Annotated in this window: 40 protein-coding genes; 20 read left to right on the top strand and 20 right to left on the bottom strand. The window is 35.7% G+C overall.

What is annotated here, in order from left to right:
* The 7 genes from B0A80_RS00185 to B0A80_RS00215 form a co-directional block, all read left to right on the top strand.
* Window positions 1-1,389 (top strand): T9SS type B sorting domain-containing protein (locus B0A80_RS00185; protein WP_165769199.1); only part of this gene is annotated, 1,389 nt, incomplete at its 5' end.
* 61 nt (window positions 1,390-1,450) lie between these two features.
* The gene (locus B0A80_RS00190; protein ID WP_089076015.1) at window positions 1,451-2,359 is read left to right on the top strand and encodes a PorP/SprF family type IX secretion system membrane protein; all 909 of its coding nucleotides are present in this window, start codon (window positions 1,451-1,453) and stop codon (window positions 2,357-2,359) included.
* A 2-nt stretch (window positions 2,360-2,361) separates the two neighbouring features.
* The gene (locus B0A80_RS00195) at window positions 2,362-4,311 is read left to right on the top strand and encodes an OmpA family protein (protein WP_089076016.1); all 1,950 of its coding nucleotides are present in this window, start codon (window positions 2,362-2,364) and stop codon (window positions 4,309-4,311) included.
* 285 nt (window positions 4,312-4,596) lie between these two features.
* Window positions 4,597-5,019 carry an MgtC/SapB family protein gene (locus B0A80_RS00200; RefSeq protein WP_017498662.1) on the top strand — a complete coding sequence of 141 codons (423 nt, stop codon included), beginning with the start codon at window positions 4,597-4,599 and terminating at the stop codon, window positions 5,017-5,019.
* Window positions 5,020-5,408: 389 nt separating this feature from the next.
* Window positions 5,409-6,080 carry a hypothetical protein gene (locus B0A80_RS00205; protein WP_124020546.1) on the top strand — a complete coding sequence of 224 codons (672 nt, stop codon included), beginning with the start codon at window positions 5,409-5,411 and terminating at the stop codon, window positions 6,078-6,080.
* 354 nt (window positions 6,081-6,434) lie between these two features.
* Window positions 6,435-8,213 carry a 30S ribosomal protein S1 gene (gene rpsA, locus B0A80_RS00210; protein ID WP_017498660.1) on the top strand — a complete coding sequence of 593 codons (1,779 nt, stop codon included), beginning with the start codon at window positions 6,435-6,437 and terminating at the stop codon, window positions 8,211-8,213.
* A 302-nt stretch (window positions 8,214-8,515) separates the two neighbouring features.
* Window positions 8,516-11,443: an Ig-like domain-containing protein gene (locus B0A80_RS00215; protein WP_233430675.1), complete on the top strand. Its 2,928-nt coding sequence runs from the start codon at window positions 8,516-8,518 to the stop codon at window positions 11,441-11,443.
* Window positions 11,444-11,551: 108 nt separating this feature from the next.
* Here the strand turns inward: B0A80_RS00215 and B0A80_RS00220 are convergent, their stop codons facing one another.
* A complete protein-coding gene (locus B0A80_RS00220) occupies window positions 11,552-12,076 on the bottom strand; it encodes an ExbD/TolR family protein (RefSeq protein WP_089076017.1) in 525 nt (174 codons plus the stop codon).
* 13 nt (window positions 12,077-12,089) lie between these two features.
* Complete coding sequence (locus B0A80_RS00225) at window positions 12,090-12,617, bottom strand: biopolymer transporter ExbD (protein WP_089076018.1); 528 nt, start codon at window positions 12,615-12,617, stop codon at window positions 12,090-12,092.
* A gap of 257 nt (window positions 12,618-12,874) precedes the next feature.
* Between B0A80_RS00225 and B0A80_RS20670 the strand changes: the two genes are divergently transcribed.
* Window positions 12,875-16,363, top strand: coding sequence for a patatin-like phospholipase family protein (locus tag B0A80_RS20670; RefSeq protein ID WP_124020547.1), 3,489 nt, complete (start codon window positions 12,875-12,877; stop codon window positions 16,361-16,363).
* Between the two features lie 218 nt (window positions 16,364-16,581).
* Window positions 16,582-17,136, top strand: a complete 555-nt coding sequence (locus B0A80_RS00235) for a fasciclin domain-containing protein (RefSeq protein WP_070907976.1) — start codon at window positions 16,582-16,584, stop codon at window positions 17,134-17,136.
* 79 nt (window positions 17,137-17,215) lie between these two features.
* On the opposite strand, the gene B0A80_RS00240 is transcribed toward B0A80_RS00235, so the two are convergent.
* The 7 genes from B0A80_RS00240 to B0A80_RS00270 form a co-directional block, all read right to left on the bottom strand.
* Window positions 17,216-18,061 carry an EamA family transporter gene (locus B0A80_RS00240; RefSeq protein ID WP_089076019.1) on the bottom strand — a complete coding sequence of 282 codons (846 nt, stop codon included), beginning with the start codon at window positions 18,059-18,061 and terminating at the stop codon, window positions 17,216-17,218.
* 85 nt (window positions 18,062-18,146) lie between these two features.
* Window positions 18,147-18,287: an SsrA-binding protein gene (locus B0A80_RS00245; RefSeq protein WP_070907978.1), complete on the bottom strand. Its 141-nt coding sequence runs from the start codon at window positions 18,285-18,287 to the stop codon at window positions 18,147-18,149.
* A 105-nt stretch (window positions 18,288-18,392) separates the two neighbouring features.
* Complete coding sequence (locus tag B0A80_RS00250) at window positions 18,393-20,210, bottom strand: M56 family metallopeptidase (protein WP_089076020.1); 1,818 nt, start codon at window positions 20,208-20,210, stop codon at window positions 18,393-18,395.
* A gap of 18 nt (window positions 20,211-20,228) precedes the next feature.
* Window positions 20,229-20,585 (bottom strand): BlaI/MecI/CopY family transcriptional regulator, encoded by a 357-nt coding sequence (locus B0A80_RS00255; protein WP_017498599.1) that lies wholly within the window; start codon window positions 20,583-20,585, stop codon window positions 20,229-20,231.
* An 11-nt stretch (window positions 20,586-20,596) separates the two neighbouring features.
* On the bottom strand, window positions 20,597-22,192 hold the full coding sequence (locus tag B0A80_RS00260; protein WP_165769200.1) for a M56 family metallopeptidase: 1,596 nt from the start codon (window positions 22,190-22,192) through the stop codon (window positions 20,597-20,599).
* Between the two features lie 6 nt (window positions 22,193-22,198).
* Entirely contained in the window at window positions 22,199-22,567 is a 369-nt protein-coding gene (locus B0A80_RS00265) for a BlaI/MecI/CopY family transcriptional regulator (protein WP_017498597.1), read from the bottom strand.
* Between the two features lie 376 nt (window positions 22,568-22,943).
* The gene (locus B0A80_RS00270) at window positions 22,944-24,161 is read right to left on the bottom strand and encodes an MDR family MFS transporter (RefSeq protein ID WP_089076021.1); all 1,218 of its coding nucleotides are present in this window, start codon (window positions 24,159-24,161) and stop codon (window positions 22,944-22,946) included.
* Between the two features lie 97 nt (window positions 24,162-24,258).
* On the opposite strand from B0A80_RS00270, the gene B0A80_RS00275 reads away from it, so the two are divergent.
* The 7 genes from B0A80_RS00275 (at window position 24,259) to B0A80_RS00305 (ending at window position 29,277) form a co-directional block, all read left to right on the top strand.
* Window positions 24,259-24,858, top strand: coding sequence for a DUF1684 domain-containing protein (locus B0A80_RS00275; RefSeq protein ID WP_026110205.1), 600 nt, complete (start codon window positions 24,259-24,261; stop codon window positions 24,856-24,858).
* Window positions 24,859-25,518: a TatD family hydrolase gene (locus B0A80_RS00280; RefSeq protein WP_089076022.1), complete on the top strand. Its 660-nt coding sequence runs from the start codon at window positions 24,859-24,861 to the stop codon at window positions 25,516-25,518.
* A 125-nt stretch (window positions 25,519-25,643) separates the two neighbouring features.
* The gene (locus B0A80_RS00285) at window positions 25,644-26,360 is read left to right on the top strand and encodes a tRNA threonylcarbamoyladenosine dehydratase (RefSeq protein WP_017498593.1); all 717 of its coding nucleotides are present in this window, start codon (window positions 25,644-25,646) and stop codon (window positions 26,358-26,360) included.
* A gap of 151 nt (window positions 26,361-26,511) precedes the next feature.
* Window positions 26,512-27,174 (top strand): HAD family hydrolase, encoded by a 663-nt coding sequence (locus tag B0A80_RS00290; RefSeq protein ID WP_089076023.1) that lies wholly within the window; start codon window positions 26,512-26,514, stop codon window positions 27,172-27,174.
* A 70-nt stretch (window positions 27,175-27,244) separates the two neighbouring features.
* Window positions 27,245-28,087, top strand: a complete 843-nt coding sequence (locus B0A80_RS00295; RefSeq protein WP_017498591.1) for a DUF2911 domain-containing protein — start codon at window positions 27,245-27,247, stop codon at window positions 28,085-28,087.
* A 249-nt stretch (window positions 28,088-28,336) separates the two neighbouring features.
* Complete coding sequence (locus B0A80_RS00300; protein ID WP_089076024.1) at window positions 28,337-28,861, top strand: TetR/AcrR family transcriptional regulator; 525 nt, start codon at window positions 28,337-28,339, stop codon at window positions 28,859-28,861.
* A 2-nt stretch (window positions 28,862-28,863) separates the two neighbouring features.
* Window positions 28,864-29,277 (top strand): nuclear transport factor 2 family protein, encoded by a 414-nt coding sequence (locus B0A80_RS00305; RefSeq protein WP_017498589.1) that lies wholly within the window; start codon window positions 28,864-28,866, stop codon window positions 29,275-29,277.
* Window positions 29,278-29,442: 165 nt separating this feature from the next.
* Here the strand turns inward: B0A80_RS00305 and B0A80_RS00310 are convergent, their stop codons facing one another.
* From B0A80_RS00310 to B0A80_RS00335, 6 genes are all read right to left on the bottom strand, one after another.
* Window positions 29,443-30,072 (bottom strand): MCP four helix bundle domain-containing protein, encoded by a 630-nt coding sequence (locus B0A80_RS00310; protein WP_070907984.1) that lies wholly within the window; start codon window positions 30,070-30,072, stop codon window positions 29,443-29,445.
* Between the two features lie 232 nt (window positions 30,073-30,304).
* A complete protein-coding gene (locus B0A80_RS00315; RefSeq protein ID WP_089076025.1) occupies window positions 30,305-32,041 on the bottom strand; it encodes a sodium:solute symporter in 1,737 nt (578 codons plus the stop codon).
* A 123-nt stretch (window positions 32,042-32,164) separates the two neighbouring features.
* Window positions 32,165-34,696: a PIG-L family deacetylase gene (locus tag B0A80_RS00320; protein WP_089076026.1), complete on the bottom strand. Its 2,532-nt coding sequence runs from the start codon at window positions 34,694-34,696 to the stop codon at window positions 32,165-32,167.
* Window positions 34,697-34,902: 206 nt separating this feature from the next.
* Window positions 34,903-36,540, bottom strand: a complete 1,638-nt coding sequence (locus tag B0A80_RS00325; protein ID WP_089076027.1) for an LVIVD repeat-containing protein — start codon at window positions 36,538-36,540, stop codon at window positions 34,903-34,905.
* Between the two features lie 221 nt (window positions 36,541-36,761).
* Window positions 36,762-37,268: a hypothetical protein gene (locus tag B0A80_RS00330; RefSeq protein ID WP_089076028.1), complete on the bottom strand. Its 507-nt coding sequence runs from the start codon at window positions 37,266-37,268 to the stop codon at window positions 36,762-36,764.
* A gap of 202 nt (window positions 37,269-37,470) precedes the next feature.
* Complete coding sequence (locus B0A80_RS00335) at window positions 37,471-39,297, bottom strand: BamA/TamA family outer membrane protein (RefSeq protein WP_089076029.1); 1,827 nt, start codon at window positions 39,295-39,297, stop codon at window positions 37,471-37,473.
* A gap of 106 nt (window positions 39,298-39,403) precedes the next feature.
* Between B0A80_RS00335 and B0A80_RS20735 the strand changes: the two genes are divergently transcribed.
* Window positions 39,404-39,556: a hypothetical protein gene (locus B0A80_RS20735; protein WP_165769201.1), complete on the top strand. Its 153-nt coding sequence runs from the start codon at window positions 39,404-39,406 to the stop codon at window positions 39,554-39,556.
* A gap of 16 nt (window positions 39,557-39,572) precedes the next feature.
* On the opposite strand, the gene B0A80_RS00340 is transcribed toward B0A80_RS20735, so the two are convergent.
* The 5 genes from B0A80_RS00340 to B0A80_RS00360 all read right to left on the bottom strand — a co-directional run bounded on the left by B0A80_RS00340 (window position 39,573) and on the right by B0A80_RS00360 (window position 42,996).
* Window positions 39,573-40,103 carry a mechanosensitive ion channel domain-containing protein gene (locus tag B0A80_RS00340; protein ID WP_017498580.1) on the bottom strand — a complete coding sequence of 177 codons (531 nt, stop codon included), beginning with the start codon at window positions 40,101-40,103 and terminating at the stop codon, window positions 39,573-39,575.
* A 10-nt stretch (window positions 40,104-40,113) separates the two neighbouring features.
* The gene (locus B0A80_RS00345; RefSeq protein ID WP_089076030.1) at window positions 40,114-40,698 is read right to left on the bottom strand and encodes a Maf-like protein; all 585 of its coding nucleotides are present in this window, start codon (window positions 40,696-40,698) and stop codon (window positions 40,114-40,116) included.
* A complete protein-coding gene (locus B0A80_RS00350) occupies window positions 40,691-41,617 on the bottom strand; it encodes a geranylgeranylglycerol-phosphate geranylgeranyltransferase (protein ID WP_081603552.1) in 927 nt (308 codons plus the stop codon). The genes B0A80_RS00345 and B0A80_RS00350 overlap by 8 nt, the downstream gene beginning before the upstream one ends.
* A 106-nt stretch (window positions 41,618-41,723) precedes the next feature.
* Window positions 41,724-42,251 (bottom strand): KdsC family phosphatase, encoded by a 528-nt coding sequence (locus B0A80_RS00355; protein WP_089076031.1) that lies wholly within the window; start codon window positions 42,249-42,251, stop codon window positions 41,724-41,726.
* Window positions 42,235-42,996, bottom strand: coding sequence for a Rossmann-like and DUF2520 domain-containing protein (locus B0A80_RS00360; RefSeq protein ID WP_089076032.1), 762 nt, complete (start codon window positions 42,994-42,996; stop codon window positions 42,235-42,237). The genes B0A80_RS00355 and B0A80_RS00360 overlap by 17 nt, the downstream gene beginning before the upstream one ends.
* 184 nt (window positions 42,997-43,180) lie before the next feature.
* Here B0A80_RS00360 and B0A80_RS00365 point away from each other — a divergent pair, with 184 nt between their 5' ends.
* The 3 genes from B0A80_RS00365 (at window position 43,181) to ccsA (ending at window position 48,297) form a co-directional block, all read left to right on the top strand.
* Window positions 43,181-44,119: a hypothetical protein gene (locus B0A80_RS00365; RefSeq protein WP_089076033.1), complete on the top strand. Its 939-nt coding sequence runs from the start codon at window positions 43,181-43,183 to the stop codon at window positions 44,117-44,119.
* Window positions 44,119-44,799, top strand: coding sequence for a hypothetical protein (locus B0A80_RS00370; protein WP_089076034.1), 681 nt, complete (start codon window positions 44,119-44,121; stop codon window positions 44,797-44,799). Before B0A80_RS00365 ends, B0A80_RS00370 begins: the two co-directional genes overlap by 1 nt.
* A gap of 291 nt (window positions 44,800-45,090) precedes the next feature.
* Entirely contained in the window at window positions 45,091-48,297 is a 3,207-nt protein-coding gene (ccsA, locus tag B0A80_RS00375; protein WP_089076035.1) for a cytochrome c biogenesis protein CcsA, read from the top strand.
* Window positions 48,298-48,329: the final 32 nt, after the last annotated feature.

The raw sequence follows: 48,329 nt of genomic DNA on the forward strand, positions 1-48,329 counted from the left end.
AATGTAGTGTATGAGTTATGCGACAAACTAAGTCCGGTAACTTGTGCGACGGTTTCAGATGAAATCAAAGTAACTCCAGTGGTAGAGCCAATATTCGAAAACGGAACTATTGCATCAACAGGAGGAACTGTTTTCACAAACATTGCAAGCAACGATAAAGTAAATGGAGTTCCGGCAGTATTAGGAACTACAGGAAATGCTACAGTTGCGGTATCAGGAACATGGCCAACAGGAATTACTTTAGATCCGTTAACCGGAAAAGTAAGTGTTGCGGCAGGAACCACACCGGGAACTTATAATGTAGTGTATGAGTTATGTGACAAACTAACTCCGACAACTTGTGCGACGGTTTCAGATGAAATCAAAGTAACGGCAATTGCAGGGACATCAATAATTGCAAATGATGATAATATTCCAAACGTAAATGGAATAACAGGAACACCAAATGCAGGGAATGTACTAGTTGGTAATCCAAATTCGGATACTTTAAATGGCGTACCAGTTGTGATTAGTCTGGTTGATTTAAAAGTGACAACACCGGCAGTTCCAAAAACACCTGGAGCAGCAGTTCCGGTAATTGACACTGCCACAGGAACAATAAGTGTTCCGGCTAATACACCGGGAGGTACCTATACATTAACGTACAGTATTTGTGAAAAATCAAATCTTTCAAATTGTGATGCTGCAACGGTAACCCTATTTGTATCAAGACCAAGTATTGCTGTAGTGAAAACGGCACATTTCAATGATGAAGATGGTGACAGTAATGCAAAAGTAGGGGAGACTATTACGTATAATTTCACCGTAACCAATACAGGAAATGTAGCGTTGACTAATGTTTATATAGTAGACCCGTTAACTGGAATTACTATGACCGGTGGCCCAATAAATTTAGCTGTGGGAGAAGAGGATAATACTTCTTTTACAGGAACTTATTCGATCGTACAAGCTGATATTAATTCGGGAAGTATATCGAATCAAGCCGAAGTTTTTGGAACAAGTCCTGATCATATTGAGGTAAAAGACAAATCAGATGATAGTAGTGTATTGGGGGATAAACCAACTGTTTTATCGCTACAAAGTTGTGTAATTAAAGTATTCAATGCAGTTTCTATAAATGGAGACAGTAAGAACGAGAGATTTTATATCCAGGGATTAGAATGTTATCCTGACAATACGGTTCAGATTTTCAACCGTTGGGGAGTTTTGGTTTTTGATCGTGATCATTACAATAATAATGATATTGTTTTTAGAGGTATTTCTGAAGGACGTGTTACAATCAAAGATTCAGATGGATTACCGGAAGGAACTTATTATTATATCATTAAATACAAAGACAACCAATCCAATCCACATCAGGAGGCGGGGTATTTATACCTGACCAAATAATATTCTGTACTAATAAAATGGCTTAGTCAATAGGCTAAGCCATTCTTTAAAAATAAAATAAATGAAAAAATTAGTTTTAGTTTTATTGTTTTGTTCTACCGCAGGTTTTGCCCAGCAAGATGCGCAGTTTACACAATACATGTATAATACCATCAATATAAATCCCGCTTATGCCGGTTCTCGCGGAGCTATGAGTATTTTCGGATTGTATCGCACCCAGTGGGTTGGATTGGATGGAGCACCCGAAACCAGCAGTTTTTCGTTAAACACACCAATAAACAATAATGTAGGATTAGGAGTATCGTTAGTCAATGATAAAATCGGACCAACAAATGAAAACAATATATCAGCTGATTTCTCTTACTCCATACAAACATCAGCAACCGCTAAACTTTCTTTTGGTATTAAAGGTTCTGCCAATATATTTAAGCTGGATCCTACAAAGTTAAACCCGGAACATCAGGGAGATACCCAGTTTCAGGATTTTCAGAATAAATTCGCTCCAAATATCGGAGCCGGAGTTTACTGGCATACGGATAAAGCTTATGTGGGATTATCCGTTCCTAATTTTATTCAAACTACCCGCTTTGACGATAACGATTATTCCATCTATAAAGACCGTATTAACTATTATTTCATAGCGGGTTATGTATTTAATCTAAATCGTTATGAAACGATAAAATTCAAGCCGGCTTTAATGACTAAAATGGTAGAAGGTTCACCATTACAAGTAGACGCATCGGCAAATTTTATGTTCAACGATAAATTTGTGGTCGGAGTAGCTTACAGATGGAGCGCCTCTTTTAGTGCTTTGGCAGGATTTCAGATAACCGATAGTATGTATGTAGGGTATTCCTACGATCGCGAAACAACCCGATTGGTAAACTACAACTCAGGGTCGCATGAGATATTTCTGCGTTTTGAATTCTTAAAAAATTACAGCCGAATAACTTCACCTAGATTCTTCTAATTATGAAAATAAAAAAAATAGCATATACAGTCTTTCTGTCTTCCGTTTTTTTTAGCGGAATGGCACAAAAGTCAGGTTTAGACAAAGCTGATAAAAATTACAATCAGTATGCTTACATAGATGCAATTGCTACTTACGAAAAGGTAGCAGAAAAAGGATATAAAGAGGAAAAAATGCTCCAACGATTGGGTAACGCCTATTATTTTAATGGCGAGTTGGTGAGGGCATTAAAATGGTACAAAGCTCTTTTCGGAATGAATGATCAACAGGAATTTGAGTATTATTACCGATATGCTCAAACCCTAAAAGCAACTGGAAATTATACCAAAGCCGATAAAATATTAGAGCTTTTCAACCAAAAAGCAAGTACTGATAAAAGAGGATTGTTATTTGAAAAGAATAAAAATTATTTAGAGCAGATAAAAAACAATTCAGGGAGATTTGAAATAGCCGATGCCGGAATTAATTCAAGATACTCAGATTATGGAAGTTCTTTTTTAGATAATAAATTGGTATTTGCGTCTGCCAGAGACACGGGCGGAGTTGCCAAAGCAAAATTTAAATGGACCAATAAATCGTTTACAAATCTTTATTCGGCAGAATTAAACGCCGATGGTAGTGTAGGAATTCCGAAACGTTTTGAGAATAAGATTAATTCAAAATTTAATGAATCGACTCCTGTTTTTACAAAAGACGGATTAACGATGTATTTTACCAGAAACAATTTTCTAAACGGTACAAAAGGGACAGACGACAAGAAGGTCACTTTGTTAAAATTGTATAAGGCAAGTTACATAAAAGGTAAATGGACGAATATTGTTGAATTGCCTTTTAACAGTGATCAATACAGTGTGGCACATCCGACATTAAGTGTAGATGAAAAAAAGTTATACTTTGCTTCAGACATGCCGGGTACTTTTGGACAATCAGATTTGTATAGTGTGACGATTAATACGGATGGCAGTTTTGGTAAACCTGAAAACCTGGGAGCCGCAATTAATACTGAGGGAAGAGAAACTTTTCCTTTTATATCAGGAGACAATGAATTGTATTTTGCCAGCGACGGACGTCCGGGATTAGGAGGACTTGATGTCTATGTTTCGACTATTAAAAATGATTTGACTTTTAGCGAAGTTCAGAATGTTGGAGCTCCTATAAATACAAAAGTGGATGATTTTGGTTTTATAATGGACAGTAAAAGCAGAACCGGTTTTTTCTCCTCCAATAGAGATGGAGGACATGGTTATGATGACGTTTATCGTTTTTCGGAAACCAGAAAATTGCCTTGTGAGGAGATTTTATCAGGAACTGTTATAGATGCCGAAACAAATTTGGTATTAGAGAATGCAAAAGTAAATTTACTGGACAATCAGCTTCAGATAATAGGAGAGGTAATAACCAAAGCCGATGGGAAGTATAGTTTTAAAGTAAACTGCAATAAAGAATACTTTGTTCGCGCTGCAAGACAAGATTATGACACTAATGAATTGCCTAAAGCGATCGATAAAACAAGTTTGACACTGCCTTTGAAAAAAACGCCTCAAAAAGTGGTCGAAAAAACGATTGAAAAATTGATTGTTGGTGATGATTTGGCGAAAATTTTACACATAAAAATGATTTACTTCGATTTAGGTAAATCGATTGTTCGAAAAGAAGCCGCTATTGAGTTAGAGAAAATCCGTCAGGTGATGATTCAAAATCCAAGCATGAAAATTGATGTTCGCTCGCACACAGACAGCAGACAAACACATGCGTACAATGAAAAACTATCCGACAGAAGGGCTAAAGCAACAGTGGCATGGCTTGTTAAAAAAGGAATAGCTGCTGATCGCATTACCGGAAAAGGATACGGAGAAACACAATTACTGAATAAATGTGCTGATGGTGTAAAATGTACTACAGAAGAACATCAGGCAAATCGAAGAAGTGAGTTCATTATTGTTTCGATGTAATAAAGAGTTAGCTTTTTTAATGAAGTTGAGTTAATTAAATTGTTATGAAAAGCTGCAAGGTAATCTTGCAGCTTTTTTTGTGAAGTGCAATGAGATTTATTTTTTAATGATACAGATAAAAAATGATTGTATTTAATTTCTTAAATTTATTCTATTAAATAATTTAGAGAAAAGATTAAACAGAAAAAAATCTGCTAAATCTGCAGACCCGAGCAATAGCGAACAGGCGAAGCAATCTGCGTGAAAATATAAACCCAACGGTATCTAATATAAAAAACAATAACATTGAGTACAACAGAATTTCTAACCCGACTTATAATTGCACTCTTCGCCGGACTAATTATTGGTTTCGAAAGACAGTGGCACCACAAAGAAACCGGTTTAAAAACCAATATGCTGGTAGCAACAGGAGCAGCGGCATTCGTTTTATTATCGATTAAAGTGGCTGCGACAGCACCCAATATCGATGTAACCCGTATTACGGCTCAGGTCGTTATGGGAGTTGGTTTTTTAGGCGCCGGAGTTATATTTAGGGAAGGACCCAATGTACACGGTTTGAATTCTGCAGCAACCATATGGTGCAGTGCTGCTATTGGCTGTATTGCCGCATCAGGTTATTTCATAGAAGCGCTAATTTGTACATTCCTGGTTACAATTGTCAACACAGTTCTCGAACCAATCGAAAGATGGCTTCGAAATCGAAAATAAAGACCAATCTTAACTGTTTGTTAGATTTAAAATGCAAGCTGTAAAATGTAAAATGTGCCAGATCGTGTTACCTCATGATAATTTTTGCACACTTCGTGATTAAAAACAGCACATCAGATAGTTTATAGTTTTCAGTCTCAGTTTACAGTTTACACATCCTACGTTTCACAGTAAGCGCAACTTAATTCTGCAGTATATACATTCCGGAAATCACATCTCGTATTTTACATTTCACAGTGAACATAATTCATAATTAAAACTCCCTCTCCTCACCACTTATTCCAAACAAAGTACTATTTATTACATCATTACTGCTGCTTGTTAATTATGGATAATTAGCAGTAAATGAGTGTATTAAATTTGTGTTTGAATTTAAAGATGGAGTAAATATGAGGAAGATAATTTGGAGTATTATTTGGTTAGTTCCGGCAGTCGTAATGTGCCAGACAGGTGCCCCAAAACACCGGATAGACACACATAAAGAAATGTCTGTTATAGCATCACATTTAGATCTAATTTGTAAAAGTAAAGAAATAATGATACCACGAACAATATTAAAAAGCAGATTTGACAAGTCTACGGTTGTAGGCAGAGATACCAAATTTATTTTGGTTTTTAATACAGCAAAAAATCAGGAAATTTTACCGGGTTATTATTATTGGTACGAAAATAAATGGAACAATTTGAAAAACCTGACCGAAGAAAACGGTTTGCCAAAAGATAATGGAAAAGCAGGAGATCTCTTTTTTGACTATTCTACAAAAGATGTGTACTATTATAATGGATCGATGTGGCTTTCAATGACAACAAGTGACGAAACCTTTTATGAGGCAGTATTTGAAAACAAGAGCGGTGTTTTAAAATATAAGAATAGTGTAGGAGAAAAGGTTGTGATTAATCTTCCTCAGTTAGTACCCAACTTTAATTACCCAAAAACAGTTTCATTGAATGCAGGAAAAGAAACCCTTAATTTTATCGACAACAGCGGAAGACTTACCGTTCTGAAACTTGATATTCTACTGGCCAAAAGCCAAAATACAAATTTAACCTCAACATTTTAAGTAAAGCCAATTCATAAGAATCTAATAATTATATCATACCCGACAGGTTTTAAAACCTGTCGGGTATATTTTTATAAATGATTTGTATATCCGTGAAACGTTAGATGTGAAATGCAAACTGAAAGACAGGACCATTATTAATTATCAATTAACCATTAACCATTATCAATTATCAATTATCAATTAACATCTAACACACTTTTGTTTTGCTATTACAAATAAATGTATTAATTTTGCAGTCCTTTTGGCAAAGAAGAGTTTCCTTTAGGTATCAACTATTTATGTAAAACAACTTCTGTATTTTCTACTGCTTTATGAAACTCGAGAGAAACAGAATACAAATTTTTTATCAGCATGTCTGAACAATTAAAATCACAAGAAGAGTTTTTAGCAAATTTTAACTGGCATAACTTCCAAGAAGGAATTGATGCAGTTGATGAGAAAAACTTATTAGAATTCGAAGAACTAGTTTCAAAAACTTTCATCGCTACAGATCAGGAAGAAGTAGTAGAAGGTGTAGTTGTTAGAATTACAGATAGAGACGTTATCGTTGATATCAACGCAAAATCGGAAGGTGTTATTTCTTTAAACGAATTCCGTTACAACCCAAACTTAAAAGTAGGTGACAAAGTAGAAGTATTAATCGACATCCGTGAGGACAAAACAGGTCAATTAGTATTATCTCACAGAAAAGCTCGTACTATTAAATCATGGGATAGAGTTATTGCTGCAAACGAAACAGGTGAAATCGTTAATGGTTTTGTAAAATGCAGAACTAAAGGTGGTATGATCGTTGACGTTTTTGGTATTGAAGCTTTCTTACCTGGATCTCAAATTGACGTTAAGCCAATTAGAGACTACGATGTATATGTAAACAAAATGATGGAATTCAAAGTGGTAAAAATTAACCACGAATTCAAAAACGTTGTTGTATCTCATAAAGCACTTATCGAGGCTGATATCGAAGTACAGAAAAAAGAAATCATCGGTCAATTACAAAAAGGACAAGTATTAGAAGGTGTTGTTAAAAACATTACTTCTTATGGTGTGTTCATTGACTTAGGTGGTGTTGACGGATTAATTCACATTACTGACCTTTCTTGGAGCAGAATCAACCACCCAAGTGAAGTTCTTGAATTAGACCAAAAATTAAACGTTGTAATCCTTGATTTCGATGATGAGAAAACAAGAATTCAATTAGGATTGAAACAATTAAACGCTCACCCATGGGATGCTTTAGATGCTAACTTAACAATTGGTGATAAAGTAAAAGGTAAAGTAGTTGTAATCGCTGATTACGGTGCTTTCATCGAAGTTGCTGAAGGTGTTGAAGGTTTAATCCACGTTTCTGAAATGTCATGGTCTACTCACTTACGTTCTGCTCAGGACTTCGTGAAAGTTGGAGATGTTGTTGAAGCAGTTATCTTAACTTTAGACAGAGACGATCGTAAGATGTCATTAGGTATCAAACAATTGACTCAAGATCCATGGACTGACATTACTTCTAAATACCCGGTAGGTTCTAAACATACAGGTATCGTTAGAAACTTTACAAACTTTGGTATTTTCGTAGAATTAGAAGAAGGAATTGATGGATTAATCTACATTTCTGACCTTTCTTGGACTAAGAAAATCAAACACCCATCTGAGTTTGTAAACGTTGGTGAAAAACTTGATGTAGTTGTATTAGAATTAGATGTTGAAGGACGTAAATTATCTTTAGGTCACAAACAAACTACTGCTAATCCTTGGGATCAATACGAAGATTCTTTCGCTGTAGGAACTATCCACAATGGTGAAATTTCTGAAATCGTTGACAAAGGAGCTACTGTAGAATTCGGAGATGATATCGTTGCTTTCATTCCAACTCGTCACCTTGAAAAAGAAGACGGAAAGAAATTGAAAAAAGGTGATACTGCTGATTTCAAAGTAATCGAATTCAACAAAGAATTCAAAAGAGTAGTTGCTTCTCACACTGCTATCTTCCGTGAAGAAGAAGAGAAAAACGTGAAAGCTGCAACTGAAAATACTTCATCTGCATCTACTACAAATGCACCAGCTGCAACTTTAGGAGATAACAATGATGTATTAGCTGCTTTAAAAGCTAAAATGGAAAAAACGGAGAAAAAATAATTCTTAGTTTCCTCTAAATAGAAAGTCCCACAGCAATGTGGGACTTTTTTTTGTTTCATAGGTTTGGTCAGTTCGAGCGGAGTCGAGAACTCTTTTATGGGGAATTTATATTTTTTTTCCCGACAGTAATTTTGCAAATAGAACCCTAAACGATCATTTATTACAGTGTTTTTACCAGTTATTACAAGTAGCTCAAAGAAGTTTTTTCTGTAACTATTTTTACGTAATATTCTTACAATAATGGAGTGTTTTTTTACTCATTAGAAATGGAAAAATTATGAAAAACTTAAAATGCAGAGAAAATGAAAAGTAGATTACTTAAAATTATTATTGTTTTGTTGTGCTTGTTGTCTCTTACAGGACATGGCCAGACCGCAACTGATCCTGCGGCACCAACGGGTCTTACATCACAATGGTTTTGTGCAAGTAGTAATCCTACGGTGACGAGTTTATTAGCTACAGGAACTGCTATAAAATGGTACGATGCAGCGACAGCAGGAAATATAGTTTCTGCAACTACAGCCTTAATCAATGGAAGTATTTATTATGCTTCGCAAACGGTAAATGGTCATGAAAGTACAACACGCTTGGCAGTTACAGCAACCATTAATAATCCAGCGGCCCCAACGGGCACAGCCAGACAGTTATTTTGTGCAAGTAGTAGTCCTACTGTAGCAAGTTTATCAGCCACAGGAACCGCTATTAAATGGTACGATGGAGCAACAGGAGGTAATATGGTTTCAGCAAGCACAGCCTTAACCAATGGAACGATTTATTATGCTTCGCAAACCGTAAACGGTTGCGAGAGTACAATACGCTTGGCGGTAACGGCGGCTATTTTTAATCTTGGAACGCCAACAGGTGATTCATTCCAGTCATTCTGTGCAATATATACCAATATGTTAAGCAATATATCTGTTTCTCGTTATTATACAGTAGTATGGTACGATGCATTAACTGATGGTAATATATTAGCTAATAATACAGTCATTACCAGTGGCAGCACCTATTATGCTTCGTACAAAAGTGGATCTTGTGAGAGCTTAACGCGATTACCCGTAACAGTAGAAGTTATTGAGAGTCCAAATTCTCCCACCGGAGCAGCAACGCAGGAATTCTGTAAATCGGACAACCCTACTGTGGCGAATTTGATAACCAACGAAACTGGTGTAATATGGAGCAAAAAAAAAGGTAGTGGTTATGGAAATGTTCTTGCTTCAACAACGGCTTTAGAAAACGGTAGTTCGTATGTTGGGTTTTTATATAATAATAGTACCAGTGGAGTTTGCCAGAGTCCAGGTTTTGTCGTAACAGTTACGATTAATGATACTCAAGGACCCACAGGTAACACATCACAAACCTTTTGTGCTAGTACTAATGCTACAGTAGCGAGTTTATCAGTCACAGGAACCGCTATAAAATGGTACGATGCAGCTATAGGAGGTAATGTTGTAACATCAAGTACAGCTTTAACTAACGGAACGATTTATTATGCTTCACAAACCGTAAATGGCTGTGAGAGTACAACACGCTTAGAAGTTACAGCAACTATTAATAATCCTGCGGCACCAACGGGGACTGCAAGCCAGGAATTCTGTAAATCTGCCAATGCTACCGTGGCAAGTTTACAAACCAATGAGAGTGGAGTGACTTGGTACGATGCCGCTATTGGCGGAAATGTAGTGAGTTCAACAACAGCTTTGGTAAACGGAACAATCTATTACGGTTCTTTAAGATTAGGCACTTGTGAGAGCCCAACAAGATTGGCAGTAACAGTAACGATCAGCGATCCGCAAACGCCAACAGGAACAGCAAGTCAGGAATTTTACAAAAGTAGGAATGCTACTGTAGCAAGTCTGGTGACCAATGAAACAGGTGTTACTTGGTCCGATGCGGCGAAAGCAGGTAATGTTGTACCTTCAACAACTATATTGACAGACGGGACAACATATTATGGTTCGCTAAAAATAGGAACTTGCGAAAGCCCAACACGTTTGGCAGTAACTGTAAAACTTAAAGAAGATCCAAAAACACCAACAACAGACAACACAACGCAGGACTTTTTGAAAACCAAGAATCCTACTGTAGCTGATCTGAAAGTGAATGAATCCAATGTAGTTTGGTACGACGCCCCAACAGGCGGAAACGTAGTAGATCCAAAAACAGCATTAGTTGATGGAAAAACCTATTACGGCGCTACGAAAGACGGTGATGTAGAAAGCTCAACACGTGTGGAGATAAAAGTGAGTCTAAAAGAAGATCCAAAAGCACCAACAACAGACGACACGGCGCAGGACTTTTTGAAAACCAAGAATCCTACAGTAGCTGATCTTAAAGTGAATGAATCCAATGTAGTTTGGTACGACGCCCCAACAGGCGGAAACGTAGTAGATCCAAAAACAGCATTAGTCGATGGAAAAACCTATTACGGCGCTACGAAAGACGGTGATGTAGAAAGTCTAACACGTGTGGCGGTAACAGTTGATTTAAAAGAAGATCCAAAAGCACCAACGACTACACATCCAACACAGGAATTTTTAAATTCAAAAAATCCTACTGTAGCAGATCTGAAAGTGAATGAATCCAATGTAGTTTGGTACGACGCTCCAACAGGCGGAAACGTAGTAGATCCAAAAACAGCATTAGTCGATGGAAAAACCTATTATGGCGCTACGAAAGATGGTGATGTAGAAAGTCCAACACGTGTGGCGGTAACAGTTGATTTAAAAGAAGATCCAAAAGCACCAACGACTACACATCCAACACAGGAATTTTTAAATTCAAAAAATCCTACTGTAGCTGATCTTAAAGTGAATGAATCCAATGTAGTTTGGTACGACGCCCCAACAGGCGGAAACGTAGTAGATCCAAAAACAGCATTAGTCGATGGAAAAACCTATTATGGCGCTACGAAGGACGGTGATGTAGAAAGCTCAACACGTTTGGCGGTAACGGTAAGTATTAAAACATTAGGAGTAAAAGATTTTGAGTTTTCAAATTATTTTGTTCTTTATCCAAATCCGGTTTCAGATGTTTTGACTATTAAAACGAAACAAGACGCAGAAATACAATCGTTGGAAGTTTATGATATTTTTGGCCAGTTGGTCGTATCAGTTCCAAATGCGAAATCAGTTTCTACGGTTGATGTTTCAAATCTTAGTACGGGCAATTATTTCATAAAAGTAAAATCAGACAAAGGAAGCTTCAAAGTGAAGTTTGTTAAAAAGTAAAAATAAATGAGCAAAGAGAAAGTCCCACAGCAATGCGGGACTTTTTTTAGTTTCACAGGTTTGTCAGTTCGAGCGGAGTCGAGAACTTTTGTACTACGAATTTACAATCTATTTTGCAGCTAATAACTTTGTTTCTTCAGGCATAAAATCATTTATAATAGTATAGGAATTGATACCAGCAATTTTCATCTCATCTAAAATATCTACGAGATTTTTGAAATTAGATTTTTTAGATGGTTTAATAATAACAACCATGCCATTTTTTGGTTTCCCTACGGATACCATATAATCACTTACTTCTTTCTTTTTTAGAAATACTTCCTTTCTAATACCATTTTTCCCAAATTTAACTTCTTTAGGCGCTTCTAAAGGATAGGATAATACACCCGAATAGGTTATTATGTTATCATTATCATCCAGTATAATAGTGTATAAACGATTTCCTCTAATGCATCCCATTCCTCCACATGTATCTGAATAATCTGGTAAATCAAGATCAATACCTTTTGGCTTCGCCAATTCGATGGTTACCATAAAAAAGATAATCAGCAAAAAAGAAACGCTGACCATTGCAGTTAAATCAATCTTTGTACTTAACTTTTTACTTCTGATTTTTTGAGGTAGATTTTTCATGTCAGTCAATTTATTAATTTGCAGCTAATAACTTTGTTTCTTCGGGCGTAAATTCTGGTATAATAACATAAGTCTCAATTTTTGCCAATTCCATTTCGTCCAATATATCAATTAAGTTCCCATAATTTGAGTTTTCGCTGGGCTTAATAATTACTGTAATTCCTCTTCCGGGTTTTCCTAATGCAGCTGAATATTCTAAAACTTTTTTATTTCTTTCAAACAGCACTTTTCTAATTCCATTTTTCCCATATTTTGTTGCTTTGGGAGCGTCAATAGGAATGTATGGCAAGCCCGTGTAAGTAATGATTTTGTTGTTTTTTCCTAACATTATGGTCATGGATCTATTCTCTCCATAATGGCGAGGAGGGCAATCACAACAACCTCTGTCTGCACCAGTATCATATACTATAACTTTTGGTTTCGCCAATTCGATCGTTACCATAAAAAATATAATCAGCAAAAATGAAACACTTACCATAGCGGTTAAATCAACTTTTGCATTTAACTTTTTACTTCTTATTTTTTTGGGAAGATTTTGCATAATAAATTGGTTTTGATTCTAAAGTTATAAAAATATATTGAACTGAAAACAGTTGATTAAAATTGATTTTAAATAATAGGATCGATGTTTCATAAACAGGTAATTCCACCTGCTTTGTACAGAATTTTTTGATGTAATTTAGTACAGTTTTAAAGTGCTGAAAATCCTGGTATTTTACGGAGAATCAATTGAATAATCGATTGTTTTTTCTGACAGCTTAATTCCTCTAATCTATTAATCATTAAACCTCATTTATTATGGATATAGTAACCGATCTCACCGCCGAAGCAATATCCTATCTGACCCTTTTTCAGGATATTTTAAAAAGTAATCCTCAGAACACTTTTCCTAGGGCTCTTTTAGAAAAAGATTCATGGAAGAATCTCGGGAACGAGAATGAAAATCAATATGGTATATATGAATTAACTCCCGGACAGATAGATGAAATAACAGATTTAGTCTGGCATAGCCCTGATAAGCATGGAGATAAGAATTTGACAAAAATATATTTGGATATACTCTATGATCTTTTAGGTTGGCTAGCCGATAATATTGATGAGAGGTACATGGATAAACCTGAATCAAGTGAACTGTTGTTATTCAGAGTACCTTTTTTTTGGAGACAGCGTATACGGACAGCACTGTACAAAGAAAATTTGGGCAAACGAAAAGAATTATCAGCAGCACTTCGGTACATGCCGGTACAAGTGGTTCAGGCAATTACAGGACAGAATAAATCAGCATATGAGATTCGTCTTTATCAATTTTATGCCGCAAAAGATAAGGTGTACGATTACTCAGAGATTCTAAATGTTGATGATGCTAAAAAACATAAGGATTGGTGGAATGAAAACGGAGAGCAGGCTCTCACTTATCTTACTGATGATAAACAGCTTCTTGAACAGTTGCTCAATAATAAGTCTAAAAGAAAAATCAGAACTGAGTTTCCATTGCCGTTTGAAACCTTATTTAATGATGAACTGGATGAGATAAGGGAAGCCCGTAAAAAGAGAAGTGAAGAATGGCAGGCATCGACAACAAGTGATGATAGTGTATATGAGAACCTGTTAAAAATAGCCAGTAGTGAATCGAAAGTCTGCGATCCCATGTCAAGAGCTATTGATATGAAGCTTACCGGTCTCGCTTTTTCGGGTGGAGGTATTCGTTCGGCTACCTTTAATCTTGGAATACTCCAGAAATTGGCAAGTCTGGATGTTTTAGAAAAAATCGATTATATTTCTACGGTATCAGGAGGTGGGTATATTGGTACCTGGTATACCTCCTGGATCAAACGCTCCGGATCTTTTAGTAAAGTTACAGATCAGTTATGTCCGGATAAATCGTCCGACCCTTTTGCCGATGAAGTCCGTCCTATACGCTGGCTTAGGATGTTTAGTAATTATCTTTCTCCAAACGTAGGTATGATGTCGCCGGACGCTTGGACATCCGGAATGACGTGGCTGAGGAATACCCTTGTCAATCAGGTATTGTTATTATTGGTGTTGCTAACTGTTTTTTCTACCATTTTAGATCTTTATAAAGGCTGGGAAATACTTGGTTTATTCTTTAAAGGATTAGAGAAGAAGGATGAAATTCCGTTTTTCTGGCTGAATACTGTAATGCTCTCAATCGGAGCACTAACTGCAGCTTTTGCCATGAGATCCTATTATAAAATTAAGCGGAAAAGGAAAGTGGCACGGGCAACAAAAATTTGGAATATTCTTAATTTAGATATACCCTTTCTTACAAAGGTATCAAGTGTTTTACCTTATTTACTCATAATCTGGACGATTATTTGTGCTTTTTTGGTTAGCACATTTATGTTTAATATCAGTATCGACGAAATTTGCCGAAAGCATGAAGATCTTTACGGATGGTTTATTTACAATATATCACTTCCGGGATTTATCGCATTGATTTTTGTTGCAATATTGGGTAATTATCACAAAAGATACGATCTTATTCAGTTAGGAAAAGCAAATGTAGTAACAGAAAAAGCGTCTAAGGAAGCAAATAAGGAAGCTAAAAATGAAACGACTAGAACCCGATTTGTAAATTGGTTTACCATAATATTAATAATATCTTCAGCTATTGCTGCGGTTGTTCTGAGTATATTGCTTTATCTGTTTTGGAAAAATTATGAATCGATACTTATTCCGATTAGAAATTTCAATCCGAAAGTATGTTCAGATAAAGTAATGTTGTTGCTTGGATTACCTATTGTTCTTGAAATTTTTTCTCTTGCCATAATAACAAGGATGGCTATATTGGGCAAAATGTTTCCCGATTATCGTCGGGAGTGGTGGGGAAGAACCGGAGGTTACATAAATCGTTTTGTGCTTTTCTGGGTTATTATCTGCTTTGCAGTATTTATAATGCCCGATTTATGGGATAGTTTCAAAGCTAAAGATACTTTGATTATGCTGCCTATTACGGGTGGTTGGGCCGGCGTAGTGGCCTGGGGAGTAAAAATAGCATTTGCTTCCAAAGGTGACGAAGATCCAAAGAAGACGAATAGTATTGTAAACATCGTTGTTAAACTGGTACCCTTTATTTTCATGATTGGTGTACTGCTTATTGGTTCAGGTATAATAAACCTGATAAGAATAGGGAATAGCGATTTTGTAAATCGTCTCACCACAGTAGGATTAGCGCTAGTCACACTTTTCTTGAGTTGGCGTGTTGGGGTTAATGAGTTTTCGCTTCATCATTTTTATCGCAACCGTCTTATAAGAGCTTTTATGGGAGCTACCCGTAGCAGAGAAGATCGCATTAAAACTGCAAATGCATTTACGGGCTTTGATACAAATGATGATATATTACTGTCATCTATGAAGGTTGAAGACGGTTATTTTGGTCCGTATCCTATTCTCAATACCGCACTTAATGCCACTGTTGTTTCGGCATTGGACCGTCAGGATCGTAAAGCAGAATCGTTTGTATTTACACCCTTGTATTGTGGCTATGATTTTAGTCCAACACGCCCGTCTACGTATGATGTGGATCATGTGTATGAATACGGTTATCGTCCTACTAATAAATTTTCTAACGAAAAAGGAGGGCCAACTATCGGGACAGCCATGGCTATTTCAGGGGCAGCAGTAAATCCGAATTGGGGATATCATTCTTCGGCGCCTATGGCTTTTTTATTGACAATCTTTAATGTCCGCCTGGGATGGTGGATTGAAAATACGAGACTTAAGAGATGGAAAGATTCAGATCCGAGAGGAGGTTTGTTGTACCTAATTCATGATTTGACCGGAAAATCCGACATCAATATGGACTATGTATGCCTTTCAGACGGAGGACATTTTGATAATATGGGATTGTATGAACTTATCAGAAGACGTTGTCATCATATCATATTAGGAGACGGCGAACAAGATCAGGATGTGGCTTGCGAAGGATTGGCCAATGCAATTAGAAGATGCCGAATTGATTTTGGTGTGGAGATTGTTTTTGAAGACTTTAAAGATATTACGAAACTTGCTGAAGAGGGTAAAAAGAAGCATGTCATCAAAGGAGAAATCACTTATCCGGGTATAAAAAGAAAAGGAACGTTAATCTATATAAAAGCCGCATTGACAGGGGATGAGCCCATTGACATACGGGAATACGCTCTGGCTAATCCTGATTTTCCACAGCAGTCCACGGCAGATCAGTTTTTTGACGAAGCACAATTTGAAAGTTATCGTAAGTTGGGGTATCATTCTATAGAAAATATACAAGAATTGGGGCTTACCTAAATCAAACGATTCTCAGAAAAAATAATGATTTAAGATTAATGTATTTAAATTAAAAGGGAAGGAAGTTCGATTTTTTATAAAAAATATTTCATTTCTAAAGCCTTGTTATTTAGCGGATTTTGAAAAATATTCAGTATAATATTAGTTTTTTTGAAGATGTATTAAAAACCAAAACTAGTATTACCGCGTAAATGAGCTTATAACTTAAAATATTAATTATGAAAACTAGAAATTTTTTAGCCGTAGCAATCCTGGTATTAGGATTTGGATTTTCGTCATTTGCGCAAAAAACCGTAATGGTTGGAGGAGCTGCAATGTATCCTACTAAAAATATTATTGAAAATGCCGTTAATTCAAAAGACCACACGACATTAGTAGCAGCTGTAAAAGCAGCCGGATTAGTAGAAACCCTTGAAGGAAAGGGACCGTTTACTGTTTTTGCCCCAACAAATGCAGCATTTGATAAATTACCAAAAGGAACTGTTGAAACATTATTGAAACCCGAAAATAAAAAATCGCTTCAAAACATCTTAACCTATCATGTGGCAGCAGGAAAATGGAGTGCCGCCGATATTGCGAAAGCAATTAAAGAGGGTAAGGGAAAAGCAGTTATTAAAGCGGTTAACGGAGGAACTTTAACGGCCTGGATGAAAGGGAAAGATTTATACATCAGTGACGAAAGTGGAAACAAAGCTAAAGTTACTATAGCAGATGTAAACCAGTCAAATGGTGTAATTCATGTAATTGATGCTGTATTGTTGCCAAAAAAATAAAATAGCGAATTCAAATTCCAAATCTCAAATTCCAAACTCCAATTTTTAAACTGGGATTTGGAATTTGATTTTTTAAGATTTATCGCTTTGCCGTTAAAGTTGATCCCGCCGAAGCAATTACAACACAAATAACGGCTAAAATTTCATAAAAATTTAAATGTTCCTGCAAGAAAATAAAAGCGCAGATAGCTGCCGCAGCAGGCTCTAAACTCATTAAAATACTAAAAGTACGAGGAGGAAGCTGACCCAGAGCTTTCATTTCGAGTGTAAATGGAATGGCACTGGATAGAAGAGCCAGAGCAACACCCATCCCGAAGAGCTTAGGGGTAAGATTTATCAATCCGTTTTCATAGATACCAAACGGTAGAATTAAAATGGCTCCAAATAACATTCCGGTGGCAACAGCTTCTCCACCATGCATAATTTTAGAAACTTTTCCTCCCAGAACAATATAGGCAGCCCATAAAGCACCTGCAAAAAGAGCAAATAAAACACCTATAGGATCGATTTGGTCATTTGACCACGGAGCTATTAAAACTATTCCGAGTGCTGCCAGTACTACCCAGCAATAATCAAGCAAACGCTTTGAACCAACAATAGCAACCAGTAATGGACCTATAAATTCAAGCGTCACAGCCAGACCAATCGGGATTCGTTCTATTGCACTATAGAAAACTAAATTCATAGCGCCAAGTGTCAAACCATATGGAAGAACGATTCTCCATTGTTTCGGAGTAACTGCTTTTAAATTGGGTCTGTATGCTAGAAGCAATATGACAGCCGAAATTCCGATTCGCAAAGAAGCTGTTCCCGCAGCACCTATAGTTGGGAATAAACTTTTTGCAATGGCAGCCCCACACTGAACACTTATAATTGCCAGAAGCACAGCGTAAACAGGGGGGATATTGAATTCTTTATTTTTCATGGAAATGTAATGGAGAGAAAAACGGCAAATATATAGCCGATAACCAAAGACGGTTAGTAGAGCTTTGAAGAGATTTTTTAGAATACTATCCTAAAGCTCTTTTGGTAACATAAGCACGATAACCAATAACGGCCATCTGCCATTTTTTTGCTTTCGTAATGTCCAGACCTTGTTTCGTAAAACTCGGTAACAGTATTTTGTTGATTCGGGCTAAAATTTTGTACATGAGTGCTTAATTTTTTGCAAAGATATAAAAAAAAGACTTTGCGGTCAGGCAAAGTCTTTTAGTTTGATTTTTAAGTATTTATAGTGTTTTGAAGTAAAGCCGAGATTACGATTTTCTGCTTTCTTTCTCAAGCTTTTTCATTTCTTTTTCGTGTCTCTTCATTTCTTTTTCATGTTTTTTCATGTCGACTTCATATCGTAGCATATGCTGCTCATGTTGTTTCATGTCTTCTTCGTACTGTTTCATATTGATGTCGTACTCTTTAGAATCTTTACCGTATTTACCTTCTATATCCTGAGCAAACTTATCCATCTCAGCACTAAATTTATCCATCGCGGCCTCATATTTTTGCATCTCTTTCTCGTAGATGGAATTCTTTTGTCCTAAGAATTCATTTATTTGTTTTTCATAAGCAGCTATCCCGGGTTCGATAGATTTTATTTTCTTCTCATATTCGGCCATATCTTTTTTAAATTTAGCCATGTCAGCTTTACTGCCTGGATTCATTGGTGGCATTGGAGGCATGGGAACGTCTAATGATGGCATTTGCGGCATTGCTCCAATTGGATATGAAGGCGGAGTTGGAGGGGTTGGAGGAGTTGGAGGGGCAAGAGGGGCACCATCTGTATCATTGATTTCATCTCTTTCTGCAACCTGATTTCTGAAAATTCGAGGTGTACTTGGAGCATCATCCGTTATTAAGGCTACATTCTTGGAACCGTTATTTTGGGTTGATACCACAATTCCACAGCCTTTAATCGCTTTATTGCTTTCAATGTGAATGGTTTGTGTTTTTCCATTTTGTCTTTTCACGTCCACTTTAATGGCGGTCAGCTCATTTTCACTGTTTCTTTTTACATCTGAAATAACAACATCAACATTGTGTTTTTGTTTAAGATCTTCTGCTATTTTTTTAAGTTCCTGATCTGTAGTGTTTTTTTGGATTTTAATAACATCGGTTGAGTCATTATTTTTGATGATCCCTTTTGATTCTCTAACTTCTTTAGCTTCTTTTTCTTGTGCGATGGTTTTAATTTGGAATAAAAAGATAAAAGCAGCTAGTGCCGGAATGATGGCATAATACTTCCAGTAATTCCATTTCTTTGATTGATTTTTGTTTAACATGACAATTCGTTTTTTGATTAATGATTGATAAAAATGATTGGTGATTGCAACACAGCTTTCGTGTGCTGTTATTTTTAAAAGCGTGTATTGATACGCTTTTTTGTCGGTTATTATTTTGGCAGCCTCACTGTCGGCAATAAATTCAAGGTTTTGAAGAATTGCTTTTTTGTACAGCCAGATAAAAGGATTGAACCAGAATAAGACACAAAATACTCTAGAGATTAAAACATCCATCGTATGATTTTGGTCACTATGTACCTTTTCGTGTTCAAGAATACTCTCTAATTCTGATGCGGTATACATTGATGAGTTGTATACGATATAATCAAAATAAGAAAAAGGAGCAATGTTTTCGTTGATATCGACAAATTTGAAATCGGCCTGCTGCAGTACTTTTTTACCTTTTAGAACAGAATTAAGACTATAAAAGTCAATCATGAACTTTATGACCAAAGCCAGAAATCCGATACCATACACTGCCAGTACAACATAATTCCAATTAATTTCAAAAGGATCTTCTGCTACAGCAGGAGCAATATAGGCTTTCGAATAATCCATTGCAGCGATTGTTGCTTTTGAGGCAGCCATTACTGGAGCCTGAACAATAGGAGTGGGTTCTATCCATATAATTTTGGTGTAAACTAAAAAAGGTAAAACAACGGAGGTAATTAATCCTGCCAATAAGAACCATCGGCTGCTGTTAAAAAAGGTTTCTTTGCGTAATAAAAAATAATAAGCACAATAGAACAATATTACCAGTCCGCTTGATTTTGCGATAAAAATGAAAAAGGCTTCCATAACTAACTATTTTTTCTTTTAGGGAGTTTCGATCATGACTAAGATTTCTCGTAATTCTGCTGCCGAGATTTTTTCTTCTTTGGCAAAAAATGAAACCATACTTTTGTAAGAGCTGTTAAAATAATTATCGATAGCAGTATGCATGAACCCTTTTCGATATTCTTCAATACTCACAAGTGGGTAGTATTGATGTGTATTTCCAAAAGCGCTATGACTTACATAGCCTTTTTCTTCCAGATTACGAACAATTGTAGATAAAGTGTTGTAATGTGGCTGATCTTCTGTGATCTCTGCCTGAATTTCTTTTACAAAAGCTTTTTGAAGCTTCCATAAAATGTGCATGATCTCTTCTTCTTTGTTGGTTAGCTTTTGCATTTTAAGCTTTCCTATTTATGTGTTTCGATTTCGATTACACCATTAGACCCCTTTTCTCCATATTTAGCAGTTGCTTCACTTCCTGTAAAAACGCTCATTTTTTTAATATACTTTGGTTTAAGGTCTTCCAGGTTATAATTTGCGGGCATTTCAACTCCGTCAACGATGGTAAGTTTAGGCCCTTTTGTGCTGGCTTTACCTGATGTCGAAACAATAATTTTGCCATCACTATTTGAAGTAGATACGCTGGTTGTTCCGTTATCATCAGTAATTACAGTAGTAGTGCTAGTATTTGTACGAGTATTGCCAGTAATTTTTTCGTCAGTACCAGAATTAGTGTTAACATCTTTACTTTGTTTAAGGATTACTTTTTTGTTTTTTACTTTTTTGGATTCTTTGTGGCTTTCAGAATTAGTATTTTCATCAGCAGTCTGAATGCCAATTTTTTTGCTGCCATTCGTGTCCGTTGTAACAATTAATCCAAAATCTTTAATGGCATCATTTCCAGAAGTCTGAACAGATTGTGCTTGCTGTTTACCATTTTTAACATCAATTTTAATTGATATTAATTCGTTATCAGAATTTCTTTTTATCTCAGAAGCTTTAAATTCAATGTTATGAATTGATTTCAATTTTTCTTTGATTTCCTTTAATTCAGCATCTGTCATATTTTTTTTGATTTTGTAAACATCTACAGATTCTGTTTTTCCTGAAATTACTTTTGACGTTTGTTGTTTTTCTTTGGCAATTACTTCGATTTGAAACAATAATACAAATGCGGCAAGTGCCGGAACTATTGCTCCAAATTTCCAGGAATTTCTTTTCTTTGATTGATTTTTGTTTAACATAATGATTCGTTTTTTGATTAATGATTGATAAAAATGATTGGTAATGGCAACACAATTTTCATGTGTTGTAATTTTTAAAAGTGTGTACTGATACGCTTTTTTGTCGGAGATTTTTCGTGCAGCTTCACTATCGGCGATGAATTCCAGATTTTGAAGAATTGCTTTTTTATACAGCCACATGATCGGGTTGAACCAAAAGAGAACACAAAATACTCTGGACAGTAAAACATCTACAGTATGATTTTGCTCACTATGCACCTTTTCATGCTCGATAATATTTTCTAATTCCGAAGGCGTATACATTGATGAGTTGTATACGATATAGTCAAAATAAGAGAAAGGAGCGATGTTTTCGTTAGTATCGATGAATTTGAAATCGGCTTGCTGTGTGATTTTTTTTCCTTTCAGAACCGCATTTAGGCTATAAAAGTCGAAGGCAAATTTTAAAAGTAATCCTAGAAGTACTATAACGTAGACTGAAAGCAGCACCAGATTCCAGTTGATTAAGGGAGCAGTATTTTCGATAAGCGCCGGCTGGTAAACAGTTGTATAATTCACATTGGTTACGGGAGTAGGGTTTACCCACACAGTTTTAGAATATACCAAAAAAGGTAACACTACCGAGGTAATCAAACCAGCCAATAAAAACCATCTGTTGCTGTTAAAAAAAGTTTCTTTGCGCAGTAAAAAATAATAAGCACAATAAAACAATATTAATAAACCACCGGATTTTGCGATAAATAAGAAAAGTGCTTCCATAAACAATTATTTTTCTCCTTTTGGATTTTCGATCATGTCTAAAATTTCACGTAATTCTGCCGCCGAAATTTTCTCCTCTTTAGCAAAGAATGAAACCATATTTTTATACGAACTATTAAAATAGTTGTCAATTGCCGTATTCATATACTTTTTACTGTAGGCCTCTAAAGTAATGATTGGATAATATTGATGTGTGTTTCCAAAAGCATTGTGAGCCACAAATCCTTTCTCTTCCAGATTACGAACAATAGTCGATAAGGTATTGTAGTGGGGTTGATCTTCTGTTATTTCTGCCTGAACTTCCTTTACAAAAGCTTTTTTAAGCCTCCATAAAATATGCATGATTTCCTCTTCTTTGTTCGTTAACTTTTGCATGTTTTCTAATTTTAATTCAAACCTACAACTATTTTTCTAGTTACGCAACTATAAAAATAGTTATTTAACTAAAAATTACGTTTTAAATATCTTTTAGAGGCATTAAAGTTAGTTTAAAATTAAGTTTAATTATTTGTTTTATAGGTTTTTAACATGGTTTAGGGGGTGAAATGCACTCGTAGATTTAAAGTTTAAAAAAAGAAGTGAGGGAAACAATCGATTTTCTTCAAAGGGTTAAATAAGAAGGATTAGGGAAACATCTAAGAGAATTATTGAACTTTGATCTGTAAAAATTGTTTTCATATATAAACAAACCCGACAGGTTTTTGAAACCTGTCGGGTTTAATAAACAATACGATATAAGGAAAGTAAGTTTTTAAGATATTTTCTCCCTGACCAATGCCTTTTTAATCCAAAGGCAGCATAGCGTGGCAAAAACTCCAATAGAAGCCATGAAAAGCCAATTGATTTGGTATCCGAATCGGGAGATGATTTCGAATCCTACTTTTGCACTCACAATATGTGCAAGACTAAAACTCATAGTATAAAGTGCCATATAACGACCTTCCTGTCCGCGTGGTGCCCGGCTTAGCGCAAAAGCATTTGAGAAAGGGAAGTTGAGAATTTCTCCAATCGAGAAAAGAATCATGCTGATTATCAGAATCCATGCCCAAACATTAATCAGTAATAAAAAGAAACTCAGGGCTATAATGGAAGATCCAAGTGTGATGATTTTTATTTTAGGAAAGCCTTTTCTTTCCATAAAAGCGACAGTTGGCATTTCCAAAGTAAAAATAAGCAACCCGTTTAGTGTCATTAAGAGTCCGGTCTGAAACGCACTTAAACCAAATTTTTCATTATGATACAGCGGTAAAGTGGTAAAAAGCTGGAAGAATATGATAGCTGTCGCGAAACACACAAACAAGAAAACCCAAAAGATTTTGTCGTGAAAAACCGATTTTTTAACTTCAGTACTTTCGATTTTATCTTCGTGTAGTATTTTTTTCTTCTCTTTAACCAGTAAGGCAAATATCGAAATGGCGATGATACACGATGCACCGTCTACCCAAAATAAGCCTGAATACCCCATCCCCATAATAATCAAACCTCCTAATGCAGGACCTGCCGCAAATCCTAAATTAACGGCAAGACGCACCAAACTAAGGGCGCGCGTTCGGTTTTCAGGTTCAGAATAGGCACCGAGCGAAACATACATCGCCGGGCGAAACATATCGGCAATGGTCATTAAAGAAAATATCGCGATGCAAAGCGTCCAGAAATGGGCAACATATTGAATAAGGAAAAGGAAAACTCCACTAGTAAACAAACTAAAAATCATGATTTTGTAAAACCCAATTTTGTCTGTTAATTTTCCACCTAGCCAGGAACCTAACATTGATCCAAAACCAAAAGCCACCATAATCCAACCTACCTGATTATAAGTAAAATGTAAATCTTCTTTTAAATATTTGGACAAAAATGGAAGCACCATGGTTCCGGCACGATTGATAAAAGTAACAATAGCAAGAATCCAAATTTCTCTCGAAAAACCTTTAAAATTATTGATGTAGCGGCTAAAAGCGGTTTTAAGCATTATAAATAAGTTATTTGCAACAAAGTTAGTAAACTTTGTATGGATGAGCGGTTGCTGCTTTGTTACTTTTGAACTATTTTTGCTCAAAATTTCTAAGATGAAAAATAGTATAGTTTTTTTAGTATTGTTAGCGATTAATTTTTGCCTGGGACAAAGTAAATTTAATCAAAAGGAAAGTGAAAAGTTTCAAAAGACAATAAATTCAGAATATGCTGATGCTAAGACAAGTCCATTAATGGCAGAAGATCTGAAAACCTTTAAAAGTTTAGATTTTTATCCCATAAATGCAAAGTATTTTGTGACAGCAAAACTGGAGAAAGCACAAAACGAAAAAGTTTTCGAAATGAAAACGACCGGAACACGAACGCCAAAATACATTAAGTACGGAACTTTATATTTCACAATTGACGGAGTTGCCCTTAAATTGAATGTTTACAGAAATATAGAGCTTTCAAAAACGAAGGAATATAAAGATCATCTGTTCTTACCATTTTCAGATCTAACTTCAGGAAAAGGAAGTTACATAGGAGGAAGATACATTGATTTAAAAGTTCCAAAAGGAAACACAATTGCAGTTGATTTCAATATGGCCTATAACCCGTATTGTGCTTATAATCATAAATATTCATGTCCGATAGTTCCTTTGGAAAACGATCTGAATGTAGAAATCAAAGCAGGAGTTAAAGCATTTCATTAAATGGAATTCTTTAATTTTCATACCCATCAGTTTAAAAGTCTGGCCAATGTGCTGGAATTGGTCAATCAATACCCACAGGAGTTTGATGCTTCTATTCCGTTTTATTCCATAGGAATTCATCCCTGGTACATAAAAGAGGATCAAATTGATGCTGAATTGAAAATTATAGAAGAAAAATTGCAATCGAATAATTGTCTGGCTATCGGCGAATGCGGCTTAGACAAACGAATCGAGATTCCGTTGGATCAACAAATAGTTGTTTTTGAAAAGCAACTGGCTTTGGCGGAGAAGTATCAAAAACCGGTTGTCATTCATTGTGTTGCTGCTTTTCAGGAAGTGATTGCACTGAAGAAGAAAATGAAAGTTTCAGTTCCGATGATTGTTCATGGTTTTTCTAAAAATGGCCAGATTGCCGCGCAGTTGATTAAAGAAGGATTTTATATTTCATTTGGGAAATATCTTTTGCGAAATCCGGATTTGAAAACTGTTTTTCAGACTGTTCCCAATGATCGCTTCTTTTTGGAAACCGATATGATAGAAGAAAGCATAGAGCAGGTTTATGATTTAGCCTCACAATATAAAGGTTTAACCATTAAAGAATTGCAAAAGATTGTGTTGGATAATTTCAATGCTGTTTTCGGGGAAAGTAATGAGAATTAAAATTTCAATTTTAGAAAATCCAAATTCCAAAAAGTTCTCGACTTCGCTCGAACTGACCAACGTAAAACTTGAAACTTGAAACCTGAAACAAACAAAAAAATAAACAAAAATAACAAGATTAACATATGGCAGAGTGGACAGAAAGAGCCGAGCTTTTATTTACGAAAGAAGGATTGCAAAACCTACAAAATTCCAATGTGTTGGTAGTAGGTTTAGGAGGAGTTGGATCATTTGCAGCTGAGTTTTTGGCAAGAGCAGGAGTAGGAAGTATGACTATTGTTGATGGCGATGTAGTAGATATTACAAACATTAACAGACAGTTACCGGCTTTACACTCCACTGTTGGTCAACCTAAAATTACGATCGTTGGAGACCGATTAATGGATATCAATCCAGAGTTGAAACTAACAAGAGTACAGGAGTTTTTGTCTCCTGAAAGAGCTTTTGAGATGGTTTCTTCTGAGTTTGATTATGTGTTGGATTGTATCGACAGCATTACACCAAAATTGAATCTGATCATTGCTGCAAAACGTAAAAGAGTAAAAATCATCAGCAGTATGGGGGCGGGTGGAAAAATGCTGGCTTCGAAAGTAAAAGTAACTGATATTTCAAAAACAATAAACTGTTACTTCTCTAAAACAATCCGAAAGCGTCTAAAAGCCGAAAAAATAAACAAACTAAAAGTAGTTTTCTCCTCTGAAATTCAGGACGAGAAGAGTTTAAAACTAACAGACGGAAAAAACTTTAAAAAATCATTCTACGGAACCAACAGTTATATGCCGGGATTATTTGGTTTACATGTTGCTGAAACAGTGATCCGTCATTTGCTCAAGAAGGAGTAGAAAAGGTTCTAAGATACTAAGGTTCTGAGGTACTAAGTCTTTAGCAAATAAGTTTCAGAAAAAAACTCAGAACCTTAGAATCTCAGTACCTTAGTAGCTTTAAAAAAAACTTAGAACCTTAGTAACTCAGAATCTTAGTATCTTTAAAAAAATGATAAAAACAGTAATCTTCGATATGGATGGTGTCATTGTAGACACTGAACCTGTACATCGTTATGCCTATTACAAACAATTTACCGAACTGAATATTACAGTAACGGAAGAAATGTACACTTCGTTTACCGGATTTTCGACGCGAAATACGTTTCAGACGTTAAAAGAGCTTTTTCCAACAATTGAGCACGAAGTTGAAGATTTAATCCAACGAAAAAGAAATATTTTTAATGACGCCTTTGATACCAAAGAAGATTTGTACTTACTAGAAGGCGTTGAAGATTTAATAAAAGATCTATACGCCAACGGAATACAGTTAATTTTAGCTTCTTCGGCTTCAAAAGTAACGATTGAACGTGTGTTTACCAGATTCAATTTGCACCAGTATTTTACCGATATTGTGAGTGGTGAAGATTTTCCGCAATCTAAGCCAAATCCGGCCATTTTTGTACATGCAGCTTCACTATCGAAAGCTCCGAAAGAAAACTGTATTATCATTGAAGACAGTACAAATGGAGTAAAAGCAGCAAAAGGTGCCGGCGTATATTGTGTGGGGTATAACAGTCATCATTCGAAATTACAGGATTTATCAGATGCCGATTTGATTATCAATCACTTTGCCGAGCTGAACGCGCAAAAAATATCACAGTTAGACGCTTGAATTAAGTTAAATTTAACATTTATTCGCTAATTGAATTTGTAAATTTGAGGGAACAAAATAAACTACGAAAATGAAAAAACTACTTATTGCATTGGCCATCGTTTTGGCTCCTTTTGCTTCAGAAGCACAAATAAAAACTCCACAAGCGAGTCCTAAAGGATACATCAAACAAACCGTTGGATTGACCGACGTTGAAGTTACCTATTCTAGACCGGGTGCCAGAGGAAGAGCCGTATTTGGAAATTTAGTTCCCTTTGGAAAATTATGGAGAACCGGAGCTAATGAAAACACGATCATTAACTTTAGTGATGATGTAGTGATCGACGGGAAAACATTGAAAAAAGGTAAATATGCAATTTATACTATTCCTAAAATCGAAAGCTGGGAAGTTATATTTTACCTTTCTACTGACAACTGGGGATTACCTGAAAACTGGAGCGATTCTTATGTGGCGCTGAGAACTACGGTAAAAGAAGACGCATTGCCAACGCCAGTAGAAACTTTTACTATTGGAATTAATGGTTTAGATCCAAACTACGGTTATTTAGAAATGTCTTGGGAAAATTCTCATGTAGCATTAAAATTTGAAGTGCCAACTGCAAAAACGGCTACAGCAAGTATCGAGAAAGTTTTAGGAGGCCCAAGTTCAAACGATTATTTTTCGGCTGCTACTTATTTGTTTCAAGCTAACGGAAACATCGAAACGGCCAGAACTTATGTAGATAAATCATTAGATTTAAGCGCTGATAAACCATATTACATTTTAAGATTGAAATCGCAAATTCAGGCAAAACAAGGAGATAAAAAAGGAGCAATTGAAACCGCTAAAATTTCCCTTGCTGCTGCAGAAGCTGCTAAAAATCAAGATTACGTAAAATTAAATAAAGACAGTATCGCTGAGTGGAGCAGATAATAATTCACTGAATTAGAAAATTCCAAATTTAAAAAATCCAAATTCCAATGTTCAAATGGAATTTGGATTTTTTATTTAGTATTGCTTTGGAAGTCTTAAAAAAAAGTATTTCAGAATTCACCCTGGTGTACTTTGCGTAAACCTTCGCGTTCTTTGCGGTTAAAAAAATAGAAGATTTATTCAAATAGACAGACTTGTCTGTTTTTTGATTTAAAGTTGTATATTTGTAATTCAAAACAGATAGTAGACATGCAACCCAAAGAACGAATTTTAGAAAAAGCCGCCTTTTTGTTTCATACCCAAGGATATAATTCCACAGGTATAAATCAGATTATTGAAGAAGCAAAAGTGGCAAAAGCAAGTTTTTACCAGCATTTTAAATCAAAAGAAGATTTATGTGTCGCCTTTTTAGAGTGGCGTCATGAATATTGGTTTACGAAGCTGGAACAATTCACTTCAGATCAAAAAGATTCTATATTAAAAGTTTTGGCTTCTTTTGACTTTTTAATAGCCATGAATCTAAAGGAAAATTTCAGAGGATGTAGTTTTTTGAACCTACTTTCAGAAATATCTTCAGATAACGAGAAAATACTGAGTGTCATTCAAAGCCATAAATCAGACTTACGAAATTACTTTAAAGCGGAGATTGAGAATGAGCTTTTGGCAGATCATATTTATTTACTATTTGAAAGCTGTATCATCGAAAGTCAGTTATTCAAATCCAATCATCTTATCGAGCAATCCAAGAAAATAATTCAAACTTTAATTTTATAATTATGGAACAGAAGTTACCATTGCCGCCTTTTACTTATGAAACGGCATTAGAAAAAATTCAATTGGCAGAAGATGCCTGGAACAGTCAGGATCCTGAGCGTGTTTCAAAAGCTTATACCGTTGATAGCGAATGGCGAAACAGAGATCAGTTTGTCAATGGAAGAGAGGCTATCATTCGCTTTTTGACCCAAAAATGGGAGAAGGAAAGACATTACAAACTCAAAAAAGAATATTGGGCACATACAGAAAACAGAATTGCCGTGCGATTTGAGTACGAATATCAGAACCCCGATGGAAACTGGTTCAGAGCTTACGGAAATGAAAACTGGGAGTTTGATGCTAATGGACTGATGCAAAAGCGATTCGCCAGTATAAACGACTTGCCAATTAAAGAAGAGGACAGGAAACTGAAGTAATAGATAGCGTTATTTTTGATACTGACATTGACATTGATATTGACATTGATATTGACATTGATATTGATATTGATATTGATATTGATATTGATATTGATATTGAAACGAATCCGCTAAATCCGCGTATTAAATTCGCAACATTCTTAATGAGAACACATTCTAAAATTAGTTCAAGCTTGGCGGCTCAGGAATTTTGATACTTTTTTTAATTTTCTTGACAATCAAGAGGTAAAATGTGATTCCTCCTAAAATAATGAGGAGTGCAATTTGCAATTGCCCAAGACTATTGTTCTTACTGTACATTGCATTGGCATTCGCCAGTTTTGCTTTTCCTTCCTGAATCTGAATTTGCGATAAAGCTTCTAAGGTTTTTAGAGCTTCATTGCTTGAAACGGCAATTTTATTCCAGTTTTTGGCAGCAACCTGATGGTTTATTTCTTTGCAGGAATTTAAAAAAGCATCGAAATATTGTTTTTCCGTATCGGTCAGGACAGTTTTAGCATACAAATCATCAATGGTGTGGATAACATTTAATGTCTGAATGATTTCATCTTTTTTGATGGTATCGCTTAAGTCCAGTTTTTCGGCTTCCGATTTTATAAAATGGAGTTCTTTGGAGTATTGAAAAATGTAATGCGCCACCACTAAGCGGTCTTTGTAAATTGCGTTAATATTTTCATTTACATTTTTTGAATTTTGAAGCGTATTGAAATTCCCCAGAAGAATTAGAAGCATCACAATCAATAAAATAAAAGCAGCTTTAGTCTTATTGCTGTATTTTTTCAAATCTTTCATAGAGTTGGAATTTAGAAGGTTGTTTTCTCAAAGATAAAAATTTTGTTGAAGAATTAGTTGAAGTAAAAGGTTAGAAGTGAGATGTGAGATGGTTTTGAACTGCCAGATTATTCGTTACAGCTTATTCAAAAGAAAAAAATCTTCTAAATTTGATTTTAGAAGATTTTTTTTAATTGTCCGGATTTAAATTCTTGAACCTGAAAAGGCTGTATGCTAAATTTAGGTTTTAGAATCACTCTATAATAATTTCCTCAGCGTCCGGTTCATTTCTAAAAAAGGCCAGCTGCATAAACAGCGCGAGAACAATGGTTAGAATGGCTCCAATGAAATTCAGCCATAAATAACCCAGTTTTTCCTGACCGCTCGGGTAAATTGCAATCATAAAATAATAGATGATAAATATGGTAAGCTGACTGATTATAGCGCTATAAAACATGGCTTTGGCTTTCACGCGTCGGAGATAGAAGCCGACTAAAAAGATGCCTAGAACAGTTCCGTAGAAAATAGATCCAATAATGTTTACCAATTGAATTAAGTTTTCGAACAAAGTTCCCACGCAGGCAAAAAGTATCGCTACAATTCCCCAGAATAAGGTAAAAAACTTGGTTGCGTTCAAATAATGTTTATCTGATTTTTCAGTTTTCAGATTTCGTTTGTAAATATCAATGGCAGTCGTCGACGCTAAAGCATTTAACCCTGAAGCCGTTGAAGACATTGCTGCTGAAAGAATTACTGCTAAAAGAAGACCAATTAATCCTTTTGGCAGGTAATTGAGAATAAAATGAAAGAAGACGTAATCTTTATCATTAGTTTCACTGTTGCTGTCAGCCTTGGAAATGATTTCTTTGGCACGATCACGAAGGTCTTTTTCTTTATTGGACAAGGTAACCAGTTCTTTTCGTAAAATCGGATTGTCGAAATCCTGATTCAGCTGGTCGATGTATAATAAATTGATTACTTTTTTGTCTTCTGATAAAGTGCTTAGTTTTTTTTCTAAAGCATGGTATTCCTCTTTGTATGGTGATTTTTCAATGACAATTTTATTGTTGGGATTGAAATTTAACGGAACGGGATTGAACTGAAAAAAGACAAAAACCATAACTCCTGTCAGCAGAATAAAAAATTGCATTGGCACCTTTAAAATTCCGTTCATAATTAGTCCCATTTGACTTTCACGAACAGATTTTCCGGATAAATAACGACCAACCTGCGATTGATCGGTTCCGAAATAGGCAAGGGCGAGGAAAAAACCACCGGTGATTCCACTCCAGAAGGTATATTTTTCTTCCGGATCAAAAGAGAAATCGACAATATTCATTTTATCGTTGGCCCCGGCAATGTGCAATGCACTGGTAAAAGTCATATCGTTTGGCAGATAGTGCAGAATCAGGAAAAAAGTAATAAACATCCCCGACATGATCACAAACATTTGCTGTTTCTGAGTTACGTTTACCGCCTTTGTTCCACCGGAGAAGGTATAAATGATAACCAGAACCCCAATTATAATGTTCATTAGAGTTAAATTCCATCCCAAAAGAGCCGAGAGAATAATCGCCGGAGCATAAATGGTTAAACCGGTTCCTAAACCTCTCTGAACTAAAAATAAAATGGCAGCCAGGGAACGGGTTTTTAAATCGAATCTCTTTTCCAGAAACTCATAGGCGGTAAATACTTTATTTTTATGATAAAGAGGAATAAAAGTCACACAAATCACAATCATGGCAATTGGCAATCCAAAATAGAATTGTATGAAACCCATTCCGTCATGGTAAGCCTGTCCCGGAGTCGAAAGAAAAGTAATAGCACTGGCTTGTGTGGCCATAACAGATAGTCCGACGGTATACCAGGGAGTTTCGTTGTTTCCAAGAATAAAATCTTCGACGTTTTTACTTCCTTTGGTTTTCCAAGAGCCGTACCCAACGATGAATAAAAGAGTAACGATCAGTACGATCCAATCAAATAGCTGCATAGGTTATGAGTATAATTTCATGATTAAGAAAAAAATCAGAATGTAAATGGCGTTGGCTACTAAAACATAAGTGTAGCTTTTCTTCCATTTTTTTATTTTTTTAGTTTCCATATTGGGAATAGTTTATTTTTTTAATTCCTGTTTGGGAGCCTCTATGGGCTGTTTTAATGAAATCATATTCGACAACAATCGATAAGCTCCGGCAACACCTTCGGGCAGCTCTCTAAAGAAGCTTAAACCGGTGTAAATATAGTATCCTTTTCCGTAGGGCGCTACCAACAGAGCACCATTTTTAGCCGATTCTCCTTTGTCATGTGAAGAAAGAATAGGAGTAAAGGCAGGATCGTACTGATCAGGATAATACAAACCTTGTTCTTGTTTCCAGCCTTCAAAATCTTTAGCACTGATTTTGTTTGGTGTGTTTAGGATAGGGTGATTTGGAGCCAGAAAAGTGATTTTTGCATTTTCTTCAGTCACACGATCGTTTGATATTTTTAACGGGTAAGGAGCAATTTGATCAGTTACTGTTTGTCCGTACGTATTGTATTGTACGATCATGTTTTTACCGCTTTTGACAAAGTTGAAAAGGATGTTTTGTTTGTGTGCCAAAGCATTTATAGTGTTATAAGCCCGTACTCCTGTCATTACAACATTGAAGGAATCCAGTTTTTCGGGTGTGATTTCTTCCGGTTTAATAATACTGACTTTGTATCCCATTTGGGCTAAACTTTCCGGAACTTCATCACCGGCACCCATAATATAGGCTATCGAATCACCATTTGTTTTTAGCTCAATTCGGATGCATTTTGACTCAGCCGGTTTTAAAACCATTTGTTTGGTAATATGACTGTAATCGATAATGGTCTGATCTTTATCAAAACGTTTACCATCGACAACAGCAATACTTTTTGCAACAGCTTCTTCCGGATTTACGGGTGGCGTAACTTCAAAGTAAAAGATCTGCTCGTTTCCTTTTTTCTCTAAAGTAAAAGGAATATCTTTAGGAGAAACGCTCCAGCTTTTTGGTAATTCCAATTGCAGATTTCCTTTGATACCGTCTTTCCCTGCACGTACTTTTACCGGAACCAACTTGCTTTTCGTACTTCCAAAAATTAAAACCTTTTCAAGAACTGAGGTAGTAACTTCAGGAACGATGTCAAGGAAATTGTACATTTCGCCCTTTACACCGTCATTGTATTTGTAAATTACAGTGCGTTCGAACGGAATCTCGACACCATTTATTTTGACATTAAAAACAACTTTAACCTGTCTGATAATATCGGGAATACCAATGTTTTCCTGATTAGAAACCGTGTACATTCCTTCAGTTGCTTTTTCTTTTAACCAATAAGGCTGCGTGTATTCTAATGTATTGGGAAGCTGAATTTGGTAGCTTATTTTTTGATCGTTATTGTTTTTCAGCAGTATATTTTGTGGAGTATTTTTCTGATCCGGTAGTGAAGTCACACTGTTTAACTGCATTTCGATTGAAGATCTGTTAATGGCTTCCAAAGTAACTTTAATAGTGCTTCCCGGAGTGGCTTCCTGTTCAATTGCTGCAGCTTCCAGATACAATCCGGTACAGGAAGCGATGATATTTTTGATGGCGATTGATTTTACAGACTTCCAGTGATCGTCTTCCAGTGCCTCAATCATAGTATAAGCTTTAACCAGATCCGGAATACTGGCTGACGGATTGCTGAAATCATATTTGGAGATGATGGAAGAGATTAAATCTCCAACAGGTTTTCCGTTTTTAATACGGTTCCATGAAGTGTCAATTCCTTCAAATAAATTAGTTTTGTCTATCGGACGATCACCGTTGATGAGTTCTAAAAATTCGGTTTCGTCACCACGTGATCCGGTACTTCCAAAACCTTGTGATTGGTGACGGCTGCGGCTTAAAGCAGCAATTTCCTGATTTGATTTTCCAATTCCGGGATAGTAAACTCCGGTTTCCAATTGAATAAAGTTGGATTTGTTTGCCGCTTTAAATTTTTCCTGACTTCCGTAGAACCACCATGAGGTATTGAAAAACTGACGTTTAACCTGCCAGGGTTTTACATATTTTAGTTGTTCCGGGTATATTTTCGGATCATTGGTGAGTTTAAAGCTTTCCACACTTAGCATCGCCGATGATGTATGATGCCCGTGCGTAGTACCAGGTGAGCGGTGATCAAATCGGTTGATGATTACATCCGGCTGAAATTTTCGGATCGTCCAAATCATATCGGCCAGTACCTTATCTTTATTCCAGATTTCTAACGTTTCATCAGGGGTTTTAGAATAGCCAAAATCATTTGCACGGGAGAAAAACTGTTCACCACCATCAATTTTTCTGGCTTCGATTAGTTCTTGTGTTCTGATAACACCTAACAATTCGCGTAATTGCGGACCAATTAAATTTTGTCCACCATCACCGCGAGTTAAAGACAAATAACCTGTTCTGGCATTTACTTCATTGGCCATATAAGAAATTAAGCGGGTATTTTCGTCATCCGGATGCGCTGCGATGTATAAAACGGAACCTAAAAAGTTTAATTTTTTAATTTGGTTGTAAATTTCAACAGAACTTGGTTTTTGTGGTTGTTGTGCAAAAGAAAGGGTAATGCCTGATAAAAAAAAGAGAAGAATTTGTATCTGAATTTTTCGCATAATAAGGTTAGGTGTTTTTTGATAGCGTTTCAAAAATACTAATTAAATCATGGAAGAGTATTTAAATGAAATGTTAATGTTTGGTTATTGATTTGCTTTTTTAAGAAAATTGATTCAAAAAAAAAGCTGTCAGATCAAATCTGACAGCTTTATAGAAATTGATCTAATGTTTTAGATCATGTGGTATTTCTTAGGATTGCAGTAAATTATTTCAATTTATTTTCTGTGTCTTTATAGTTCCCTGTAATGGTAACATTACTGTTTTTGGTTACTTTTCCATAAATGGTAATAGAAGAGTTGTTTCCAATAAAGTTAATCTTAGCACCACTATTTAATAGTAAGTCTCCCCAAATTACTACAGTACCTTCAACTTGTAATATCGCATTGCTGTTAATAATAAGTTGTGTTGGGTTAGACTGACCGTATTTACCCTGAGACAATGTTCCTTTCATGTTGAAAGTTCCTCCACTGTTTAAGGTTAGATTATTTTGAACTGTAATTGAACCACAATGCGTTAATATAGCACCGGAATTAATAATAGCAGAGCTTATAGAGGTAGCACCGGAATACGATTTAACTTCATTTGAGTTCAGAATCAGATTTTGTCCCTGATTATAAGTACCGTATCCTGTACAGCCATCAAAAGTGGTGTTTGGTTTTTCCATCTTAATAATTTTCAAACCACCTTTTCCACTGGCTACATAGATAAAATTACCGCTTGATTTTACATAGTTTGACGAACCTAGTATATCAACAGTTCCCAGTAAACCAAGTTGAGCCCCAGTTTTGTAGACATTTAAACCTGCAGCACCATTGGCTACAAAGGCATAACCTTCATTAACAGAAAGAGCATTGGTAACATTCTCTTCACCGGCAACTGCTAATGGAATAGTCTGTAATTTTGAACCGCTATTGATGTCGTAAACACCTAAGCCTTTATAACCTTCTGATACTAATAATTTTGTACCATCAAAATCTATCGTTCTTTTTGAAGCCTTTACATCTGTTGATGTGGTAAAGCTTTTTTGTAATGCCAGTGTTGATTCGTTGTAAATATTTACTCCTTTTGTTCCGCTCAAAGTCACGACTTTATCTCCGCTGATCGCTACAGAACGTAAATCTTCTACGGCAACTTTTCCTGAGATTGCTTTAGAGGCAGCATTAATTTTAAAGAGACTTCCCTGATCTCCGGTTACTGCAAAGTAAGAGCCGGAATTCGAAGCAACATCAGTTGTTACGTAACCTTCAACATTAGTCGTAGTGTATTTATCCGTTAGCATACCTGAACTTAAAGGCATGTTAATGACAATTGCCGGGCTTTTTAGCGTAGAATTTTTATCGATATCGGCCGCTGCACCAATAATCAGACTTCCGTTTGAATAGGTAAGGGAGGTAATATCGGTATTGGCTATTAAGGCAGAAGTGATCAATTTAGGTTTATAAGGATCAGATACGTCAATAACATCAATAGCTCCTGAATATGCTTCACCACTCATGGTATAAGCAACGTAAGCATAGTTTCCGTTAACAGCTACATGGCTGGCCTGTAACGTTCTCCCGCTATTGTCTTTGGGTGGATTAACTTCTGCGATTTGAACCAATGGAAAATCGGTAGCCGAAGATGGAGCGCTATTGAACAGTTTACCTGTTGAAGCTGATGAACCGGTAATTGAAATTACTCCGGAATTGGTGTAATCAAGTCTCTTATTTAAAGCCGTAACATCGCTATTGATTTCGATGTTGTTATTTGTTGTCTGATCATTCGTTGCAGAGTCGTCATGATTCGTACAAAATGTAAAAAGGGACAACACGGATAATGAAAATAAATAAACACGCTTTTTCATATAATGTATATTTAGTGGTTTAAAATTTTGTGCAAAATTACAGTTTTAAACGTAATGTCTTGATATTCTTGTGTATAATTTAACTTTTTGAATTGTTTTGATTGATATTTTTATGTTTTCCTCGTTAAATTAACGTTTTAGTTATTTAGTATGCATGCATAAAAAAAGAGTATCATGATTTTGATACTCTTTTGTATTGAAAGTTAATGATTTAGCAAAAACTAGCCTCTTCTGCGACCGTAGTGACCATCATGATCGTCATCGTCATCGTCGTCGTCTCTATCATGTTTATGACGTTTCTCATAACGTTTTTTATCATAATGACGGTCGTCATAACCATATCTTGGTCTTGGCTTGTAACATCTTTGTGGAGCGCCATGGTATCCTCTGTAATACTTTACTTTGTGACGATCAAAGTAAACATAAGGAGTTCTGCCGTGATAGTCGTTCAAAACTACTTTATATCCTCCGTATAAATCATAGTTTCTGTATTGTCTTGGCAAGTAGGTTGCTCTAATCCATCTTCCTCCTCCAAAATAGAGAAACTGTGAAGCTCTAACATCATAGTATGCTTCGATGTCGGGTAGATAATAATACTCCATTTCTTCGTATCCTGCCGGTCCCCAAGCCGGAGGTGTTCCTATGTTAACGTTTATAGATACCTGCGCTTGCGTGGCATTTGCAACCAGGAGAAAAAGTCCTGCAATTGCTAATTTTATTGTTTTCATTTTTTTTAATTTAAAGTTAAGGTTGATCCTGTTTTGTGATATTCATATACTGTGCCAAAAATTAAAGCACAATGCAGTTCATCGGACAAATGATGCATTTTGACGACTTTTTAAAAATGAATTTTATTTTAAAGTATTGAATACTAGTTGTTTTTGTAGTATGGATTTTTTTTTGAAAAAAGTAGAGAAAATAGATTTTTTACTATTTGTACTCTACAATTCTTGGCTTAGCCAGTTCAAAGCTTTGTAAGCCAAAATCAGAGGTCTGAAAAGTGTTGGTTTTAAAAACATTATCTCCCTGAAAAGGAATAGTAGGGTAGTAGGACAGTGAAATCTGGAAGGAACTGAATACTAAGTAGTCATTATTTATCGACAAACCTAAGGTTATTTTTTGGTAAGCTTTATTTCTTCCAACAGCATCATTTGGGGCTCCTAATACTGCCAGTCCGTAATTAAAGAATGGATTGATACGAAATCCTAGTAGGGCATAAGGGGAATAAGTTTGCGTTTGAAGTGACAGAACCACCTTATTTGTTCCATAGATCGCAGTATTAAATCCAGCCAAACCATTTTGCTCATTAATATTAAGCTGATCTCCAATGATATTTTCCCGATTAGCACCAATAACGATGAATGGGTTTACAAATTGGCGGAGTTTCCAGTTTCCGATAGTGAATAGTTTCGTAAAATAATTAGATTCAAATGAGAAGGCCGTTTGATAGGTTTTCGAATCATGAAAAAAAGTACCGGCTTCCAGATTGGTACTAAAAAATCCCCAGCGGTAGTAATTTCCAAAAGAGAACTGCGCTCCCGCATAAGGACGCCATTGTTTGTTTTTGTATTGATAGCCCAGAGTAATTCCGTATATTTTCCCAATGGGAACATCCTCTGTCTGACCATTTCTAAAAATATAATTGTCTTTTATAAATTTACGTCGGTTCAAACCAATTCCGCTTAAAATCAGTTTTTCATCAGAGTAAAAACGAGTGGGGTCGTAGAGTTCAGAAGGAGTTTGACTATAATTAACGTTCAGAAAACGTGCAGTTGCCACCAGGTTGGTGATACCGTCTTCATCTTGAGTTACTTTACTGGCATGTCCTGCCCAAAAATCATGAAAATTATTTTTAAAGGGTTGAAATGCATACGATTTATCAGGCGCCTGCAAAGAGTCTTTTTTGTAGTTCTGTCCCACATATAAACCGCCGGCCCATCGGGTCAAAGGAGAATAGAAAAGTCGCTCAATGTTGATACTTTTCGTATAGTTGTTATCAATATCGATCTTGTAATATAAAGTGGTTCCTATATAAGTATTTTTAATATTGGGAATGTTGTAGCTTACTTCGTTGGCAGTACGGCCATCTTTAAATCGGTTGGTATGTTTGTAGTCCAATTGCTGTCCCGTTCCGAAAAAGTCTTTTTCTTTAATACCAAAAGACACCTGATTACCCGAGATCGCAAATCTGGGAATCGTACTCCAAGAGTCCAGAACCCTAATCGTTACGTCAACTGAATCTGAAGCTACTCCGGTTATCTTATTTGTTATTCTTACAGCTGTAACATATCGTTGCGATCGTATCAAACGCTCAGATTCCTGTACTTTATAAGTGTCGTAGGGGGTGTTTTTTTTAAAGAGCAGCAGATTATAAATGGCTATTTTTTTTGTTTTTAAATGCAGCCTGTTTCCCGTTCTTTCTCCCCAGTTTTTGGGCATCTTAGTGGTGTCTGTAACCGAATGCCCAAACGGATCAAGTGTTATAATATTGATGTTCCGAATGATTTTACCACTAAAATCGGTGGTGTCATTTTGTACTAAAACTTCTTTTTTTTGTGTATTGTCTCCCCTGAAGAATAGTTTGTGCAGGGTTTGAGTAAATTTATTTTTTTTCGAATAGTTTCTAATTTTCTGATAAACTTCGCTGCTGTCTTTTTTAGTTTTTGCGTCTTTCTTTGGTGGATTAACCTGTGCATAAGCGCCTTGTAAGCAAAAGCATAATAGAATAAAAACGACTATTTTTTTGTTTGCAGACATTATATAACTTTTTATAAGCTTAAAGGTTCATTTCGACATGAATATAAGCAATTATTATCACTCTTTATAAAATTAGATTCGTATTTCGTTACTGATAATTTTGTTTATGGCGTTTCCCTACGGGCCGGGCTGTACGCTAAATCTTTTGCAACAGAAGAATTTGGGAGATGCAAAAAAGGTTTGGGTATTGCAAAAGGATATCGCTGCCATCCCTAACGCTTTAAGGGAAAGAGGTATTTTGTTCAATAAAATCGTATAAGATTCCAGAACTTATCTTAATCAAAAAACTCCTTTTCTTCGTATTGGACAGGCATTATAGAAATTCCTTTTTGTAGCAGTAAATTATTGGGAAAAATAATCTTTTCGCCGTCTTTTGTTTTTAAGTTCACATGAAAGGCGCTTATATCCTCAATTTCTGCTTCGATTGGAAAGTCTTTATCATGAATTTTGATGGTATCTCCAATTCGGAAAGGAAAAGAAAAAAACAAAATCATTCCCGAAGTTATATTGCTCAAAATAGACCATTGGGCAAACATAGCCACTCCAATTACAGTAGCAATGGAAGAAACTGTTATAAAAATATCTTTGGTCTCAACGCCCCAAATTATAATCAGGCTAATCATAACCAGTATGTTCATGAGCAAGTGAATGTACTTGATCACTAAATTGGTACGATGCTCTAGTAACTGACTTGTGCTGGCATAACGACGAATTAGTTTCGCAACAATAATGCGCAACGCTATCAGAACGAGAATCAGAATTATGGTCGTTAAGATCTCCTGGCTATATTCTTTGAAAGAAAACATAAATAAATTTTTACACTAAAGTACTCAAATATTCATAAACTTTGGCTGTTGGCAACCCCATAACATTGGTGTAAGAACCTTCTACTTTTGCAACTGCCATAAAACCAAACCATTCCTGAATGCCATAAGCCCCGGCTTTGTCATACGGTTTGTAATTTTCGATGTAATACAAAATAGCCTCGTCTGATAAATCATTAAAGGTAACTTTTGTAATATCATTCAAAAGAATAGAAGAGCTGTTTGTCTTAAAACAAACTGAGGTGATCACTTCATGAGTAGTGTTGGATAATGACTTGATCATAGTAAAGGCTTCTTCAGCATTTTTTGGCTTGCCTAGTGCTTTATTCTCATGCCAAACTATGGTGTCACTGGTCACCAGGATTTCATTTTCATTCAGTTCACCTTCAAATGCACTGGCCTTTAACGCTGCCAGATAATCTGTGATTTCGACTGCTTTTAATTCCGGTGGATAGATTTCTTCAATGTCTTTTAACCTAATTTTGAAGTCAAGATCCAGGTCTTTAAAAAACTGCTGTCTGCGAGGCGATCCCGAAGCCAGAATTAACGTATATTTTTTTAGTTTTTCTTTAAGCATTGTACTTGATATTTAAGGTGATAACGAGAATGGATAAAATCCCGAAGAATAAAATTAGTTTCAAAACGGTACTTAAATGGTGGAATTCTTTTTGATTTTTCGCTCCAAATATTTTTACAATAAAATACAGTAAGGGAGCCAGAACAAATGCAAATGCATAAAATGTAGCGATAAAAAGATTGTTCTCAACAAAATAGGTTTTGATATAAAGTAAACAAGAAATAAAAGGAATTATTGCAAGTCCCAAGGCTATTTTTGCGGTTCTGCTAATTCCAATAGCGATCGGCAATGTGTTCATTCCCTGATTGTAGTCACCATTATGATCCTCAATGTCTTTGACGATTTCCCGAATAAAATTAATCATAAAAGCAAATATTGCATAATCGGTTAAGATGGAGAAGAAACTCGCCATTTGTGCCTGATTTTCAGAATTGGTAGCCGGAAAAAGGTCGAAAATTCCAATAATCCATACGCTTACAGAAAGTAATAAGGCCACAACAAAATTTCCCAGAATCATAATTTGTTTTAATGTCGTCGCGTAAAAGTAAAGCAGCGAGGCGATTAAAATAAAAAGCGAGGCAAACATAGGTCTAAGGATGATATTTGACAAAAGGAATCCAATAGCAACCCCTGTAATATTAAGTCCGATATAAATGTTATAGGCCGTTGTTTCAGAAATTCCTTTACCAATTACAACATCAGCAGGTTTATTGATACTATCCGTTGCAACATCATAGATATTATTAATTACATAACCAGCTGCCGCCAGTAAAACGGTACTTAAAACCAATAATCCGTATTGCCAATCCGCTAAAGCTAAAGGAATATTTTGCTGTTTTAGAAAGGCATAACGAAATAATACCTGCATAAAAGCTAGCATGAGCAGGTTTTTGTAGCGAATGAGTTTGAGGAATTTCATTTTTATTTGAGGTACTAAGGTTCTGAGGGGCTGAGGGGCTAAGTTTTATGTTATTTGTAAAATGTGAGATGTGATCGTGCAATCTAAAATTTACAATCTAAAATCATTAATCGTGTTTTCCGTTAAAATGTTCCATCCATTTCCCCTGAACTTTCATTACTTGTTCGATTACGTCACGTGCAGCACCTTTTCCGCCATTTACGTGCGAGATATAACGGCAAATGTTTTTAATTTCCGGACTTGCATCTTGAGGACAAGTTGGTAAACCTACTAATTTCATCACATGATAATCCGGGATATCATCACCCATATATAAAACCTGTTCCGGTTGAATGTTATAAGTCTTTGTATATTCTGCAAAAGTTGCTACTTTATCGGGAGTTCCTAAATGAATGTCATTAATTCCTAAATTACGCAAACGTACACGGACACCTTCATTGCTTCCGCCGGAAATAATGCAAACATTGTAACCGCTTTCAACTGCTGCTTTCATCGCATAACCATCACGAATATTCATGGTACGAAGAATCTCTCCTTCATTGGTTACAAAAACAGAACTGTCGGTAAGCACACCATCAACATCAAAAACGAAAGTGGTGATGTCATTCATTATTTCTTTATAATTTTTTGCCATTATTTTGTATAGATTGTGTTAGTATTTTATAAATATTCTTTTGATTTTCATGGTTTAAATACTCCAAATGCGCTTCAATTGTAGTAGAATCTTTGCGTTTTGCAGGTCCGGTTTGAACGTCAATTGGATCTAGTGTATTTATTTTTTGAGCCGTTTCCTGAATTAAAGGTTTCAAAACGTCAAATGGTACCTGATGTTCTTTGCAGATCTCCTGTCCGATTTGATACAGATGATTGGTGAAATTATTCACAAAAACCGCTGCAACATGCAGAGCCTTTCTTTGATCAGAATTGATTGGGTAAACCGACTGCGAAATGCTTTTGGCAACTTTTTCCAAAACACGAAAATCAAAGGTATTTTCAGCCTCCAGACAAACCGGAATTGCTGAAAAGTCAATGGTGGCATTTTTAGAAAAGGTTTGAAGCGGATAAAAAACACCTCTACGATTCTTAATGTCTAAAGTCTCAATAGGAGCCGCTCCTGAAGTATGAACGACAAGACGATTTTGAAATGGTAACTGCTTTGAAACATCGGAAATCGCATTGTCAGAAACTGCGATAATATAGAGATCAGCTTCTAGCAAAGAGTCAAAACTATCTGTAATTTTTTCAAAACTTACCAATGAAGCAAGAACTTCCTTTTTTCTCGAAAATACCTGCACAATTTCGACCGTTTCACTTTTAGAGAAAGCTTTGATCAAATGCTGGGCAACATTTCCGGAACCAATTATTGTAATTCGAATCATAGCGCAAAATTAGTATTATTTTTTTTAAACCTTAGCTTTTAATTTAAGACTATAAATCGATTTAAGGTTTGGAATGATAGATTGAAAAAGCTCCGATTGTAAATAAAAAGTTACTAAAGTTTGTTATGATTTAATATACATTTGCAGGCCGGATAGAATTAATTATTAAAACTAAAACGTTAAAATGAAAAAAAGAATTATTTGTATTGCTTCATTACTAATTACTGCAATTGGATTTTCCCAACAAATCGGTAATGGATATGCACCTGCAACCAATGATTATACAATTCCTTTACTTTCTGGACTCTATAGTGGTGTGAACACAATTGGAGGTATTCCTGATCTTAGTCATAATTGGAATCATTTATTTGTGATTCGGCATGGCAATGAAAACAATAATAATCAATTGCAAATAGCCTCTTCGTATGTAGAAAATGACAGGTTATTTTTTAGAAAAATTAATGGTTCGGATTTGTCTTCAAGAAACCCTGCATGGTTTGAATTCGCAACACGAGGAGCTAATGTTTTTACAGGAGAACAGGTTGTTAATGGTGGGATTGTAGGCTCTGCTTCAGGAGAGTTGGGCGGGTATTTAAGTTTAATAAACTATTCAAAAGGTTCTCCCTCAACGGCTCTGAGATGGACTATTTATAACATGACAGGCTCTTATGGAAACAGTTTGCAATTTTGGGCATATGATAATTTAGGTTGTGGATCTGGTTTATGCAATAATCGATTCACCATAATGGATAATGGTAATGTTGGTATTGGAACAGCAACTCCTCAAAACAAATTAGATGTAAACGGTACCATTCGCTCCAAAGAAGTAAAAGTAACTTTGGAAGGCTGGTCTGATTTTGTCTTTAAAAAAGAGTATGATTTGCCCACACTTGCAGAAGTTGAAAAACACATCAAAGAAAAAGGACATTTAGAAGATATTCCTAGCGAGAAAGAAGTTTTGGAAAACGGTATTAATCTTGGGGAAATGAATGCCAAACTTTTACAGAAGATAGAAGAGTTGACGCTTTACATGATTGACATAAAGAAAGAGAATGACCAAATGAAGATTAAACAACTGAAATTTGAAAAAACAATTAATGAACTCAGAAAAAAAACTAAATAATGAAAAAATCTCTTTTTGCTTTTTTATGCTTGATTTTAGTAGCTAAAATTAGCGCACAGAACACAGATTTTAATAATGTTTCAATAGGTACAGATGGTCCGGCTTATGGAGTAAAAATAAAAGCAAATTTCCCTAATGTTACCGCTGGATGGGCGAGGAGTTTTTCTGTGGTGAATGAAAATGACAGTAATAATTATATCGTTTTTGGGTCATTTGGAGGAACAACTAATGGAGTTTCAACTCTTTCTTATAGTTTTATAGGTAAAGATTGGGACAAAACATATTTGACTTTTTTACCTAATGGTAATGTTGGTATTGGAACAACAACTCCTCAAAACAAATTAGATGTAAATGGTACCATTCGCTCCAAAGAAGTAAAAGTAACTTTGGAAGGCTGGTCAGATTTTGTCTTTAAAAAAGAGTATGATTTGCCTACACTTGCAGAAGTTGAAAAACACATCAAAGAAAAAGGACATTTAGAAAATATTCCTAGTGAGAAAGAAGTTTTGGAAAACGGGATCAATCTGGGGGAAATGAATGCGAAGCTTTTGCAGAAAATTGAAGAGTTGACCTTGTATTCCATTCAACAGTCAAAGGAGATTGAGGTACTTAAGGAAGAGAATAAATCTTTTAAAACCCTAGCGGAACGGCTTTCTAAAATTGAACAAAAAATAAAATAAAGTTTAGCTACAGATTATAGTGATTGCAATGATTCTGTTGATTTATTTAAAAAGTACTGCTCTAAATGAAGTTTGCTAAACGAATAAATCCTTTTTTAATCCCGTAATCTGTGGCATAAAAAAACAGATTCGTAAACTAGATTATGAATTTGTAAAATTAAGCGTACAGTTTTTAAAAGAATGATTTGATTTACTAATTTATATTTGGTTTTTATTAACAAATTACAGCCGTTGCAAATCAACATTTTTAAGTATTTTTGTGCCACTTTTATACAATGTAATTCCTTAAAAATGGATAAAAAAATATTCTCTTTTTTGTTTTCTACACGATTAATGGCCGTTCTTTTTTTAACATTCGCAATTGCAATGGGTGTTGGAACTTTTATCGAAAGTAAGTACAACACAGATACAGCCCGAATTTTAATCTATAACACCTGGTGGTTTGAGGCGATAATGGTCTTCTTTTTGATCAATTTCTTTGGAAACATCAAACGTTACCAATTGCATAAAAAAGAAAAATGGGCCACTTTATTACTTCACCTTGCCTTTATTTTTATTCTTTTAGGAGCTTTTATTACAAGATATATTAGTTATGAAGGAATGATGCCTATCCGTGAAGGGGCTGCTGAGAATCAGGTTTACTCTGATAAAACATTTTTAACTGTTTTTGCAGATGGCGAATATAAAGGAGAAATGAAACGCAGAGTTTTTGACAAAAGCTTATTGTTTTCACCCGTAACCAATAATGATTTTACGCTTTCCGGAAAATTCGATGAGACTCCTTTTGAAGTGTCATACGTGAATTACATCATGGGAGCTAAAGAAACTATAAAACCAGATCCTACTGGAACGTTATACCTTAAAATGGTGGAAGCCGGTTCTGGCGGACGTGAAGAGCATTACCTGAAAGAGGGTGAAGTACAAAACATTCACAACGTATTATTTGCGTTGAACAAACCAACAGCTGGTGCGATCAACATCAATACTACAGGAGATAAATATACGATTCAGACCCCTTTTGAAGGAGAGTTCATGCGAATGGCCGATCAGTTAAAAGGTAAGGTAAGCAAAGATAATGTACAGCCTTTAATGATGCGTTCTTTGTATAGCATTGGTGATATCAGAATTGTATTTCCTGATCCTGCCGTTAAAGGAGTTGTAGATTATGAGTCGAATAACGATTACAAAGCAAAATCACATCATGATGCTTTGATTGTAAAAATTAAAGCTGACGGACAGGAAAAACAAGTTAGACTTTTGGGATCTAAAGGAAGTGTAGGGGAGCCTCAGACGGTTAAAATTGGAAAAATCGAATACAGTTTGTTCTACGGAAGTAAAGCGTATGTTTTGCCTTTCAAAATAAAATTAAACGATTTTATCGCTACAAAATATCCGGGAACAGAAAAAAGCTATTCTTCTTTTGAAAGTAAAGTAACCGTTCAGGATTCAACAGAAACATTTAATGCTGATATTTATATGAACCACGTTTTAGATCACAAAGGATATCGATTCTTTCAATCTTCATTTGATCCGGACGAAAAAGGAACAGTATTGTCTGTAAATCACGATTTCTGGGGAACTAATATTACTTATTTAGGATATTTTCTTTTATACATAGGCTTAATGGCTATTATGTTTACCAAACATTCCCGTTTTGGCGATTTGAAACGCAAACTAGAAGGCGTAAAAAAGAAAAAAGAAAAACTAATTACCATTTTAGTTTTAATGATTGGTTTAAGTGGTTTTGCTCAAGCTCCGCATGTGCACACACCGGGTCACAAGCACGATCACAACACAGATCCAAACGATCATGCCAATCATGTTACTGCACCGCCAAGTCAGAAACAGTTAGATTCTTTATTGACCATTTACAAAGCTCCCGAAGCGCATGCCGCTAAATTTGGACGTTTGATCATTCAGGATGCGGGTGGTAGAATGAAACCTGTGAATACTTTTTCATCTGAATTGCTTAGAAAAGTAAGTCAGAGCGATACGTACAACGGAATGAATTCTGATCAGGTATTCCTGTCTATGACACAGTATGCTCAGGTTTGGATACAAATTCCTTTGATTCATCTAAGAGCCGGAAACGACAGTATTCGTAAAATTATTGGAGTAGAGAAAGAGGCTAAACGTGCTGCGTTTGTACAATTTTTTGATGCTAACGGAAATTATAAACTTTCACCATTTTTAGATGCAGCCTATAAAGCAGCAAACCCAAATCAGTTTGAGAAAGATTTTATAGATACCGATAAAAGAGTGAATCTGATGGAATCTGCTTTAAGTGGTAGTATTCTGAAAATATTCCCTATTCCGAATGATCCAAATCACAAATGGGTTTCGTATCTGGAAAGACAACAGGGAGGATTTAAAGGAATGGATTCGACTTATGTGACGCAAATTCTGCCAATGTATTTTAGTGCATTAAACAATGGCTCAATTTCTAAAAACTTTACAACAGCCGATCAGTTGGTGGAGAGTATTAATGGTTTCCAAAAGAAATTTGGTGCTAAAGTAAGACCAAGCGAGGAGAAAATTGATGCCGAAATAACCTATAACAAATACGATATTTTCAAAAAATTACCGTACTGGTATCTTACCGTTTCCGTCCTGATGTTGATGTTCACTATTGTAAATATCTTTTTGGAGAAGAAATGGCTTCGCGTAACGATCAACGGTTTTCATATTCTGGTAGGAGTATTGTTTGCACTGCACACTTTAGGACTTATTGCACGCTGGTACATCTCGGGTCACGCTCCATGGAGTAATGCTTACGAGTCTATTATATACGTAGCCTGGGCAACAATGTTCTTCGGATTGGCTTTTGACAGAAAATCGAAACTTACTGTAGCTTCATCTGCTTTTGTAACTGCAATGATCGTAATGGCAGCTTATATGAACTGGATTGATCCTGAAATTGCAAACTTGCAACCGGTATTGAACTCGTATTGGTTGATGATCCACGTAGCAGTAATTGTAGGAAGTTATGGTCCTTTTGCCTTAGGAATGATTTTAGGTTTTGTAGCCTTGGTATTGATTTTCTTTACCAATGAAAAGAACAAAGCTAAAATGGATTTAAATATCAAAGAGATCACTTATATTAATGAGATGTCCATTACAATTGGTTTAATCATGTTAACGATTGGTAACTTCCTGGGCGGACAATGGGCGAACGAAAGTTGGGGACGTTACTGGGGATGGGACCCGAAAGAAACATGGGCTTTAATCTCGATTATGGTATATGCTTTTGTAATTCACGCTCGTTTTGTACCGGCACTTAGAGGAAAGTGGTTCTTTAATTTAATGAGCATGTTCGCTTTTGTGTCAATATTGTTCACGTATTATGGAGTAAACTTCCACTTAGTAGGTTTACACTCGTATGCCACAGGAGAAGCACATTCGTTAAGCTGGATTTGGTATTCGTTAGGAACCATTTCGGTTATTGGAGCTTTAACGTATCCGAAATACCGTAAATACTATAAAAGCAAGAAAAAATAGTAAATAGTATAATAAATAAAAAAAGATTCAGC

The organism is Flavobacterium tructae, from assembly GCF_002217475.1.
GTDB classification, from domain to species: domain Bacteria; phylum Bacteroidota; class Bacteroidia; order Flavobacteriales; family Flavobacteriaceae; genus Flavobacterium; species Flavobacterium tructae.

Bases quoted from the DNA above. Each gene is read 5' to 3' on its own strand.
- B0A80_RS00235 (WP_070907976.1), top strand. From the start codon at position 16,582: ATGAAAACTAGAAATTTTTTAGCCGTAGCAATCCTGGTATTAGGATTT.
- B0A80_RS00350 (WP_081603552.1), bottom strand. From the start codon at position 41,617: ATGAAATTCCTCAAACTCATTCGCTACAAAAACCTGCTCATGCTAGCT.
- ccsA (WP_089076035.1), top strand. From the start codon at position 45,091: ATGGATAAAAAAATATTCTCTTTTTTGTTTTCTACACGATTAATGGCC.
- B0A80_RS00305 (WP_017498589.1), top strand. From the start codon at position 28,864: ATGGAACAGAAGTTACCATTGCCGCCTTTTACTTATGAAACGGCATTA.
- B0A80_RS00300 (WP_089076024.1), top strand. From the start codon at position 28,337: ATGCAACCCAAAGAACGAATTTTAGAAAAAGCCGCCTTTTTGTTTCAT.
- B0A80_RS00325 (WP_089076027.1), bottom strand. From the start codon at position 36,540: ATGAAAAAGCGTGTTTATTTATTTTCATTATCCGTGTTGTCCCTTTTT.
- B0A80_RS00255 (WP_017498599.1), bottom strand. From the start codon at position 20,585: ATGCAAAAGCTAACCAACAAAGAAGAAGAGATCATGCACATTTTATGG.
- B0A80_RS00320 (WP_089076026.1), bottom strand. From the start codon at position 34,696: ATGCGAAAAATTCAGATACAAATTCTTCTCTTTTTTTTATCAGGCATT.
- B0A80_RS00370 (WP_089076034.1), top strand. From the start codon at position 44,119: ATGAAAAAATCTCTTTTTGCTTTTTTATGCTTGATTTTAGTAGCTAAA.
- B0A80_RS00240 (WP_089076019.1), bottom strand. From the start codon at position 18,061: ATGAAAAATAAAGAATTCAATATCCCCCCTGTTTACGCTGTGCTTCTG.
- B0A80_RS00225 (WP_089076018.1), bottom strand. From the start codon at position 12,617: ATGCAAAATCTTCCCAAAAAAATAAGAAGTAAAAAGTTAAATGCAAAA.
- B0A80_RS00355 (WP_089076031.1), bottom strand. From the start codon at position 42,251: ATGGCAAAAAATTATAAAGAAATAATGAATGACATCACCACTTTCGTT.
- B0A80_RS00310 (WP_070907984.1), bottom strand. From the start codon at position 30,072: ATGAAAGATTTGAAAAAATACAGCAATAAGACTAAAGCTGCTTTTATT.
- B0A80_RS00190 (WP_089076015.1), top strand. From the start codon at position 1,451: ATGAAAAAATTAGTTTTAGTTTTATTGTTTTGTTCTACCGCAGGTTTT.
- B0A80_RS00360 (WP_089076032.1), bottom strand. From the start codon at position 42,996: ATGATTCGAATTACAATAATTGGTTCCGGAAATGTTGCCCAGCATTTG.
- B0A80_RS20735 (WP_165769201.1), top strand. From the start codon at position 39,404: ATGGCGTTTCCCTACGGGCCGGGCTGTACGCTAAATCTTTTGCAACAG.
- B0A80_RS00365 (WP_089076033.1), top strand. From the start codon at position 43,181: ATGAAAAAAAGAATTATTTGTATTGCTTCATTACTAATTACTGCAATT.
- B0A80_RS00345 (WP_089076030.1), bottom strand. From the start codon at position 40,698: ATGCTTAAAGAAAAACTAAAAAAATATACGTTAATTCTGGCTTCGGGA.
- B0A80_RS00220 (WP_089076017.1), bottom strand. From the start codon at position 12,076: ATGAAAAATCTACCTCAAAAAATCAGAAGTAAAAAGTTAAGTACAAAG.
- B0A80_RS00265 (WP_017498597.1), bottom strand. From the start codon at position 22,567: ATGCAAAAGTTAACGAACAAAGAAGAGGAAATCATGCATATTTTATGG.
- B0A80_RS00275 (WP_026110205.1), top strand. From the start codon at position 24,259: ATGAAAAATAGTATAGTTTTTTTAGTATTGTTAGCGATTAATTTTTGC.
- B0A80_RS00280 (WP_089076022.1), top strand. From the start codon at position 24,859: ATGGAATTCTTTAATTTTCATACCCATCAGTTTAAAAGTCTGGCCAAT.
- B0A80_RS00245 (WP_070907978.1), bottom strand. From the start codon at position 18,287: ATGTACAAAATTTTAGCCCGAATCAACAAAATACTGTTACCGAGTTTT.
- B0A80_RS00260 (WP_165769200.1), bottom strand. From the start codon at position 22,192: ATGGAAGCACTTTTCTTATTTATCGCAAAATCCGGTGGTTTATTAATA.
- B0A80_RS20670 (WP_124020547.1), top strand. From the start codon at position 12,875: ATGGATATAGTAACCGATCTCACCGCCGAAGCAATATCCTATCTGACC.
- B0A80_RS00290 (WP_089076023.1), top strand. From the start codon at position 26,512: ATGATAAAAACAGTAATCTTCGATATGGATGGTGTCATTGTAGACACT.
- B0A80_RS00295 (WP_017498591.1), top strand. From the start codon at position 27,245: ATGAAAAAACTACTTATTGCATTGGCCATCGTTTTGGCTCCTTTTGCT.
- B0A80_RS00330 (WP_089076028.1), bottom strand. From the start codon at position 37,268: ATGAAAACAATAAAATTAGCAATTGCAGGACTTTTTCTCCTGGTTGCA.
- rpsA (WP_017498660.1), top strand. From the start codon at position 6,435: ATGTCTGAACAATTAAAATCACAAGAAGAGTTTTTAGCAAATTTTAAC.
- B0A80_RS00340 (WP_017498580.1), bottom strand. From the start codon at position 40,103: ATGTTTTCTTTCAAAGAATATAGCCAGGAGATCTTAACGACCATAATT.
- B0A80_RS00195 (WP_089076016.1), top strand. From the start codon at position 2,362: ATGAAAATAAAAAAAATAGCATATACAGTCTTTCTGTCTTCCGTTTTT.
- B0A80_RS00335 (WP_089076029.1), bottom strand. From the start codon at position 39,297: ATGTCTGCAAACAAAAAAATAGTCGTTTTTATTCTATTATGCTTTTGC.
- B0A80_RS00205 (WP_124020546.1), top strand. From the start codon at position 5,409: ATGAGGAAGATAATTTGGAGTATTATTTGGTTAGTTCCGGCAGTCGTA.
- B0A80_RS00315 (WP_089076025.1), bottom strand. From the start codon at position 32,041: ATGCAGCTATTTGATTGGATCGTACTGATCGTTACTCTTTTATTCATC.
- B0A80_RS00270 (WP_089076021.1), bottom strand. From the start codon at position 24,161: ATGCTTAAAACCGCTTTTAGCCGCTACATCAATAATTTTAAAGGTTTT.
- B0A80_RS00285 (WP_017498593.1), top strand. From the start codon at position 25,644: ATGGCAGAGTGGACAGAAAGAGCCGAGCTTTTATTTACGAAAGAAGGA.
- B0A80_RS00250 (WP_089076020.1), bottom strand. From the start codon at position 20,210: ATGGAAGCCTTTTTCATTTTTATCGCAAAATCAAGCGGACTGGTAATA.
- B0A80_RS00215 (WP_233430675.1), top strand. From the start codon at position 8,516: ATGAAAAGTAGATTACTTAAAATTATTATTGTTTTGTTGTGCTTGTTG.